General features: G+C 58.1%; 53 protein-coding genes and 3 tRNA genes (1 of these 56 only partly in view). 53 read left to right on the top strand and 3 right to left on the bottom strand.

Annotated features, from left to right (window positions below; all coding sequences use genetic code 11):
- Positions 1 to 181: 181 nt before the first annotated feature.
- The 23 genes from ACTQY5_RS04625 (at position 182) to queE (ending at position 18236) form a co-directional block, all read left to right on the top strand.
- The gene (locus tag ACTQY5_RS04625) at positions 182 to 1090 is read left to right on the top strand and encodes a VirK/YbjX family protein (protein WP_154488658.1); all 909 of its coding nucleotides are present in this window, start codon (positions 182 to 184) and stop codon (positions 1088 to 1090) included.
- A 48-nt stretch (positions 1091 to 1138) separates the two neighbouring features.
- Positions 1139 to 2485: a hypothetical protein gene (locus ACTQY5_RS04620; protein WP_326831143.1), complete on the top strand. Its 1347-nt coding sequence runs from the start codon at positions 1139 to 1141 to the stop codon at positions 2483 to 2485.
- Between the two features lie 156 nt (positions 2486 to 2641).
- The gene (locus ACTQY5_RS04615) at positions 2642 to 4255 is read left to right on the top strand and encodes an organic solvent tolerance protein OstA (RefSeq protein WP_154488656.1); all 1614 of its coding nucleotides are present in this window, start codon (positions 2642 to 2644) and stop codon (positions 4253 to 4255) included.
- Positions 4236 to 4826, top strand: a complete 591-nt coding sequence (gene gmhA, locus ACTQY5_RS04610) for a D-sedoheptulose 7-phosphate isomerase (RefSeq protein ID WP_022487295.1) — start codon at positions 4236 to 4238, stop codon at positions 4824 to 4826. Before ACTQY5_RS04615 ends, gmhA begins: the two co-directional genes overlap by 20 nt.
- Complete coding sequence (rfaE1, locus tag ACTQY5_RS04605) at positions 4819 to 6297, top strand: D-glycero-beta-D-manno-heptose-7-phosphate kinase (protein ID WP_329778129.1); 1479 nt, start codon at positions 4819 to 4821, stop codon at positions 6295 to 6297. The genes gmhA and rfaE1 overlap by 8 nt, the downstream gene beginning before the upstream one ends.
- Positions 6294 to 7262 carry an ADP-glyceromanno-heptose 6-epimerase gene (gene rfaD, locus ACTQY5_RS04600; RefSeq protein WP_022487293.1) on the top strand — a complete coding sequence of 323 codons (969 nt, stop codon included), beginning with the start codon at positions 6294 to 6296 and terminating at the stop codon, positions 7260 to 7262. The genes rfaE1 and rfaD overlap by 4 nt, the downstream gene beginning before the upstream one ends.
- A complete protein-coding gene (locus ACTQY5_RS04595; RefSeq protein WP_441368870.1) occupies positions 7259 to 7786 on the top strand; it encodes a D-glycero-alpha-D-manno-heptose-1,7-bisphosphate 7-phosphatase in 528 nt (175 codons plus the stop codon). The genes rfaD and ACTQY5_RS04595 overlap by 4 nt, the downstream gene beginning before the upstream one ends.
- Positions 7783 to 8835, top strand: coding sequence for a lipopolysaccharide heptosyltransferase I (waaC, locus tag ACTQY5_RS04590; protein ID WP_441368869.1), 1053 nt, complete (start codon positions 7783 to 7785; stop codon positions 8833 to 8835). The genes ACTQY5_RS04595 and waaC overlap by 4 nt, the downstream gene beginning before the upstream one ends.
- Positions 8836 to 8869: 34 nt before the next feature.
- Positions 8870 to 9862, top strand: a complete 993-nt coding sequence (locus ACTQY5_RS04585) for a glycosyltransferase family 9 protein (protein WP_441368916.1) — start codon at positions 8870 to 8872, stop codon at positions 9860 to 9862.
- A gap of 84 nt (positions 9863 to 9946) precedes the next feature.
- Positions 9947 to 10022: transfer RNA gene (locus tag ACTQY5_RS04580), tRNA-Lys, on the top strand.
- Between the two features lie 8 nt (positions 10023 to 10030).
- Positions 10031 to 10105 (top strand) — tRNA-Glu (locus ACTQY5_RS04575).
- Positions 10106 to 10111: 6 nt separating this feature from the next.
- A tRNA-Val gene (locus ACTQY5_RS04570) sits at positions 10112 to 10187 on the top strand.
- Between the two features lie 211 nt (positions 10188 to 10398).
- Positions 10399 to 10869: an NfeD family protein gene (locus ACTQY5_RS04565; protein WP_441368868.1), complete on the top strand. Its 471-nt coding sequence runs from the start codon at positions 10399 to 10401 to the stop codon at positions 10867 to 10869.
- Positions 10866 to 11864, top strand: coding sequence for a flotillin-like protein FloA (gene floA, locus ACTQY5_RS04560; protein ID WP_022487288.1), 999 nt, complete (start codon positions 10866 to 10868; stop codon positions 11862 to 11864). Before ACTQY5_RS04565 ends, floA begins: the two co-directional genes overlap by 4 nt.
- A 12-nt stretch (positions 11865 to 11876) precedes the next feature.
- Positions 11877 to 12278, top strand: a complete 402-nt coding sequence (locus ACTQY5_RS04555) for a hypothetical protein (protein ID WP_441368867.1) — start codon at positions 11877 to 11879, stop codon at positions 12276 to 12278.
- 170 nt (positions 12279 to 12448) lie between these two features.
- Positions 12449 to 13990, top strand: a complete 1542-nt coding sequence (locus ACTQY5_RS04550; RefSeq protein WP_441368866.1) for an AbgT family transporter — start codon at positions 12449 to 12451, stop codon at positions 13988 to 13990.
- 71 nt (positions 13991 to 14061) lie between these two features.
- Positions 14062 to 14460, top strand: coding sequence for a C-GCAxxG-C-C family protein (locus tag ACTQY5_RS04545; protein ID WP_441368865.1), 399 nt, complete (start codon positions 14062 to 14064; stop codon positions 14458 to 14460).
- Between the two features lie 93 nt (positions 14461 to 14553).
- The gene (locus ACTQY5_RS04540) at positions 14554 to 14997 is read left to right on the top strand and encodes an Lrp/AsnC family transcriptional regulator (RefSeq protein WP_022487284.1); all 444 of its coding nucleotides are present in this window, start codon (positions 14554 to 14556) and stop codon (positions 14995 to 14997) included.
- A 106-nt stretch (positions 14998 to 15103) separates the two neighbouring features.
- On the top strand, positions 15104 to 15898 hold the full coding sequence (locus tag ACTQY5_RS04535; RefSeq protein WP_154488653.1) for an MBL fold metallo-hydrolase: 795 nt from the start codon (positions 15104 to 15106) through the stop codon (positions 15896 to 15898).
- Between the two features lie 201 nt (positions 15899 to 16099).
- Positions 16100 to 16570, top strand: coding sequence for a preQ(1) synthase (gene queF, locus ACTQY5_RS04530; protein ID WP_347567399.1), 471 nt, complete (start codon positions 16100 to 16102; stop codon positions 16568 to 16570).
- Positions 16563 to 17261: a 7-cyano-7-deazaguanine synthase QueC gene (gene queC, locus ACTQY5_RS04525; protein ID WP_154488651.1), complete on the top strand. Its 699-nt coding sequence runs from the start codon at positions 16563 to 16565 to the stop codon at positions 17259 to 17261. Before queF ends, queC begins: the two co-directional genes overlap by 8 nt.
- A 2-nt stretch (positions 17262 to 17263) precedes the next feature.
- Positions 17264 to 17590 carry a 6-pyruvoyl trahydropterin synthase family protein gene (locus ACTQY5_RS04520; protein WP_441368864.1) on the top strand — a complete coding sequence of 109 codons (327 nt, stop codon included), beginning with the start codon at positions 17264 to 17266 and terminating at the stop codon, positions 17588 to 17590.
- A complete protein-coding gene (gene queE, locus ACTQY5_RS04515; RefSeq protein ID WP_441368863.1) occupies positions 17580 to 18236 on the top strand; it encodes a putative 7-carboxy-7-deazaguanine synthase QueE in 657 nt (218 codons plus the stop codon). Before ACTQY5_RS04520 ends, queE begins: the two co-directional genes overlap by 11 nt.
- Before the next feature lie 35 nt (positions 18237 to 18271).
- Here the strand turns inward: queE and ACTQY5_RS04510 are convergent, their stop codons facing one another.
- On the bottom strand, positions 18272 to 20545 hold the full coding sequence (locus ACTQY5_RS04510) for an AAA family ATPase (RefSeq protein ID WP_441368862.1): 2274 nt from the start codon (positions 20543 to 20545) through the stop codon (positions 18272 to 18274).
- Positions 20545 to 21687, bottom strand: coding sequence for an exonuclease SbcCD subunit D (locus ACTQY5_RS04505; RefSeq protein WP_302157560.1), 1143 nt, complete (start codon positions 21685 to 21687; stop codon positions 20545 to 20547). Before ACTQY5_RS04505 ends, ACTQY5_RS04510 begins: the two co-directional genes overlap by 1 nt.
- Positions 21688 to 22635: 948 nt before the next feature.
- On the opposite strand from ACTQY5_RS04505, the gene ACTQY5_RS04500 reads away from it, so the two are divergent.
- From ACTQY5_RS04500 to ACTQY5_RS04385, 24 genes are all read left to right on the top strand, one after another.
- The gene (locus ACTQY5_RS04500; RefSeq protein ID WP_022487276.1) at positions 22636 to 22845 is read left to right on the top strand and encodes an Ada metal-binding domain-containing protein; all 210 of its coding nucleotides are present in this window, start codon (positions 22636 to 22638) and stop codon (positions 22843 to 22845) included.
- 508 nt (positions 22846 to 23353) lie between these two features.
- Complete coding sequence (locus tag ACTQY5_RS04495; protein WP_441368861.1) at positions 23354 to 24481, top strand: M48 family metalloprotease; 1128 nt, start codon at positions 23354 to 23356, stop codon at positions 24479 to 24481.
- The gene (locus ACTQY5_RS04490) at positions 24468 to 25544 is read left to right on the top strand and encodes an FkbM family methyltransferase (protein WP_441368860.1); all 1077 of its coding nucleotides are present in this window, start codon (positions 24468 to 24470) and stop codon (positions 25542 to 25544) included. Before ACTQY5_RS04495 ends, ACTQY5_RS04490 begins: the two co-directional genes overlap by 14 nt.
- A 156-nt stretch (positions 25545 to 25700) precedes the next feature.
- Positions 25701 to 26696 carry an ABC transporter substrate-binding protein gene (locus ACTQY5_RS04485; protein ID WP_288174255.1) on the top strand — a complete coding sequence of 332 codons (996 nt, stop codon included), beginning with the start codon at positions 25701 to 25703 and terminating at the stop codon, positions 26694 to 26696.
- A gap of 18 nt (positions 26697 to 26714) precedes the next feature.
- Entirely contained in the window at positions 26715 to 27707 is a 993-nt protein-coding gene (locus ACTQY5_RS04480; protein ID WP_441368859.1) for an ABC transporter substrate binding protein, read from the top strand.
- A 3-nt stretch (positions 27708 to 27710) separates the two neighbouring features.
- Complete coding sequence (locus ACTQY5_RS04475; RefSeq protein WP_441368858.1) at positions 27711 to 28595, top strand: ABC transporter permease; 885 nt, start codon at positions 27711 to 27713, stop codon at positions 28593 to 28595.
- Entirely contained in the window at positions 28595 to 29389 is a 795-nt protein-coding gene (locus ACTQY5_RS04470; protein ID WP_022486743.1) for an ABC transporter ATP-binding protein, read from the top strand. The genes ACTQY5_RS04475 and ACTQY5_RS04470 overlap by 1 nt, the downstream gene beginning before the upstream one ends.
- 34 nt (positions 29390 to 29423) lie before the next feature.
- Entirely contained in the window at positions 29424 to 30686 is a 1263-nt protein-coding gene (locus tag ACTQY5_RS04465; protein WP_441368857.1) for a diaminopimelate decarboxylase family protein, read from the top strand.
- Positions 30686 to 32266 carry a chloride channel protein gene (locus ACTQY5_RS04460; protein WP_441368856.1) on the top strand — a complete coding sequence of 527 codons (1581 nt, stop codon included), beginning with the start codon at positions 30686 to 30688 and terminating at the stop codon, positions 32264 to 32266. Before ACTQY5_RS04465 ends, ACTQY5_RS04460 begins: the two co-directional genes overlap by 1 nt.
- 102 nt (positions 32267 to 32368) lie before the next feature.
- Positions 32369 to 33688 carry a replication-associated recombination protein A gene (locus ACTQY5_RS04455; RefSeq protein WP_308664199.1) on the top strand — a complete coding sequence of 440 codons (1320 nt, stop codon included), beginning with the start codon at positions 32369 to 32371 and terminating at the stop codon, positions 33686 to 33688.
- A gap of 83 nt (positions 33689 to 33771) precedes the next feature.
- A complete protein-coding gene (acpS, locus tag ACTQY5_RS04450) occupies positions 33772 to 34146 on the top strand; it encodes a holo-ACP synthase (RefSeq protein ID WP_022486739.1) in 375 nt (124 codons plus the stop codon).
- Position 34147: 1 nt separating this feature from the next.
- Positions 34148 to 35650, top strand: coding sequence for an NAD(P)H-hydrate dehydratase (locus tag ACTQY5_RS04445; RefSeq protein ID WP_288311429.1), 1503 nt, complete (start codon positions 34148 to 34150; stop codon positions 35648 to 35650).
- A gap of 129 nt (positions 35651 to 35779) precedes the next feature.
- A complete protein-coding gene (locus ACTQY5_RS04440; protein WP_022486737.1) occupies positions 35780 to 36883 on the top strand; it encodes an N-acetylmuramoyl-L-alanine amidase family protein in 1104 nt (367 codons plus the stop codon).
- A 4-nt stretch (positions 36884 to 36887) separates the two neighbouring features.
- Positions 36888 to 37436, top strand: coding sequence for a GerMN domain-containing protein (locus ACTQY5_RS04435; protein ID WP_154488704.1), 549 nt, complete (start codon positions 36888 to 36890; stop codon positions 37434 to 37436).
- Positions 37437 to 37574: 138 nt separating this feature from the next.
- A complete protein-coding gene (gene putP / locus ACTQY5_RS04430; RefSeq protein WP_441368855.1) occupies positions 37575 to 39062 on the top strand; it encodes a sodium/proline symporter PutP in 1488 nt (495 codons plus the stop codon).
- 172 nt (positions 39063 to 39234) lie between these two features.
- Positions 39235 to 39714 carry a DUF1934 domain-containing protein gene (locus tag ACTQY5_RS04425; protein WP_022486734.1) on the top strand — a complete coding sequence of 160 codons (480 nt, stop codon included), beginning with the start codon at positions 39235 to 39237 and terminating at the stop codon, positions 39712 to 39714.
- The gene (argS, locus tag ACTQY5_RS04420; RefSeq protein ID WP_022486733.1) at positions 39656 to 41314 is read left to right on the top strand and encodes an arginine--tRNA ligase; all 1659 of its coding nucleotides are present in this window, start codon (positions 39656 to 39658) and stop codon (positions 41312 to 41314) included. The genes ACTQY5_RS04425 and argS overlap by 59 nt, the downstream gene beginning before the upstream one ends.
- 34 nt (positions 41315 to 41348) lie before the next feature.
- Positions 41349 to 42968: a CTP synthase gene (locus ACTQY5_RS04415; RefSeq protein WP_022486732.1), complete on the top strand. Its 1620-nt coding sequence runs from the start codon at positions 41349 to 41351 to the stop codon at positions 42966 to 42968.
- 70 nt (positions 42969 to 43038) lie between these two features.
- A complete protein-coding gene (gene glpX / locus ACTQY5_RS04410) occupies positions 43039 to 44001 on the top strand; it encodes a class II fructose-bisphosphatase (protein ID WP_022486731.1) in 963 nt (320 codons plus the stop codon).
- A 111-nt stretch (positions 44002 to 44112) separates the two neighbouring features.
- Entirely contained in the window at positions 44113 to 47391 is a 3279-nt protein-coding gene (mfd, locus tag ACTQY5_RS04405; RefSeq protein WP_441368854.1) for a transcription-repair coupling factor, read from the top strand.
- A 62-nt stretch (positions 47392 to 47453) separates the two neighbouring features.
- Entirely contained in the window at positions 47454 to 49010 is a 1557-nt protein-coding gene (locus ACTQY5_RS04400; RefSeq protein WP_154488542.1) for a putative polysaccharide biosynthesis protein, read from the top strand.
- Entirely contained in the window at positions 49007 to 49864 is an 858-nt protein-coding gene (gene mazG / locus ACTQY5_RS04395; RefSeq protein ID WP_022487367.1) for a nucleoside triphosphate pyrophosphohydrolase, read from the top strand. The genes ACTQY5_RS04400 and mazG overlap by 4 nt, the downstream gene beginning before the upstream one ends.
- A gap of 149 nt (positions 49865 to 50013) precedes the next feature.
- Positions 50014 to 50289 (top strand): HU family DNA-binding protein, encoded by a 276-nt coding sequence (locus tag ACTQY5_RS04390; RefSeq protein WP_012938958.1) that lies wholly within the window; start codon positions 50014 to 50016, stop codon positions 50287 to 50289.
- Positions 50290 to 50384: 95 nt separating this feature from the next.
- Entirely contained in the window at positions 50385 to 50690 is a 306-nt protein-coding gene (locus tag ACTQY5_RS04385; protein ID WP_022487366.1) for an FtsB family cell division protein, read from the top strand.
- A 39-nt stretch (positions 50691 to 50729) separates the two neighbouring features.
- Here the strand turns inward: ACTQY5_RS04385 and ACTQY5_RS04380 are convergent, their stop codons facing one another.
- Entirely contained in the window at positions 50730 to 51578 is an 849-nt protein-coding gene (locus tag ACTQY5_RS04380) for an Mrp/NBP35 family ATP-binding protein (RefSeq protein ID WP_154488544.1), read from the bottom strand.
- A gap of 250 nt (positions 51579 to 51828) precedes the next feature.
- Here ACTQY5_RS04380 and ACTQY5_RS04375 point away from each other — a divergent pair, with 250 nt between their 5' ends.
- The 6 genes from ACTQY5_RS04375 to aroC all read left to right on the top strand — a co-directional run.
- Complete coding sequence (locus ACTQY5_RS04375; RefSeq protein ID WP_022487364.1) at positions 51829 to 52431, top strand: hypothetical protein; 603 nt, start codon at positions 51829 to 51831, stop codon at positions 52429 to 52431.
- A 381-nt stretch (positions 52432 to 52812) separates the two neighbouring features.
- Positions 52813 to 53826, top strand: a complete 1014-nt coding sequence (aroF, locus tag ACTQY5_RS04370) for a 3-deoxy-7-phosphoheptulonate synthase (RefSeq protein WP_022487362.1) — start codon at positions 52813 to 52815, stop codon at positions 53824 to 53826.
- A 21-nt stretch (positions 53827 to 53847) separates the two neighbouring features.
- Positions 53848 to 54720, top strand: coding sequence for a prephenate dehydrogenase (locus tag ACTQY5_RS04365; RefSeq protein ID WP_022487361.1), 873 nt, complete (start codon positions 53848 to 53850; stop codon positions 54718 to 54720).
- Entirely contained in the window at positions 54701 to 55765 is a 1065-nt protein-coding gene (gene aroB / locus ACTQY5_RS04360; RefSeq protein ID WP_022487360.1) for a 3-dehydroquinate synthase, read from the top strand. Before ACTQY5_RS04365 ends, aroB begins: the two co-directional genes overlap by 20 nt.
- A 4-nt stretch (positions 55766 to 55769) precedes the next feature.
- Positions 55770 to 57062, top strand: a complete 1293-nt coding sequence (gene aroA / locus ACTQY5_RS04355; protein WP_022487359.1) for a 3-phosphoshikimate 1-carboxyvinyltransferase — start codon at positions 55770 to 55772, stop codon at positions 57060 to 57062.
- Positions 57043 to 57671, top strand: the 5' portion of a protein-coding gene (gene aroC / locus ACTQY5_RS04350) for a chorismate synthase (RefSeq protein WP_441368853.1). The gene runs 460 nt beyond the window's last position; the window shows 629 of its 1089 coding nt (coding positions 1–629); its start codon is at positions 57043 to 57045; its stop codon lies beyond the right edge, outside the window. The genes aroA and aroC overlap by 20 nt, the downstream gene beginning before the upstream one ends.

Raw genomic sequence — 57671 nt, 5'->3', positions numbered from 1 at the left:
GCCAGCGCGGCTGGCTGTGAACAATGGCAAAAAGATTCGGCAAACAACGTCTTTTACAAGTTCAAAATCAATTTACGAAAATTGATTTCCAACGGCCGTTGACCGTTGACCATTGACCGCTGACAAAAAGGGGTGTTGCTGTGCAACACCCCTTCTTATTGCAAAGAAGGGAACTACACCAATGGATTGGGCAGAAATCAAGGCGGCAGGCCTGGCCTGCTACAATATCAGGCATCTGAAGGAACGGAAGCGCTACTGGGTGTATCTTCTCCGCTGTGCCACCCACCGGAGCCAGATGGAAGGACTCCAGAAATTTTTCCATGGGGATCCTCTGCGCCGGGAGGTGCTCCAGGGCATGCCCTGCCTGCTGGAGCAGGAAACCCGGGCATTCTTTTACAAGGGCGCCGGCTGGGCAGAACGGGAAAAGGTGATCACCTATACCATCTATGCCCTTCAGCAGCGGATGACCCCGGAATTCCTCCGGGAAATCTACGTCCGCCACGGCCGGGTGAACCTGTGGACCGACGAATTCCAGGACAAGCCCCTGACCCTGGACCTGCTGTTCCATCCGGGCCAGCGGAAGGAAGGGTGTCTGTCCCTGGTGCTCCACTGGGGGGACCTGGACTTTTACCAGATCATGTTCTGGTTGGGACCGGATCCGGAAAGCGGCAGACCCTGCATCTGGGTGGGAGCCCTCCAGGGCACCAGCCTGGGGAATGATGCGGTGAAGGCCATGACCAAGAAATTCTTCGGATACCGGACCAAGAACCTGATCTTCTACGGGCTCCGGACTCTGGCGGATCTGGTGGGCTGTGAGGCTATCTATGCAGTGACCAATGAGGGCTACTACGCCATGAACCATGTGCGGGTGGACCGGAAACTGAAGACCAATTTCGGGGACTTCTGGGGAGAATGCGGCGGGGAACCCACCCAAGATCCCCGGTTCTACCGGATCCCCCTGGAGGAAAAGCGGAGGGATCTGTCGGAACTGAAACCCTCCAAACGGGCCAATCACCGGCGCCGGTACGAACTGATGGATCGGATGCGGGCAGAGATGGAAGAGAAACTGAAACCTTTCTTCGCTTCCTGATTTATGTTACAATAAAACCGATAGTTTCTGAAAATTACCCTGACGGAGGTGTCTGGATTGAAGAAAAAAATCATCAGCCTGTTTTTGACAGCCCTGCTGTGCCTGACCTGCCTGGTTCCGGCTTTTGCCGAGGAAATGGCGGCCACCAACACGGTAGCGGGCAAACTGGAAATTGCGGAAAACTTCCTGTATGGCGCTGTCCAGACCGGGTCCCTGGTATCCCGGGTGGACAAAATGGAAACGGACATGTACGGCCAGAAAAGTTCCGGTTCTGTGATGAGCCGGGTGGACAAGCTCTACAACAATTTGGAAGGGGCCCCGGTAAACGGGAAGCTGTCCATGGCCACCATGATGAACGTGATTGAATGGCAGTTCTCTGACCGGATGTCCATCGACGCGGCCAAAACCCGTCTGAGCCATCTGGAAACCCAGATCTTCGGCACGGAATATGCCAAGGATTCTTTCACCAGCCGTCTGAACCGGCTGACCAAGGCCGCCTTCCCCAACGGCAGCCTCACTTCCAGCACCGTGGTCCTGCCCAAGGATTCCCTGATCAAGGTGAAATTCATGGAAGACATCAACAGCAAGACCAACCAGCAGGGGGATACCATCGACTTTATTGTGGATGACAATGTGTATGTGGGGGATGCTCTGGTGCTGCCCAAAGGGGCCAAAGGCTATGGCCAGATCAAAAAGATCGTCCAGCCCCGGATCTTCGGCCGGGATGCCCGGATCGATCTGGACTTCTCCCATGTGGTGGCTGTGAACGGGGGCGCTGTCCCTGTTACGGTGGGCGACCTGGCCAAACAGCAGGCCAAGACCGCTGCCGGTGCCGCCGGTGCCTCCATCGGAGGGATGATCCTCTTCGGGCCGGTAGGCGTTGTGGGCGGCGCTTTTGTGAAGGGATCTTCTGTGACCATTCCGGCAGGGACCAACACCTATGTGCAGGTGGCGGAAGACACCAGCGTGGACGGCGTGATCCTGGCGGGCAGTGCAGTAGCTGGTCAGCAGCTGGACGGCAATACCCAGGAAGGCGGCCCCCAGACGGCTCAGCCTGCCTCTGCGGTAACCAAGGAACCGGCCGGTGAAACGGCTGCCGAACCGGCTGCGGAAGCCCAGAAGGAACCGGCCGCCGCTCTTCAGCCCAAGAAAAACACCGGGGTAGCCCTGGATGAAACGGAACCGGAAGCCGCCCAGCCGGCTGATGACTCCCAGACCGTCCAGGAACCGGCTGCCAAGACCGGGGAAGACAAGGCGGATGCAGAAACGGAAGCCGCTCTGGCAGAAGCCCAGAAACGGGACGAAGAAGCCAAGAAGCTGGCCAAAAAGGATAGCAGCAGCCAGCCTATGCTGGATGAAGACGACGGAAGCGCCTACGATACGGCTACTCTCTGAGACGGAAACCAGGGCCTCTCTCTTTCACACAAAGTTGCGGAAGAGAGGGGCCTTTTGTGTTATAATATTGAAGAGTGTAACTGTTTTCCGGGCAGGGAACTGCCGGGACACTGCAAGATTTGATGAGGAAATTTATCCACTGGAGGACAGAATCCTATGAACAAAAAGGCGTTGGCCTTAGGAATTACATTGGCGGTATCGCTGCCGGGCATGGCCAGTGCAGCGGTGACCTATGACGGGGGAAAACTGAGCAGCAAGGACGGTCCGGCTTTCCAGCCGGCTATCCAGAGCCTGGATGAAGTGGAATCTCTGGCCCGGACCAAGGAAGGGGTCCACCGGATCCAGGACCAGCCGGATGCCAAGACGGAAACCATCACCCGGGCTGGACGGGAAACAGCCAAGGAACAGAAGCTCCGTGAGAAAAAGGGGGAAACGGTTCCCAGCGAATCCACCCTGCCCATTACCATCTATGGGGATCAGGTCCAGTACAATTCGGAAACCGGTGATTTTGAAGCCAAGGGGAACGTGCGTCTGTACCAGGGCAACCAGAAGCTGTACACTGCCCAGGCCCAGGGCAATTCCAAAACCGGGGATGTGTACCTTCTGACCGGGGGTCGGATCGTGGAAGAGACCGGCAGCGGCACCAGTGTCACCAACGGCCAGTGGGGCCATTACAACTTCCTGGACAAAACCGGTACGGTGAAGAACATTTCCGGCTACAACGGCAAGGATATGTACCGGGCGGATATCGGGGAAATCTATCCGGACCGGGTGGAACTCACCAGCGGCGGCAGCACCACCCGGTGCCCGGCAGTGCTCCATCCCCCTTGTGTGGAAGTGAAGGCGGACAAAGTGGTGATCTATCCCAAGGACAAGATCATCGCCTACAATGTGAAGGTGTTCGTCAAAGGCAAGCACGTCTATTCCCGGGACCGGTGGATCAACCGGATGGGTGACAGTGACGAAAAACAGAGCCTGCTGCCCCATATCGGGTACGATACGGACCATGGAGTGAAGATCCGTTACAACCTGGATGTGCCCATCAGCAACAAGAACAACCTGGATGCGGAACTGAAGTACTATTCCAAGATCGGCTGGCGGCCTCTCTTTACGGACCGGCAGGAGGAAAAGAACTTCTATGTCCAGATCCAGGACGGGCATATGGAAGACTCGGACAACAACTGGATCCGGAAGGAACGGGATGTGAAGTTCGTCTACAAGGCCCACAAGTTCGACGACCGGGTGCCGATGAACTATTCCGCCTACATCAGCCATGGTCTGTGGAAGGACAACTGGAAGCGGAGCTGGCATACGGAATACGGGTTCTATCTGAACCATGATCCCATCCGTCTCACCCACGAAAAGATGCCCCTGTACCTGAACCTGGGGATGGGCCATAAATGGGTCCGTGAAAGCATTAACGATGAAACCAAAAAGACCATGCTGTATTCCGCCACCCTGAACAAAAACTTCGACGGGGGCTGGAACACCTGGCTGGGCTATTACTATGAAAAGGAACACAGTTCCGTATTCTCCTATGCGGATCCGGACATGGCCAAGGAAATCCAGTGGGGACTGGGCAAACGGCTGGGCCCCAATGACTGGGTGAACTTCGTCATGCGGTATGACCAGGGCAAGAGCAGCGTCTACGAATACATCTACCGGTGGTACCATGATTTCTGCTGCTTCCGTCTGGGACTGGAATATCGGGACAAGAAGTACAACAATGATCATGAATGGAGTGTGACATATGACCTCTATCGGTGGTAAGGCACAGGAACTGATCGGAGCCCGTCTCCTGGAACATGAAAAACTGGTCCACAAGGTCATGGGCAGCAAACGGCTGCTGAAGGCCATTGAGGAGGCGGCGGGGATGATTTCCCTGACCCTGGCTTCCGGGGGCAAAGTGATGTTCTGCGGCAACGGGGGATCGGCGGCGGACGCCCAGCACTGGGCGGCGGAAATTGTGGGCCGGTTCCAGAAGGAACGGCCGGGGATGGCAGCGCTGGCTCTCACCACGGATACCTCCATCCTGACGGCCATCGGCAACGACTACGGCTATGACCGGATCTTCGCCCGGCAGGTGGAAGGCCTGGGCCGGGAAGGAGATGTGCTGGTGGGGATTTCCACCTCCGGCAACAGCGGCAATGTATTGGCGGCCATCGAGACCGCCCGGGCCAAAGGGATCCGGGTCATCGGCTTTACGGCCAAAGGGGGCGGCAAAATGGCGGACCTGTGCGACGTGCTGCTGGACGTGCCCGCGGTGAATACCGCCCGGGCCCAGGAAATCCATGAAATCATGGGACATATCATTTGCGAGCTGGTGGAAGACTATGCGTAATACCAAAAGTACCCAATTCCTTACAGAAGACATCCAGAAGCTGCGGATCGCGGTGATCGGGGATGTGATGCTGGACCGGTACGTGTACGGGGAAGTGAAGCGGATCTCTCCGGAAGCCCCGGTGCCGGTGAACCGGGTGCGCCGGATGGAAAGCGTCCTGGGGGGCGCCGGCAATGTGGCGGCCAATCTGGCGGGACTGGGCGTGAAAGTCTATGCCGCAGGGGTCACCGGGCTGGATGAGCACCGGGAAGCCCTGGAGGAAAAAATGGCAGCGGCGGGAATCGATTTCAGCGGTCTTTTGCCCATGCCCGGCCGCAGTACCATTACCAAAATGCGGATCATCGGAGCCCGGCAGCAGATGCTCCGGCTGGATTTCGAAGAGCCGGGAGACCTGAACCCGGAAGAGGAAAGCCGGCTGCTGAGCTGGCTGGAACAGCGGCTCCAGGACGGCCTGGACGGCATCGCTCTCAGCGACTATGCCAAAGGGGTCTGTTCCGACCATTTCTGTCAGACGGTGATCGACCTGGCCCACAGTGCCCAGGTGCCGGTGCTGGTGGACCCCAAGGGAGCGGACTGGCGGAAGTATGCAGGGTGTGATTTCATCACCCCCAATGTGAAGGAAATGTGCGAAGCCGGGGGCAAAGTGGTGCCCAACGAAACGGAACCTCTGGTGGAACTGGCGGCCAAAGCCCGTGATGCTTTCCACATCAGGAATGTGGTGGTGACCCGGTCGGAAAAAGGGGTTTCCCTGATCAACCGACACGAAGTAATCACGGAAGCGGCCACTGCCCGGGACGTGTTCGATGTGTCCGGGGCCGGGGATACGGTGGCGGCGGTGCTCCTGGCGGCGGTAGCCGGAGGCCTGCCTTTGGGAGAAGCCCTGAATCTGTCCAACAAGGCGGCGGGGATCGTGGTTTCCAAAGTGGGGACCTATCCGGTGCACCGGGAGGAACTGCTGAAGGAAGTGCTGGCCAGCGAAGAACGGGAAGGACGGGACTACCGGCCTCTCAGCTGGGACGAAGTGACCAGCCTGGCCCGGACCTGGCAGGCGGCCGGGGAGAAGATCGTCTTCACCAATGGCTGCTTCGACATCCTCCACACCGGCCACGTAACCTATCTGGAACAGGCGTCCCGGCTGGGACAGCATCTGATTGTGGGGGTCAATACCGATGCATCGGTGAAACGGCTGAAAGGAGAGACCCGTCCCCTGAACCAGGAAAATGACCGGGCCCGGATCCTGGCTGCCCTGGGCTGTGTGGACGCAGTGGTGCTCTTTGGAGAAGACACGCCCACGGAACTGATCCGCCGGATCCGGCCGGATATCCTGGTGAAAGGCGGAGACTACAAACCGGAAGAAGTAGCCGGACGGGAATACGCCGGCCGGGTGGAGATCCTGCCCTTCAAGGAAGGCTATTCCACCACCGGGGTAATCCGGAAAATCGCAGAACTGGTCAAGGAGGGTAAATTATGATCATTGTAACCGGGGGTGCCGGTTTTATAGGCAGCAACATCGTCAAGGGACTGAACGAACAGGGCCGGGATGACATCCTGGTGGTGGACAATCTCACCAATATGGTGAAGTTCAAGAACATCCAGGGGCTGAAGGTCATGGACTACCTGGACAAAATGGACTTCATCCAGCGGGTCCGGGACGGGAAGTTCGACCATGAACCCATCGAAGTGATCTTCCATGAGGGAGCCTGCTCCGATACCATGGAATACAACGGCAAGTACATGATGGAAAACAACTTCGAATACACCAAGACCCTTATGCACTTTGCCCTGGACCGGCGGATCCAGTTCCTGTATGCTTCTTCCGCTTCCACCTACGGCAGCGGGAAGAACGGGTTCCGGGAAGAACCGGCCTGTGAAGAAGCCCTGAACGTCTATGCCTTCTCCAAGCTGTTCTTCGACAACTATGCCCGCCGGTACTTCGACAAGGCGGAAAGCCAGATCGCCGGGTTCCGGTATTTCAACGTGTTCGGGCCCCAGGAAAACCACAAGGGGAAAATGGCCTCCATGGTGCGCCAGATGTTCCTCCAGTGGCAGGGGGAACACAAGGTGAAGCTGTTCGGGGAATACGACGGCTACGGGCCGGGGGAACAGACCCGGGACTTCATCTATGTGAAGGACGTGGTGAAGGTGCTGTTCTATTTCTGGCAGCATCCGGAACTGAAAGGGGTCTACAACCTGGGGACGGGTCATGCCCATACCTTCAATGACATGGCCAGAGCGGTGCTGGAATTCTTCGGCAGCGGAGAACTGGTCTATGTGCCCTTCCCGGAAGTGCTGAAGGGGAAATACCAGAGCTATACCCAGGCCGATGCCACCAAGCTGCTGGCCACCGGCTACGACGGCGGGTTCACGGATTTTGCCCAGGCGGTGAAGGAATACTGCCAGGTGCTCCGGGATTCTGACGGCTATTACAAGGCATGAGCGGGAAATGGAAAGCGGTGTTCCTGGACCGGGACGGGGTCCTGGACATCGACAAGGGATATATCTGCCGTCCTGACCAGGTGGAATGGGTGACCGGCGCCAGAGAGGCGGTGGCCGCCCTGGTCCGCCGGGGCTATCAGGTGTATGTGGTGACCAACCAGAGCGGTATCGCCCGGGGTTACTACACCCAAAAGGACATGGAGCATCTCCATGCCTATATGGCGGAAAAAATCAGGAAAGCCGGCGGCCAGATCGACGGCTTCTATTTCTGTCCCCACCATCCCACCAAAGGGGTGATCCCGGAACTGACTGTGGCCTGCAATTGCCGGAAGCCCAAACCGGGGATGATCCTGCAGGCCCTGGCAGACCATGATCTGGACCGGGAAGGATCCTTCCTGATCGGGGACAAGGAAAGCGACGTGCAGGCGGCCCTGGCGGCGGGAATCCCGGGCTACCGGTTCACCGGGACGGATCTGCTGGCCTTTGTCCGGCAGGTGCTGGCCCGGCAGGAGGGGGCAAAGTGACCTACAAGAACATCCTGATCATCAAAATGAGTTCCCTGGGGGACGTGATCCATGCCCTGCCCTTTGCGGCGGCCCTCCGGGAAACTTTCCCGGACAGCCGGATCAGCTGGCTGGTCCATCCCCAGTTCAGCGCCTTTGTGCCGGAACCGCCCATCATCGACGAAGTGCTGTATTTCGACAAGAAGGCCTTCGGGAAAATGGGCTGGGGGGACAAGTGGAAGACCCTCCGGAAAACCCGGGCGCTGCTCCGGTCCAAAAATTTCGACCTGGTGATCGACCTCCAGGGGCTGTTCAAAAGTGCGGTGATGGCCTGGCTCACCGGCTGTCCCAACCGGATCGGCTACTGTGAGATGCGGGAAGGGAGCCGGCTGGTATCCCGGCCCATTGCGGGGGCCCATGCCCACGATCATGTGATCGAACGGTACCTGGATGTGGCCCGGTATCTGGGGGCAAAGGTGGAGAAGATCACCTATCCCATGCCGGCGCTCCGGGAAGAAGGGGAAACGATCCGGCAGAGACTCCGGGAAGCCGGGGTGCCGGAGAAAGAAAAAATGCCCTATGCGGTGCTGGTGCCCGGGGCCCGGTGGGAAACCAAGCGGTGGCCCCTGGAGCACTATGCCGCCCTGGCCCGGAAGTTTCTCCAGGACGGGACCTGGGTGGTACTGGCAGGGGGTCCGGAAGACAAGCCCCTGGGAGAAAAGATCCGGGACCTGGTGGGGCCGGAACCCCGTCTGCTGGACTGGATTGGGAAGACCAGCCTCCGGGAACTGGGGGCCCTGATCAAAGGGGCCCGGTGCTATGTAAGCGGGGATACCGGGCCTCTCCACATTGCCACGGCGCTCCAGAAGCCCCTGGTGACCATCTACGGCCCTACACGGCCGGACCGGACGGGTCCCTACGGCAATCCACGGGCCACGGTGCTGGTCAGCCCGGCAAAGTGTGCCGGATGCCTGAAAAAGCACTGTGACCACTGGACCTGCATGGGGGAAGTGACCCCGGACCAGGTGTATGACCTGTACCGGAAAAAGGAGGAAAAAGCCTGTGACTGAACTGGCAGGAAAGAAAATCATCGTAACCTTCCTGATGCATCTGGGGGATCTGGTGCTTACCACCCCCTTCCTCCATGCTCTGCGCCAGGCGGCGCCTGGAGCGGACATCACCTATCTGGTGGATGAGAAGCTGAAGGAAATCGTGGAATACAATCCCAACATCGACCATGTGTGGACCATCGACAAAAAGGGGAAGGACAACAACCTCCGGGCCCTGTGGGCCATGAGCCGGCGGATCACCGACGCCCATTTCGATCTTTTGATCAACCTGCACCCCAACGAACGGTGCTCCTTCATCGATGCCATGGCTGTGGTGCCGGAAAAGGTGGGAGCGTCCCATTTCCTGTTCCGGGGGTTCTTCCATCCCTGGCTGAAGCTGAATCGGACCATCCATGCAGCGGACATGTACCTGGACGTGCTGAAGCGGATCGGGGTGGAGGACCTTCGAAACAACGGTCTGGAAGTGTTCCCGGGACCGGAGCACAAACAGGCGGCAGAGGCCTACTGGGCGGCCCAGGACCTGAAGCCGGGAGAAAAAGTGGTGGGGTTCAACATCGGCAGTGCGGTGGTCACCAAACGGTGGGCCCCGGAACGGTTTGCCCAGGTGGCGGATACCCTGGCCAAAGAAGGATACCGGACGGTGTTCTTCGGAGGGTCCATGGACGAGGATATGGTCCGGGAGGCAGTGTCTTTCATGAAAAGCAAACCCATGGTGGCCACTGGGAAATTCTCCCTGGGAGAACTGGCGGCGGCCATGAGCCGGTGCAGCCTGATCATCACCAACGACAGCGGCCCCATGCACGTGGCCATCAGCCAGAAGGTGCCCATTGTGGCCATGTACGGCCCCAGCCACCCGGAACTGTACGGACCCTATACGAAACGGGCCACCATTGTCCGGGCCAATCCACCCTGTGACGGGTGCCAGAAGGGGATGAAACACCACTGTGACGACATGCGGTGCATGCGGGATCTCACGGTGAAACAGGTGCTGAAAGCGGCCCATCACTGGCTGAAAGAAAAAAAATGAAGTTTTTTTCAAAAAGGGCTTGCAAAATTTCGTATTATCTTGTATACTAACAAAGTCAGCGGTTGAGAAAACCAAAGACATGATGGTCCGCTAGCTCAGCTGGTAGAGCACCTGACTCTTAATCAGGGTGTCCAGAGTTCGATCCTCTGGCGGATCACCATTTTTTTTGGCCGGATGGTCAAGCGGTTAAGACACCGCCCTTTCACGGCGGTATCGAGGGTTCGATTCCCTCTCCGGTCACCAACTTATGGGCGCTTAGCTCAGCTGGGAGAGCGTCTGCCTTACAAGCAGAATGTCAGCAGTTCGATCCTGTTAGCGCCCACCACAAAAGAAGACGATACATGCGTAACGCTGTATCGTCTTTTTTATTGCGTTTTTTGAGGGAGCGGGCGCACCGGGCGGGATTGCAGGGCAACCCCTGGTGCGCGCCCTGCGGAGATTGATCAACCACCAAACCTCTCAATAAGCAGGGATTTCCCCTTTTATCTCGAATAATACTTACCAATCCCTTTTTATCCTGAGGAAAGGAGGTCCCTATGGAACTGCAGCTTTTGTTTCTGGGTGTGGTGCTGCTGCTTGTGGAGGGGTTCATTCCCGGCTTTGGCCTGTTCGGCATCACCGGCATCCTGTGCCTGTTGGGGGCATTGTATTTCTTTCTGGGGGCCACGGCCCAGGCGGCGGCCCTAGTGGGCGGTATTCTGCTGGGGCTGGCGGTGCTGGGGTTCTGGGTGGTCCGCCGGGGACCCAAAAGCTGGCTGGGCCGGCAGGTGACCCTCCATCTCCGGTCCACCGCTGCCCAGGGCTATACGGGCAACGAAGACCGGAAGGACCTGGTGGGCAAAACCGGTGTGGCCCAGACGGTGCTCCGTCCTTCCGGACGGGCCCTGATCGATGGGGAACTGGTAGATGTGATCACCGAAGGGGAATTTTATGAACCGGGGACGGCCATCCGTGTGGTGGCAGCCACCGGAGGCCGGACCGTAGTCCGGAAGGAGGAAAACCCATGATTGCAATTTTAGGCAGTACCGTATTCCTGGTGGCCATCCTGGTCATCATTGTCCTGTTCCTGCACTTTGTTCCTCTGGGCCTGTGGATTTCCGCCATGGCCGCCGGGGTCAACGTGCACATCTTCACCCTGGTGGGCATGCGGCTCCGCCGGGTGATCCCTTCCAAGATCATCCTGCCTCTGGTGAAGGCCAACAAGGCCGGCCTGGATGTGAACGTGGACCAGCTGGAAGCCCATTATCTGGCCGGGGGGGATGTGGACCGGGTGGTGGATGCCCTGATCGCCGCGGAACGGGCGGCCATCCCTCTGACTTTTGAACGGGCGGCGGCCATCGACCTGGCCGGCCGTGACGTACTGGAAGCGGTCCAGATGAGCGTCAATCCCAAGGTTATCGAGACCCCGCTGATTTCTGCCGTGGCCAAGAACGGCATCGAGCTGAAGGTCCGGGCTCGGGTCACTGTCCGGGCCAACATCGACCGGCTGGTGGGGGGCGCCGGGGAAAGCACCATCATTGCCCGGGTGGGCGAAGGCATCGTCACCACCGTGGGGTCTTCGGAAGAACACACGGATGTGCTGGAGAACCCGGACCACATTTCCCGGACCGTGCTGAGCAAGGGACTGGATGCCGGCTCAGCTTTTGAAATCCTCTCCATTGATATCGCCGATGTGGACGTGGGACGGAACATTGGGGCCCAGCTGATGACGGACCAGGCGGAAGCGGACAAGAACATCGCCCAGGCCAAGGCCGAAGAACGCCGGGCCATGGCTGTGGCCAAGGAGCAGGAAATGCGGGCCTACACCCAGGAAATGCAGGCGAAAGTGGTGGAAGCCCAGGCTCAGGTGCCGGAAGCCCTGGCCCAGGCACTCCGGGAAGGCCATCTGGGGGTCATGGACTACTATCAGATGAAGAACCTGCTGGCGGACACCAAAATGCGGGAAAGCCTGGTGGCTGGCGGCCAGGAAGAACTGCCGCCCACCCGGAAACCGGAAAAATAACGGGAGGGGCCTATGAAAAGCGATTTGCTGCTGTTCCTGGTGTGGATTTTGTTCCTTCTGGGAAGCCAGCTGCTGAGAAAAAAGAAACGGCCCCTGAAAAAGTCCTCCCAATCGGTCCGGAAACCGGATCCGGGACCTTTCGTCTGTGAGGAGGCTCAGGCTCCTGCCCAAAAAGAGCCGTCCCTCCAGCCTACGGTAAAGCCCGTACGCAGTGACCTGGTGGAAGAAATCCGGGACCTGAAGCCCACAGTGGCTCCCCAGGTGGTGGAAAGCCGGGAGCGCCAGGCCAGACCTTCCGGTCACCCGGTGCTTTCCGGGGACCTGCGCCAGGGGATGCTCTGGTCCCTGGTACTGGGGGAACCCCGAAGCAAAAAGAGCTGGGCCCGGGAACAGAGAGAAAAAAGGGGCTTTTGAAGTGGGGGAGCTTAGGCTATAATTATAAAATATATAAGTAAAACATAAACCGTAGGGGCGCAGGCCGGTTGTCCCGCAGGATGTCAGGACAAATGGTGAATGGGCGGGCTGCCCGGCGTGCAGCCCCTACGGGTACGTTTGACACAGTTACAGGAAAAGGAAGGGATAAGATGAAGGAAGAAACGCAGCAGGCCCGGGGCAGCTGGGTGGACCGGTTTTTGAACGGAGTGGAGAAGGTCTGTGACAAACTGCCCCCTCCGGCCATTTTGTTCTGCATTCTGTTTGTCATTACAGCTTTGGCCGGAGCGGCTCTTTCTGCTTCCGGAATGAGCCTGGTGAACCCGGCCAACGGCAAGGCGGTCATGGCCCAGAATCTGTTTACCAAAGAGGGGATCAACTGGCTTTTGAGCAACATGGTGAAGAACTTCTCCGGGTTCGCCCCTCTGGGCCTTGTGATCACCATGACCCTGGCCATCGGTTTCTGTGAGGAAAGCGGCCTGTTGGTAAGCCTGCTCCGGCGGAGCATGAAGAACGTGCCCCCGGGAGTGGTGCCCTACCTGATTGCCTTTGTGGGCACCATGGGGAACATTGCCTCGGATACGGCTTCCGTGGTGATTCCCCCTCTGGCGGCCCTGGTGTACATCGGGGTGGGGAAGAACCCTCTGGTGGGGATGATCGTAGGATACGCCGGAGCCAACGCCGGCTTTACTGCCAACCTGATGATCGCCGGCACTGATACCCTGATGCAGGGGCTTACCAACCAGGCCCTGGACGGATTCCTGGGCAAAGGGGTCTACGCCGTGGACGTCACCTGCAACTGGTACTTTATGGTGGCTTCCACCTTCCTGGTGGCCCTGGTGCTGGGGTACACCTCCAAGCATCTTATCGAACCCCGGTTCGGGAAGTATGAAGCCAAAGAACTGGAAGCGGTCCAGGACCTGACGGAAACGGAAACAAAGGGGCTCCGCCGGGCCGGCTGGGTGAGCCTGGTGTACATTGCCATCATCGCCGTTGGCTTTTTCACCGGCATCCTGTCCAAGGACGGCCATACCCTGGTGGGTTCCCTGCTGCTGAAGGGGCTGATCCCCATCCTGTTCTTCCTGATGAGTTTTGCCGGGATCGCCTATGGGATGACCACCGGCAAGTTCAAGACTGTAAAAGATATCAACGGGGCCATGGTGAAGCAGATGTCTCACATGGGGTCCTATGTGGTGTTCTGCTTCTTCTGCGGCCAGTTCCAGGGACTGTTCAACTGGAGCAAAATGGGGACACTGCTGGCCATCGGCGGAGCAGATTTCCTCCAGAGCATGGGATTTACAGGCCTGCCTTTGTGCGTGACCTTTGTGCTGGTCTGTGCCTTCGTGAACATCTTCATGTCTTCCGGATCCGCCAAATGGGCCATCTTTGCTCCTATCTTCGTGCCCATGTTCATGCTGCTGGGGTACCATCCGGCTTTTGCCCAGCTGCTGTACCGGCTGGGGGATTCCCCGGGGAACAGTGTGACTCCCATGATGCCTTATCTGTGGATGATGCTCAGCGTGGCCCAGGAAAAATATGATCCGGACTGCACGGTAGGGACTTTCATCTCCAACCTGATTCCTCTGGCGGCGGTGCTCCAGGTGGTGTGGATCCTGTTCATGCTGGTGTGGGTTGCCCTGGATATCCCTCTGGGACCGGGTGTAACTGTCCATCTGCCGGCGGGAATTTTGTAAACCCGGTTGTTTCTTTGGACGGCAGCACGTATAATAAAGACAATAGTTTCATGAGGGGAGCATTCTATACGATGATCGAAACATCCAAGGGGGCGGAAAAGGCCGCAGAACTGAAACACAGCACTGATGTGCATACCAACTGTGCCCAGGCCGTGCTCCTGGCTTACCAGGACAAACTGGGCAAATCCACCGAAGAACTCCGGGCCCTGGGGTCCGCCTTCGGGGGAGGCATGGGAGGCATGGACGCCACCTGCGGTGCCCTCACCGGGGCCGCTGTGGTGCTGGGGCTGCTGGACAAAAGCGGCAAGCCGGCCAAGACGGTGATGAACGAAATCCTCCAGGAGTTCAAAGAAAAAGCCGGCGCCACCATCTGCCGGGACCTGAAAGGCGTGGGCACCGGGAAGATGCTCTGTTCCTGCGACGACTGCGTACGGCTGGCCGTCCTGGGACTGGAAAAACACCTGGGCTGAGGAACCAAAGGGGAAAATGTTGATAAAGCGGGGAGTTATCCACGAAAAAGTGGATAACTCCCCACTTGTCAACACAGGATAAGGAGGGCAAAATTGGATAAAAAGAATAAAGTGGACCAGGTCGATGAACAAATCATCCATATTTTGCGTCATCAGGGAAGGATTACGCTGCAGGAATTGGGTGAAAAAGTCCATCTTTCCGGGCAAGCCGTAAAAAATCGCATTGAAAAGCTGGAGGACAAAGGAATCATCCAACAGTATACGGTCAATGTAAATTGTCCTGTCTATGGTTATCCGCTTCATTCCCTGATCCGCCTGGAAGCAGGGATACCGCAAAAGACTCCTTTGGTAGTATTCTTGGCTCAATGCGGTTGTCAAGTACTCCATTGTTATCAGATTACTGGACGTCAGGTTTATGTTCTGGACATGTTTTTTCAGTCGGTGGAAGAACAGGAAAGAATTCTGGTGCAGCTTCAAAAATATGGCATTTGTACGGTTGATATGGTGCTAAAGAACCTGGAACTGCCGGAAACTTGAATTTTTCAACTCCGGACAAGAAAAGACTTGTTTTTTTCCATGGAGCGGGATTTCCTTTTTTTTTATAATTTTCTCATACAGCCAAAGTATCAAGGAGGAAAATGCAATGGAAATCCAGCAGATTCGCAACGCAACCAATAAAATCAAATTCGGAGGAGTGACCTTTCTTCTAGATCCATGGTTAGCTGACAAAGGGAGCATGGGATCCTTTGACGACATTACCCTAGAAAACTACCAGGTCCCGGACCCGGTAAAAATGGTGCTGCCCATGCCTTTTTACGGCTTGCCCCTGTCCAGAGAAAAAATCAGGGAAGGAGTGGATGCTTATATCGTTACCCATATCCATCCAGATCACATTGATGTGGCGGCAGATGGTACGGTAGGAAAATTTTTGGACAAGACTGTTCCCGTATTCGTCCAAAACGAAACAGATGCGGCCGTATTCCGGAAATCCGGGTTCCAAAGAGTACAGGTGCTCTCTGCAGAAGGGACCGTGTGGAAAAATGTAACGCTGACCAAAGTGCCGGCCAAACATGGAACTATGGTCTCCTGCGGCAATGCCATGGGCGTGGTTTTTCAGGCCCAGGGAGAAAAAACATTGTATGTGAGCGGAGACACTGTATGGTATCCTGGCGTGAAGCAAACGCTGGAAGCTTATTCTCCGGAAGTGGTTACAGTCAACGCCTGTGCAGCAGAGCTTGTGGGATTTGGCCGGCTGATCATGAATGATGAGGATGTGGAGTGTGTGGCCCGGACCGTACCCAGGGCAACAATCTTTATAACCCATATGGACAATGTGGCTCATGCTTCTTTGACCCGCTATGACATGAAAGGCAGGTTGGCCGGAAGAGGAGTCACCAATTATGTTATGCCACAGGATGGAGAAACGGTTTTGTTTTGAGTGGCAGCCCCCGGGCCTGGGGCCCCTCTGTGCGTTTGGTGATTTCTGGAGCGGGCCGCCGGGCCTGCGGCCCCTACGGTTCCTCTCTTCGCTCTGCACTCTTCCCTTTCTGTCCCGTATACGGTATAATTTAATTTTGTGAGTCCGCTCGGAACTGTTTTTTTCGACTGCGGGTTTTCCAAAACTGTACTTTTTGGAGGAATGACCATGAGAACAAAAGAAGAACTGCAGGGGGTCACCGAACTGGGCAGCGGCCATACGGTGTACCAGAATACCTATGCGCCGGAAGTGCTGGAATGTTTCCCCAACAAACATGAAGAGGCTCCCTACATGGTGAAGTTGAATTGCCCGGAATTTACCAGCCTCTGTCCCAAAACCGGCCAGCCGGATTTCGGCCGGATCGTGATCAGCTACATCCCGGACCATAAGCTGGTGGAAAGCAAATCCCTGAAACTGTACCTGTTTTCTTTCCGGAACAACGGGGATTTCCATGAGGACTGTGTGAACATCATCAAAAACGACCTGGTGAACCTGCTCCAGCCCAAATATCTGGAAGTGGCCGGCTATTTCAATCCCCGGGGCGGCATCAGCATCCTGCCCTTTGCCGTGTATTATCAGCCGGAATACAAAGACATGGCCCAGCGGAGAATGGAGGCCTTTGTCCATGAATAAGAAAGCACTGGTGCTGTCCAGCGGCGGGGTGGATTCCACCACCTGCGTCTCTGTGGCAGTGGAAGAATTCGGCAAAGGAAATGTGTCCACTGTATCCATTTTTTACGGCCAGAAACACCGGAAGGAACTGGAATGCGCCCGGAAGGTGGCGGACTACTACGGCCTGCCTCATTACGAGCTGGACCTGTCCAGGATCTTCCAGTATTCCAACTGTTCCCTGTTGGACCATTCCACGGAAAAGATCGTCCACAAAAGCTACGAACAGCAGATCGCGGAAAATGGAGAAGGAAAGGTATCCACCTATGTGCCCTTCCGGAACGGGCTCATGCTTTCTGCAGTGGCCAGCCTGGCCATGAGCATCTACGAAAAGGATGATGTATCCATTTTCATCGGAGCCCATGCAGATGATGCGGCCGGCAACGCCTATGCAGACTGCAGCGAAGCCTTCCTGGACGCCATGGGACGGGCCATTTCTCTGGGTACGTACAGCCAGTGCCATATTGTGGCGCCTTTTGCCAGCTGCAGCAAGGCCGGCGTGGTGAAACGGGGACTGGAGCTCCACACCCCCTATGAACTGACCTGGAGCTGCTATGAAGGCGGGGACAAACCCTGCGGCACCTGCGGTACCTGCATCGACCGGGCACGGGCTTTTGCCGCCAACGGGGTCAAAGACCCGGCACTGGAGGATTGATCATGTATACGGTAACCAAACGGATGGAAGTCAGCGGAGCCCACTGTCTCCAGCTTCCTTATAAAAGCAAATGCACCCATCTCCACGGGCACAACTGGATCATCGACGTGACCTGCCAGCGGGAAACCCTGGACGAAAACGGCATGGTGGTGGATTTCACCCACATCAAGGACGTGGTGATGCAGCTGGACCATGTCTTCATCAATGATATTGTGAAGACCAATCCTACGGCGGAAAATATTGCCAAATGGATCCACGATCAGATCCCCTTCTGCACACGGGTCTCCGTCCAGGAATCGGAAGGGAACGTGGCCATTTATGAAGACTGAAACATTTCCTGTGGTGGAGCTGTTCGACTCCATTGAAGGGGAGGGGAAGCGCACCGGCTATATGGCTGTGTTTGTCCGGTTCGCCGGATGCAACCTCCGGTGCAGCTACTGCGACACCGGCTATGCCCTGGAACGGTCCAATGCCCGGGATCACCTGACGGAAGGGGAACTGCTGGAACGGATCCGCAGCTATCCCTGGAAAAAGGTGACCCTCACCGGGGGAGAACCGCTGCTCCAGCCGCTGGATGGCCTGTGCCGGGCCCTTTCCCGGGAAGGGTATGAAGTGAACATCGAGACCAACGGGGCGGTCCCCCTGCTGGAGGAACGGCCCAAGGGCCTGTTCTACACCATGGACGTGAAATCTCCTTCTTCCGGGATGCGGGGACGGATGCGGATGGAAAACCTCACCCGGCTCACCGGAGACGATGTGGTGAAGTTCGTGGTGGGCAGCCGGGAAGATTTGGAGGACATGGACCGGGTGCTCCGGGAGTACACCCTCCGGAGCCAGGTGTATGTATCTCCGGTGTACGGAGCCATTGAGCCCAAAGAACTGGTGGAATTCGTCCGGGACCACAAGCTGGCCCAGGTCTGCATCCAGGTCCAGCTCCACAAGATCATCTGGGATCCGGAGATGAGAGGGGTGTAAAAAAAGGGGCTGTTGCTTATGCAACAGCCCCTTTTTTACACCCTGAACCGGGTGGTGCTTCCCTGATTGGTGGGGATGATTTCCAGCTGGGCGGAAATCCTTTCCTTTAATTCGGCCACGTGGGAGATGATGCCCACCAGCCGGCCGCCTTTCTGGAGTTCCAGCAGGGCGCTGATGGCACTGTCCAGGGTTTCCGGATCCAGGGACCCGAACCCTTCGTCCACCAGGATGGTGTCCAGGTGCAGGCCTCCGGCGTAGGATTCCAGCACATCGGACAGCCCCAGGGCCAGGGACAGGGAGGTGAAGAAGATCTCCCCTCCGGACAGGGTGGTCACCGCCCGGGCCTGGCCGGTAAAGGCGTCCATGATTTCCAGTCCCAGCCCCTGTTCCTTCCGGGCATCCACAATGTCCTGGCTCCGGTACAGACTGTACCGTCCCTGGCTGATCTTGTTCAGCCGCAGGTTGGCGGTTTCCAGCACATCGTCCAGCACCGCCTGGAGCACAAAGGAGGAGAAGGTCAGCTTCCGGCTGTTGTCCCCTTTGGCAGTGGAGGCCAGAAGGCCGATGGGTCCGTAGGCTTCCTGGAGCCGGGACAGGTCCTTTTCCAGTTTTTCCAGCTGCTTCAGGCTGGCTTCTTCCCGGCGGAGGGTTTCCTGGAGAGCCCCGGTCCGGGTGGCCAGGGTGTGGGCAGAGGTGCCGGTCTGCCGGACCGCTTCCTGGAGAGGTGCCAGGTCCGGAGGGGTCTTGTCCTTCAGCTGGTCCCCCAACAGCTTCAGTTCTCCCTGGAGGCTGTCCGTCTGCTGCCGGTACCGGTCCACCTGTTCCTGCCACAAGGGCTTGCTGGGTAGGGCTTTGTGGGCGGCCACAAAAGAATGCTGGTCCGGGAAGGGAGACTGCTCCAGAGCGGTCTTGTAGGCCTCCCGGTCCGCCTCGAAGGCCTTTTGGGCGGCAGCCAGGTTTTCTTCAGCGGTTTGGCAGGATCCGGCCGCCTGATCCGCTTCCGTCTGGGCCTTTTCCAGGGCTTTCTGTTTCCGGTTCAGCTGGGCGATTTTGGCTTCCATGGCCTGGGTCTTCCGGGCCAGTTCCTCCTGGGCCTGGCGGGTCTGGGTGGCAGGGTGGGGATGGTCCGGGGAACCGCACACCGGGCAGGGCTTCCCGGGAACAAGGGCCTGGGCCATCCGGACGGTTTCCCCTGAAACAGCGGTCATCCGGGCCAGCTGTTCCCGGACCTGGGCCATCTGTTCCTGGAGGGCATGGGTGTTGGTTTCCGTGGCGGAAGCCAGCTGCTGCCGGAGGGTTTCCTGGGCGGCTTTCAGGGTCTCCCGGGCCCGGGCCAGCAGCCCTTCCGCCGCATCCAGCCGGGCCTTGGCCTTCCGGGTCCGGTCGTAGATGGGGTGGAGCTTCAGGGCCTCTTCCAGCCACTGGAGCTTCTGTTGGAGTTCCTGGATGGCCGGTGCCTGCTGGAGCAGGGTTTCCTTCCGTTTCTGGCCCTCCTGCCAGCGCTGGAAGGTGTGGGCCAGCTGCTGGGCCTGCTGGAGGGCTTCCAGGGCGGCGGCTGAGGCTTTCTGGGCTTCGGCGGCCTGGGCTTCCAGGGCTTTGGCCTGCTGCTTTTCTTCCTGGATCCGTTCCTTCAGGGCGGCAGGATTGTTGGTACCGGCACTTTCCAGCAGCAGCTGGTATTTCTGCCGGCATTCCTCATATTCCTTTTTCAGGGTCTTGGCACGGGCGTCCAGGGCTTCTTCCAGGGCGCTGTACTGGCCGGTCTTGAACAGGGTTTCCAAGATGGTTTTCCGTTCCTTGGAATCTGCCACCAGGAACCGGCGGAATTCTCCCTGGGGCAGCACCATCAGCTGCCGGAACTGCCGGGCCTGGAACCCCAGGAGCTGTTCCACCGCCCGGGTCACGGAGCTGTTGGAGGTACCCAGCACCTTCCGGTCCCCTTCCGGGAGAATCTCCACCAGGGAGGCACCGGCAGGCACGGTCCGGGTTCCTTCTCCCCGCTGTTTGTTCAGCACCTGTTCCGGGGTCCGGGTCACTTCATACGCCCGGTCCCGGTTCCGGAAGGTGAACCGGACTTCTGTTTTCCGGTCCGGGGTGGCATAGTCGCTGCGCAGGGACCGGTTGTCCCGGAGATCCCCGCTGGGGGTGCCATAGAGAGCAAAGGTGATGGCATCCAGGATGGTGGTCTTGCCGCTTCCGGTGGGGCCGGTGATCAGGAAGAACCGGTTGTCTCCCAGCCGGGTAAAGTCGATGGTCTCTTCGTTGGCGTAGGGACCGAAGGCGGTCATCACAAGTTTCAGCGGGCGCATCAGGCTTTCCTCCCTTCCTGGTTCACGGCATCGGCAATCTGGTGGAACAGGGCTTTTTCTCCCTCTGTCAGATCCCGGCCCTGGACTTCCTGGAAAAAGGCCTGGAACAGGTCGTCGGTGGAAAGCCCCTTCCGCTGGGCGGTGGCGGCTGCTTCTGTTTCCACAGGCTGGAGCCGTTCATAGCCCAGCTGGAGGATCTGGGGGTACACCTGTTCCAGCCGGTGCTTGGCATCCAGGATGGGCACCCGGTCCGTAAGCTGGATCTGGAGATAGTCCTGGAGATGATCGGTCCGGGGGTTCTCCAACAGGTCCCGGAATTCTCCCTTCAGTACCGCCAGTTCGTGGGGAGCCTTAAGGGGAACGGTTTCCACGGAAATGTCTCCTTTGCCGTCCAGGTCCACAATGTGGACGGCTTTTTTCTGGCTGGCTTCTGCAAAGGAATATTTCAGCAGGGAGCCACAGTACCGGACCCGGGGACTGTTGTTCTGGCAGGCGTGGAGATGTCCCAGGGCCGTATAGTGGAAGTCTTTGAAGCAGTCGATGCTCACGGTGGTGGCCCCGCCGGCGGCCAGGGGCCGTTCGCTGTCCGGGGTGGTCTGGGCCCCGGTGAGGAACACATGGGCCAGGGCCACTTTCCGGGCCCGGGTAGGGATCTGCCGGAGAATCCGTGCCACCTGCCACTGGAGGGCGGCTTCATGGGTGGGCTGCTTTTCCCCGCTCAGTTCTGTGGCGGTGAGAGGTTCGCAGTAGGGGAGGGGAGCAAAGTATACGGGCCCGTCCCCATCTTCCAGCACCACCGGATGGGTATCCGGATCCACCGGTCCGGTGATGTACAGCTGCCGGGCGGCAAAAAGGGCCTGGCCAAAGTTCAGCCGGTCCGGGTTGTCGTGGTTGCCGGCAATGAGCAGGGTGGGAATCTTCAGATCCAGCACCAGATGGCGGAGGGTTTCGTCCAGCAGGTTTACCGCTTCCGTGGGAGGGACGGCCCGGTCGTACACATCCCCGGCCACCAGAAGGGCATCCACCTTGTATTCCCGGGCCAGGTCCAGGATCTGGTCCAGGGCGGCCCGCTGGTCCTCCAGCAGGTGGAGACCATGGAAGATCCGGCCCAGGTGCCAGTCAGAAGTATGTAAAAATCGCACAGCAAAGCCTCGCTTTCGTGAAAGTTGTTTTTATCATCATAACACGAAGGGGAGTGCAGAGTGAAGAGCGAAGAGATGGAACGGCGGCAATCAGACGAATGGCTGCAATGCCGCAGGATGCGCGCCCTGATTGAACTCCCAGTCACTAGTCTCCAGCTGAATGAGAAATTTGCAGGCAAATTTTTGAACGTGTAAATCGGTACCGCAGGGGCTGCACGCCGGGCAGCCCGATTTCTTGTACCATACTTCGGGGCAACGGCGTAGGGGTTCGCCGCAGGCAAACCCATCCCGGCCGCCTGGAGGGCAAAAACTTCTATACTCATCCACCCGTGAGGGCTCTCCGCCGGGAGGGCAGACCCGTTCGTCCCTGGCGGGAGGCTCACAGCCTATCGCCTTGCCCTGTCGGTCAAAGGCTGCGGCTACGGACCAGGAAGCCGGACCCTATCGCCCGCGTGCTCCACCCCAGGAGCGACAACACCCGATGTTGTCCCGCCGACTCCTCCTGGGCCTGCCCTCCCAGCTCCCGAAGAATCGACGTATACTCACACAGAATACCAGCAAGGCCGATTCCTCTACCAACTTGTGTCCCCCTGAAAGGGGGAAAGGACCCGTGCTTGCACGGGTAGGGGGGGGCCTGGGGGCCAGGAGTTTCTAACGGAAGAAAGTACAAAGCTTCTGGCCGAACCCCACCACCATGCTGCGCATGGTCCCCAGCTACGGCATAAGCGACCTCGCTATCCGCTAAAGCGGATGCTCCCTGCTTACGCCCCTTTCAGGGGACGGACAGAAACAAAACTATAAATATAAGTTCAATGCTCCTGCCAATCACTCCTTTGTTGTCGGCAGGTCCTGCAAAATATTGGCTGTCGCCGATGCCACCACCATCCTGAGATTGACTGAAAAGAATCAATCGTTTTAAAATAATGAGAGAATGGGGAGGGAGTTATTATGAAAAAAGCATTGGTGATCCTTGTTGCTTTATTATCCACTCTGTGTCTGGCTGCACCGGCACTGGCCTATCTGGGCAATCCGCGGACGATGAAATTCCATAATGATAATTGCCGGACCATCAGGCATCGAGAAAATTTTGTTGAAATCGACAGCCGGGAAGAAGCCATTGAAGAAGGGTATGTACCTTGCCAGGTTTGTTATCCGTAAACAGATTTTAATGTTAGGCACGAATTAAATTTTATGAATTTGCCAAAAAGGAAGGCTTTTATCCTGCAGGTTCAGGCAGCATGCGCTACTGACAGGAGCGAAGGCCTTTCCTTATTTTTTGAAAGAGGATAGTCTTCCGGAGGAAAGAAAATCTAAAATTTTATCGATCCATGGGCGAGGCAGAAACGTATCATTCCTGCCCATCATTGGACAGCCAGGGACTTTGGTATAAGAGGTAAAAAATTGCCCTTCGGGAGGCCGGGAAGGGTTTGCCTTCGGCGCTCCCCTACGGCGTCTTCGGCGAAATAAGGGTGCTGTATTTTTATCCCGTTCCTGTATTCAGTATGGTGCTGGTTCTGTCCATTGGCCCGAGACTCGAGAACCTTGACCCCTATCCGAGACCCAATAAAACAGGACCTGCGATTTTAGCAGTCCAGGAATAAAAATTTCACCCCTCCCTCACTTCCATCATGTATAATAACAGGATATGGATGCAGGAGGGATTGTTATGCGCAGACTGTTTGGAATCCTGGCTTTTTGCCTTTTGATGGTGCTGCCGGCGCCCCGGAGCCAGGCGGCCATGATCAGCCAGAAACAGGAAATCGAAATGGGACAGCAGGTGGCTCAGCAGCTGGAGAACCACTACGGCCTGGTCCAGGATGACGAGATCCAGGACCGGGTGAACCGGATCGGCCAGAAGCTGCTCCAGAACGGCACCCGTCCCGGCCTTACCTATACCTTCAAGGTGCTGAACACCCCGGATGTGAACGCCCTGGCCTGTCCGGGGGGCTTCATTTACGTGTACAAGGGTCTCCTGGATTATATGACCAGTGACGACGAACTGGCAGCGGTGCTGGGCCACGAAATCGGCCATATCGAAAAACGCCACACGGTCCATCAGATGGAACAGCAGATGGCTCTGTCCCTCTTGACCCTGCTGGCAGGGGTGGTTTCCGGTGATCCGGGGGCAGGGATGGTGCTGGCCTCCACGGCCAGCCAGGCCCTGCTGGCCGGCTACAGCCGGAAGGACGAACGGGAGGCGGATCAGGAAGGCTTCCGGCTGTCCAACCTGGCCGGGTACAATCCCTACGGGTCCTATGTGACCATGGCCAAACTGGAGGATATGAGCAAGGATATGGGGAATCCGGGGTACGGGCTCTTTGCCTCCCATCCGGAACCGGAAGTGCGGATGGCCAAGGCCCTGAAATGGACGGAGCCCCTGAAAATCCCGGAAAAGGTCACAGTGAAGACCGACGGTACGGCTGCCGTCAGTCTGGGGGACTGGTCTTTTCCCATTACGGAAACCGCCGGCTACGACAAGCCGGAATACCGGGCACGGCTTATGGCCGGGGCCCTGTACCTGGCCTGGAAACGGGGAAACCTGGATGAATCCCATTTCATGACCGTGGACGGGGACCGGTGGTCGGATGTTTATTATGAAGACATCCGGGTGCTCCGGGTCTACCCCCAGGACAACCAGGAAAACGGGAACACCGGGGAACTGGCCCTGAAAATCGCGGCCCGGCTCCAGGCCTGGGCCAAAATCGCCAGGCAGCAGCCGGCTCCCCAAACAGCTCCGCCGGTCCCTCCGGCACCGGCGGCGGAAAAGGAAGGAACCAACCATGAAAAATCTTGAAGCACTGGATCAGGAACCCTATCTGTGGGACTATCTCCAGACGGTCCAAAAGCCCATTGTGCTCTACGGTATGGGCAACGGGGCGGATGCCATCCTGGACCGCTGCGGCCGGCTGGGCATCCCGGTGGCCGGGGTCTTTGCCAGTGATGAATTTGTCCGGGGCCAGGAGTTCCGGGGCTACAAAGTGAAGACCTATAAGGAAATGAAGGCAGAACTGGGGTCTTTTGTGATTCTCATCGCCTTTGCCAGTGAACGGCCGGAAATCCTCCGGCGGTTCTTCCATCTGGGGGAGGAACAGGAAACCTATGCCCCCCATCTGCCCCTGTTCGGGGACACCAACCTGGTGACTCCGGCCTGGATCCGGGAAAACCGGGGAGTGCTGGATCGGGTGTACGGCAAGCTGGCGGATGATGCCAGCCGGCAGGTAATGGAGGATATCCTTCGGTACAAAATCACCGGGAAGCTGGAGTACCTGTCCCGGACCACGGACCGGCGCCGGGATCTGGAGACCCTGTTTTCCTTTACGGATAAGGAAAGCTACGGGGACCTGGGAGCCTACAACGGGGACACCATCCGGGAATTCCTGGAGCTCACCGGGGGCCATTATGACCATCTGTATGCAGTGGAACCGGATCCGAAGAACTTCGCCAAGCTCCAGAAATACGTGGAAACGGAACAGCTGGGCCGGTGCAGCCTATCCCCGGAAGGAATCTGGGCCCAGCCGGCGGAGCTGCTCTTTGCCGCCCGGGGCGGCCGGATGTCCGCCCTGGAACAGAACGGAAAAAAGACCCTGCCGGTGACCTGTCTGGATGATCTGGTGGGGGACCGGCCCCTGACCTGTCTCAAAATGGATGTGGAAGGGGTGGAAAAGGAGGCCCTCTCCGGAGGGGCCCGGGTGATCCGCCGCTGCCGGCCCAAAATGCTCCTGGCAGGCTATCACCACGATGATGACCTGTGGGAGATCCCCCTGGAACTGTGGAACCTGGTGCCGGAGTACAGAATCTATCTCCGCCGCCATCCCTATGTACCCTGCTGGGAGATTAATTTTTTCGTGACTTTGTAAAATCTGGGGTGTATGTTACAAAATAAAAAGATGCACAGAAAAAAACGGGGCGAAATGCCCCGTTTCGTTGCTCCCGGGGCCGGGATATGTTAGAATGGAACAATAGACCAAACAGCAATCCCGGAAACAGCAAAGGGAAATCAGAAGGAAAGAAGGATGGAAGAGATGAAGCTGTGGAAGAAAGGGTTCCTCCTCCTGACGGCACTGGCCGTGGGACTGACGGCAGGCTGCGGGGGTACCCAGAAAACAGGGGACAAGAAGAACGTGAAGGTGGGGGTGGTCCAGCTGGTGGAACACCAGGCCCTGGACGCCGCCAACAAGGGATTTGTGGACGGCCTGGCCGCCGGAGGCTTCAAGGAAGGGGAGAACCTGACCCTGGACCGGCAGAATGCCCAGGCGGACCAGTCCAACCTCCAGACCATTGCTCAGCGGTTCGCCAACAACAAGGAGGACCTGATCTGCGCCATTGCTACCCCGGCGGCCCAGACTGTGGCCAATGTGACCCGTGACATCCCCGTTGTAGGCACGGCCATTACCGATTACAAGGAAGCCAAGCTGGTGAAGGATCCGGAAAAACCCGGCACCAATGTGACCGGTACCACGGATATGAACCCCATTGACAAGCAGCTGGATCTGCTGCTGAAGATCGTGCCCAAGACCAAGACCATCGGCATCCTGTACAATTCCAGCGAAATCAACTCCCAGATCCAGGTGAAGAAAATGAAGGAACTGGCGGAAGCAAAGGGGCTCACCGTACGGGAAGCCACGGTTTCCAGCGTCAACGATATCCAGCAGTCCGCCCAGAGTCTGGTGGGCCAGGTGGACGCCATTTACGTGCCTACGGACAACGTGATCGCCTCTGCCATGCCGGTGCTGGCAAAGATCACCAACCCGGCCAAGATCCCGGTGATCTGCGGGGAAGAGGGTGTGGTGAAAAGCGGGGCCCTGGCCACCATCGGCATCGACTACTACAAACTGGGGTATCAGACCGGTCTCATGGCAGCCAAGATCCTGAAAGGGGAAGCCAAACCCCAGACCATGCCCATTGAAAAACAGAAGGACATGAAAGTGACCATCAACGAAACCACGGCGAAAGAACTGGGAATCACCCTTCCGGAAGATGTGCTGAAGGGTGCCTCCCTTGTGAAGTAAAGCAGGAGGGGAAGAATCATGAAAAAAAGTTGGAAGGCAGCGGCCGCTCTGGCCATGATTGCCGTAATGCTGGGAGCAGCCGGCTGCGGCGGAGATACGAAACAGTCCGGGAAGAACAAGACCTATCAGGTGGGGGTCCTCCAGCTGGTGGAACACCCGGCTTTGGATGCAGCCAACAAGGGATTTGTGGACGGCCTGAAATCCAAGGGCTTTGAAGAAGGGAAGAACATCAAGTTCGACAAACAGAACGCCCAGGGGGATCAGTCCAATCTCCAGACCATCGCCCAGCGGTTCGTGAGCAACAAGGTGGACCTGGTGTGCACCATCGCCACCCCGGCGGCCCAGACCATGGCCAACGCCACCAAAGAGATTCCCATTGTGGGCACCGCCATCACCGACTACAAGGTGGCCAAACTGGTGAAGGACAACAACCAGCCCGGCACCAACGTCACCGGCACCACGGACATGAACCCGGTGGAGGCCCAGATCGACCTGCTGGTAAAGATCATGCCCAGAGCCAAGACCGTGGGCTTCATCTACAATTCCAGTGAAGTGAATTCCCAGCTCCAGATCGAACTGGCCAAAAAAGCCGCGGCGGCCCGGGGACTGAAGACTGTGGAAGCCACGGTGTCCAGTGTCAACGACATCCAGCAGGCGGCCCAGAGCCTGGTGGGGAAAGTGGATGCCCTGTACGTGCCTACGGACAATGTGCTGGCTTCCGCCATGCCCAACCTGATCAAGATCACCGACGAAGCCAAGATCCCCGTGTTTTGCGGGGAAGCAGGGATGACCAAGGCCGGCGGGGTGGCCACCCTGGGCATCGACTACTACAAGCTGGGCTTCCAGACCGGGGAAATGGCGGCGGACATCCTGTCCGGCAAGTCCAAACCTCAGAACATGGCCATCCAGTCCCAGAAAACCTTCACCGTGACTCTCAACGAAGCCCAGATCAAAAAACTGGGGCTGACGGTGCCCGATGATATCCTGAAAGAAGCCAAAGGAGCCAAATAACCCATGATCGATCTGTTACTGCCGACTGTTTCCCAGGGCCTTTTGTGGTCTCTCCTGGCCCTGGGTGTTTATATCACCTTCCGGGTGCTGGACATTGCGGACCTGACCGTGGAAGGATCCTTCCCCCTGGGGGCCTCTGTGGCCGTCACCCTTCTGGTGAAGGATGTGAACCCGGTGACCGCCATCCTGGCTGCCGCCCTGGCCGGAGGACTGGCCGGGGTGGTCACCGGACTGCTCCACACCAAACTCCGGATCCCTGCCCTGCTGGCCGGGATCCTCACTATGATCGCCCTGTATTCCGTGAACCTGCGGATCATGGGCAAAGCCAATGTGTCCCTGTTGGGGAAGGATACCGCCTTTACCCTGCTGGAAAGCGCTTTCGGAGTGGCTTATTCCCAGGCGGTGCTCCTGGTTGGCGTCCTGGCCTGTGTGCTGTTTTCCGTGCTCATGTACTGGTTCTTCGGTACGGAAATCGGGGCGGCCATCCGGGCCACCGGGTACAATCCCCAGATGATCCGGGCCCAGGGGGTGGACACCAACATCATGCTGCTCATTGGCCTGTTCTTCAGCAATGCCCTGGTGGCCGTGGCCGGTGCCCTGGTGGCCCAGAGCAACGGATTCGCTGATGTGGGCATGGGAGTGGGGACCATCGTCATCGGCCTGGCCTCTGTGATCATCGGGGAAGTGCTGTTCGGTACCCGCAGCTTCAAAAATTCCCTGATCTCCGTGATCCTGGGCTCCATTGTGTACCGGCTGGTGATCGCCATTGTGCTCCAGATGGGGATGCCGCCCAATGACCTGAAACTGTTTACGGCGGTGCTGGTGGCCATTGCCCTGAGCCTGCCCATGGTCAAAGGGAAGTTCCAAAGCAGAAAGGCGGGGATCTGATGCTGGACATCAAACATTTATCCAAAACGTTCTTCCCGGGGACGGTCAACGAAAAAAAGGCCCTTACCGATGTGAACCTGCACATGGAACCGGGAGATTTCATTACCATTATCGGAGGCAACGGGGCTGGGAAATCCACCCTCTTGAACTCCATTGCCGGGGTATTCCCCATCGATGGAGGACAGATTCTCATCGACGGGGTGGATGTGAGCAAGATGCCGGAACACAAAAGGGCCCGGTACATCGGCCGGGTGTTCCAGGATCCCATGATGGGTACGGCTGCCGGGATGATGATCGAAGAAAACCTGGCCATTGCTTCCCGCCGGGGTAAGACTCCCGGGCTTTCCTGGGCCCTGAAGGACAGCGACCGGGAAAGATTCCGGGAGATGCTGAAGGAACTGGACCTGGGCCTGGAAGACCGTCTCACCAGCCGGGTGGGGCTGTTGTCCGGAGGCCAGCGGCAGGCGCTGACCCTTTTGATGGCGGCCATGAACCAGCCCAGGATCCTGCTTTTGGACGAACATACCGCCGCTCTGGATCCCAAAACAGCAGAAAAGGTGCTGAACATGACCCAAAAGGTCATTGCACGGGACCATTTGACATCTCTTATGATTACGCATAATATGAGAGATGCACTGCGCTTCGGCAACCGGCTGATCATGATGAACGCCGGCCGGATCGTGGTGGATGTGAATGCAGAAGAAAAGGCCAAACTGACCATTCCGGATCTGCTGGCCCTGTTTGAAAAAGCGTCCGGCTCTGCACTGGACAACGACCGTATGATGCTCAGCTGAGACATCAGCCAAATTGAGGGGGTTTAAACCGATTATGAAAAAAATTCCATTTATCACCAAAGCACAGGTGGAAAAACTGGCAGAAAAATATCCGACACCGTTCTATGTCTATGATGAAAAGGGCATCCGGGATACGGTGCGCAGCATCAACAAGGCCTTTGCCTGGAATAAGGGGTTCAGAGAATATTTTGCCGTGAAGGCCACGCCCCTGCCCGGGATCCTGAAAATCATGAAGGAAGAAGGCTGCGGCACGGACTGCTCCTCCTATCCGGAACTGCTGCTGTCCGACGTATGCGGGTTCAAAGGCCATGAGATCATGTTCTCTTCCAACGATACCCCTGTGAAGGATATGCAGGAAGCCTACAAACTGGGAGCCATCATCAACCTGGACGATTTCACCATGATCGATTTCCTGGAACAGGTGGCGGCCATTCCTGAAACCATCTGCTGCCGGTTCAACCCCGGGGGTGTCTTTGCCCTGGGCAACGACATCATGGACAATCCGGGAGATTCCAAATACGGCATGACCCGGGATCAGCTCCGGGAGGCTTTCAAGATCCTGAAGGCCAAGGGGGTGAAGCATTTCGGCATCCATGCCTTCCTGGCCAGCAACACGGTGACCAATGAATACTATCCGGAACTGGCCCGGCAGCTGTTCCAGCTGGCGGTAGATATGAAGAAGGAAACCGGTGTGGCCGTGGACTTCATCAACCTGTCCGGCGGGGTAGGGATCCCTTACCGGCCGGAACAGACCCCCAATGACATTGCGGTCATCGGGGAAGGCGTCCGGAAGGTCTATGAAGAAGTGCTGACTCCGGCGGGCATGGGGAATGTGTCCCTGTTTACGGAAATGGGCCGCTTCGTCACCGGGCCTTATGGGGCGCTGGTCACCAAGGTCCTCCATTTCAAACACATCTACAAGGAATATGTGGGAGTGGATGCCTGTGCCGCCAACCTGATGCGTCCGGCCATGTACGGGGCCTACCATCACATTACGGTGCTGGGGAAGGAAAATGAACCCTGCGACCATACCTACGATGTTACCGGGGGCCTGTGTGAAAACAACGACAAATTCGCCATCGACCGGAAACTGCCGAAAATCGACAAAGGGGATTATCTCTTCATCCACGATGCCGGGGCCCACGGTTCTGCCATGGGATACAACTACAATGCCAAGCTGTGGTGTGCGGAACTGCTGCTGAAGGAAGACGGTTCTGTGGAACTGCTCCGCCGGGCGGAAACGGAAAAGGATTATTTCGCCACATTGGACTTCACCGGTCTTTTTAAGGATCTGTAATGAACGGGCAGGAAAAGGAGAAGACCCTCCAGGGTATGCTCCACATTCCCAACTTGAAACTGAAACTGGCTTTTGAAGGGATCCTGGTGGGAATCGCCACCGGTCTGTGCATAACGGTGCTCCGGCTGTGCCTGGGCTTTGTGGCTAAAAACCGGGCCAGGATGGTCACTTTCCTCCAGAATGTACCTCCTGCCTATACCCTGATCTGGGTGGCCTGCCTTTTGCTGGCGGCGGTGATCATCGCCGCACTGGTGCGCTGGGCCCCCATTGCCGGAGGCAGCGGCATCCCTCAGGTCCGGGGGATCGTACTGGGCCTGGAAAAAAGCACCCACTGGGCCCGGGTGATCCTGGTGAAGCTTCTGGATACCTCCCTGGGCATCGGGGCCGGGCTGTCCATGGGCCGGGAAGGACCTTCGGTGCAGATCGGGGCCATGACCGGCCAGGGCATCGGCAATGCCCTGAACAACACCAACCTGGAAAAACGGGCTCTCATCAGCAGCGGAGCCGGAGCGGGCCTGGCCGCCGCCTTCAACGCCCCCATGGCCGGGGTCATGTTCACCATGGAAGCCATCCACAAGAACCTGTCCGCCATTGTCATGGCACCGACGCTGATGGCCTGCATGACCACCACCGTGCTGGTCCACTGGGTTTTCGGGGTGGAGACGGTGCTGGCCATTCCCCCCATGCCCATCCTGCCGGTGGAACTGCTGCCCCAGGTAATCGGCCTGGGACTGGTGTCCGGGTTCATCGGGGTGGCCTTCAACAAAGGGTCCCTGGGCATCGGGAAGTTCTACAGCCTGCCGGTGTTCCGGAAGCCCTGGATGAAGATCGCCTTTCCCCTGCTGCTGACCATTCCCCTCACTTACCTGCTGCCCCAGGTGCTGGGAGCCGGGGACGGGATTATCGAAGCCATGGTGAGCCTGGAAGGGACCTTGAGCCTGGTGCTGGTGATCCTCATCGGGAAATTCATCTTCACCATCCTCAGCACCGGGTCCGGTGCCCCCGGGGGCAGCCTCCAGCCCATGCTGGTGCTGGGGTCCCTGGTGGGCAGCCTGTACGGGAACCTGCTGGTCCAGCTGGGAATCCTGCCGGAAGCCTACCGGCTGAACATGGTGGTGTTCGGCATGGCCGGCCTGTTCGCCGGGTCCGTCCGGGCACCGGTCACCGCCATCCTGCTGCTGCTGGAAATGACCGGACGGTTCTATCACCTGGTGCCTCTGGGCATCGTGACCCTGTTTGCCTATACGGCCGGGGAACTGGTCCATGACACGCCCATTTTCGATGCCATGCTGGAACGGGCTCTCCGGAGCAATCCCAAGGTGAAGAACATCCTGGAAGCTCCGGCGGAGCAGATGCTGGTGGAAATCGCCGTGGAAGGAGGCTCCCGGGTGGAAGGGAAGACCCTCCAGGAAATCCGCCTGCCGGGACGGGCCCTGGTGGTCTGCGTCCGGCGGGGGGATCAGGACATGATCCCTCAGGCGGATACCATGCTCCTGGGCGGAGATTACGTGTACATCATTCCCAACCACGCCCGGCTCTATCAGCTGAACCGGCTGTTCAAGACGAAGATGGGGGAGTAAGGGGACGAAGGAATCCGCCTGCGACCCAAGGGGACTGTTGCTCTGCAACAGTCCCCTTTTTCATGGTATAATAAAATTTAGAGTACACGGGAGGTGAATGCCATGGAAGAGGACAGTCTTTTTGCGGCTCCGGCGGAGGAGCCGCTGGCGGCCCGGCTGCGGCCCCGGAACCTGGACGAATTCGTGGGGCAGAAGCATCTTTTGGGGCCGGGGAAAATCCTCCGGAACCTGATCGAAGAGGACAAAATCTCCTCCATGATCTTTTGGGGGCCTCCGGGGGTGGGGAAGACCACCCTGGCCCAGATCATCGCCCATACCACAAAAGCCAATTTCATCAACTTTTCCGCAGTGACCAGCGGCATCAAGGACATCCGCACGGTGATGCAGCGGGCCGATGACAACCGGCGGTTCGGGGCCCGGACCATTGTATTCGTGGACGAAATCCACCGGTTCAACCGGGCCCAGCAGGATGCCTTCCTGCCCTTTGTGGAAAAAGGGGCCATCATCCTGATCGGAGCTACTACGGAAAACCCCTCCTTTGAAGTGAACGGGGCGCTCCTGAGCCGCTGCAAGGTGTTTGTGCTGAAGGCCCTGACCCAGGAGGACATCAAAGGGATCCTGCTGCGGGCCCTGAAGGATCCCCGGGGGTTCGGGAATGAAAGGGTCCATCTGGAAGAAAAAGATCTGGAGTTCCTGGCCCAATTGTCCAACGGAGATGCCCGGTCCGCTCTGGCTACCCTGGAAATGGTGGTCCTCAACGGGGAACGGAAACCGGACGGAATCCATATTTCCCGGGAACTGATTGAGCAGTGCACCGGGAAAAAGGCCCTGCTCTATGACAAATCCGGGGAAGAACACTACAATCTGATTTCCGCCCTCCACAAATCCATGCGGAATTCCGACCCGGATGCGGCGGTATACTGGCTGGCCCGGATGCTGGAAGCCGGGGAAGATCCCCTGTACATTGCCCGGCGGGTGGTCCGGTTCGCCAGCGAGGACGTGGGCATTGCGGATTCCCGGGGGTTGGAGATCGCGGTGGCGGCCTATCAGGCCTGCCATTTCATTGGCATGCCGGAATGTTCCGTAAACCTGACCCATGCGGTGATCTATCTGTCCATGGCCCCCAAATCCAACGCCATGGAACTGGCCTACAATGAGGCCAAAGCCGACGCGGTGCAGCATCTCAACGAACCGGTGCCCCTCCAGATCCGGAACGCTCCCACCAAACTTATGGGAGAGCTGGGGTATGGGAAGGGGTACCAGTACGCTCATGACACCAAGGAGAAAATGGCAGCCATGCAGTGTCTTCCGGACGGGCTGAAGGACCGGAGTTACTACCATCCCACGGAACAGGGGCTGGAGGCCCGGTACAAAGAGCGGCTCCGGCAGATCAAGGAATGGAAAAAGCAGCACGGTCTGTAAATGCAATAGAAATAGCACAGATTTGTCATGATTTTGTTACATCATTTCAATAAGATAGAAATTGCGTGAAAGAAGGAATGGTTATGATTCTTGGCATTGGTGTGGATATCCTGGAAGTGGGCCGGATGGAACGGGCCCTGAAGCAGCCTGGGTTCAAGGAAAAGACCTTTACCCAGGATGAAATCGCTTACTGCGAAACGAAAGGGGCCCACAGCGTGGAATCCTATGCGGCCCGGTTTGCGGCCAAGGAAGCCCTGGGCAAGGCCCTGGGCACCGGGATCCTGCCGGGACAGCTTCAGCAGGTGGAAGTGCTCACCGATGAAAAGACGGGAGCCCCCCGGCTCCATCTTATGGGCCAGCTCCGGGTGGCGGCTCTCACCCGTCAGGTGGAACGGGTCCATGTAAGTCTCAGCCATACGGCGGAAAATGCCATTGCCCAGGTACTGTTGGAGGAATAAGATGAAACTGATTGCAAGTGCAGCCATGAAGAAAGTGGATACCAAGGCCATCGGGGAAATGGGGATCCCGGAAGCCGTCCTGATCGAAAACGCCGGCCGTGCAGTGGCCGACGCCGCCCTGGAACTACTGGGGAATCCCCGGGAAAAACGGGTAATCCTGCTGATCGGCAAGGGGAACAACGGGGGAGACGGCCTGGCCGCCGCCCGGTTCCTGCTGAAGCGGGGAGCCCTGGTGACCCTGGTGCTGGCGGAAGCTCCGGAAAGTTTCGGCCCGGGAGCCGCTCTCCAGTACAAGATCTGCCAGAGCTTCCCCTTCACCATCCTCCGGTGGGAAAAGGACCAGAATGAGGTGCTCCAGGCCTGCGCCCAGGGTGATCTGTTCATTGATGCCCTGTTGGGGACCAGTTTCCACGGAAAAGTTCGGGAGCCTATCCGGTCCCTTCTGGAAACTCTCCAGATGGTGCCGGTGCCGGTATTGGCGGTGGACATCCCCAGCGGGGTGGAAGCGGACCACGGATACACGGACCTGGCCCTCCATGCCCGGGCCACCGTGACCATGATCGCCCCCAAACCGGGACTGTACCTGTATCCCGGTGCCGAATATACGGGAAAGATCATCCTGGCGGACCTGAATACGCCCCCTTCCCTGGTGCTGGAAGCGGAAAGCTCTGCGGAACTTCTCACGGAAGACCTGGTCCGCCATGTGCTGCCCAAACGGCCTCCCAATGCCCACAAGGGCATGAACGGCCGGGTGGGGATCCTGGCCGGGAGCCTGGGCTACGCCGGAGCGGCGGAACTGTGCTCCAAGGCGGCAGTCCGGGCAGGCGCCGGCCTGGTGACTCTCTACACCCAGCCGGAAGTGCTCCAGCCTCTCATCATCAAATCCACGGAAGTGATGGTGCGGCCGGTGACGGAAGCCAGCCTGAAGGCCTTCCGGGCCTATGATGTGGTGGCGGCGGGTCCGGGAGCCGGGAAAGCCCCGGAAACGGTCCAGTATCTCCGGGAACTGCTGCCCCAGCTGGACCAGCCCCTGGTGCTGGATGCGGACGGGCTCAATGCCCTGGCCGGGGATGATGTCCTGCTCCGTTCCCTGAAAAAGAAGATTTTCACCCCCCATCCGGGAGAAATGGCCCGGCTGCTGGGGAAAACAGCGGGAGAGATCCTCCAGGATCCTGTCCAGGCGGCCCGGGAAGGGGCGGCCAGATGGGACGCTGTGGTGGTGCTGAAATCCACTCCCACAGTGGTGGCCCTGCCCAACGGCCAGGTGTTCCTCAACACCACTGGCAATGAAGGGATGGCTACAGGAGGCTGCGGGGATGTGCTTACCGGCACCATCGCCGCCCTCCTGGGCCAGGGGCTGGATCTGGGCCAGGCGGCCTGCTGCGGGGTCTATCTCCAGGGGCTGGCCGGGGATCTGGCGGCCGGTCACGGGAAAATCGGCCTGGCGGCCGGAGACCTGGTGCTCCAGCTGCCGGCAGCTCTGGAAAAAGTCAGAAAGGGATGAAAAATGGCCGGCCCGCCCACAGCGGACGGCACGCCGGCCTGATTTGCATGAACCCTGGGAAAGTGTTACAATGGCCGGGTAGTCTGGGAGGCAGGGGAAACCGTCTGCGTCCCAAGAGGAGGTTCCAACGTGTTCAAAAAACTGCTGTTATTATTTTTCTGTCTGGTGGCATGCTTGGGAACGGGAAATGCACAGGCAGCATCCAAAATCCAGGATGTGGTGTACGGGGTCAATCCCAACGGACGGCTGCGGATTGTCCTGGATACCAACCAGGCAACGAAATATAAGACGGAAATGCTGGACAATGAACTGCGGGTCACCGTGTACGGCAACCTGAAATCATCCATTCCCCGTGTCACTACCCCCAAGAAGGCCACGTACGTTTCCAAGGTGTACCTGGAGCGGAAAGTCAATGCCACAGTGGTCCATGTGATGATGAAGAAGCCCCTCCAGAAGGGGATGTTCAACGTGTTCAGCCTGAAGGCGGACAAAGTGGCCAAACGGCCCACCCGGGTAGTGGTGGATGTGATTGCGGCACCGCCTCAAAAGACCTTCACCCCCAAACGGACCAAGCGGCCTTCCAGCTCGCCCTGGCAGCCCACCCGTCCCAAACCCAGTTTCGGGGACACCTACTCTGTGGTAGGGGGCATCAAGGGGAAACGGATCACCCTGGACGCCGGCCATGGGGGCACGGATCCCGGGACCCACGGGCTGGTCACCGGCACCTATGAAAAGGACATTACCCTGCCCATCACCAAAAAGGTGAAGGCCCTGCTGGAAAAGAAAGGGGCTATTGTCTACATGACCCGGACCACCGACGTGGATGTGTACGGGCCGGACGCCACCGATGCGGAAGAACTCCAGGCCCGGGTGGATGTGGCGGAAAACAGCCATTCTGACATGTTCATCAGCATCCACATCAACGCCAGTGAAAACACCAGTGTAGGGGGATTTTCCACCTACTACCATCCCAAGACCAAGTACGATATCCAGGTGGCCCAGTGCATCCAGGATCAGCTGATGAAAACCGCCGACGTGGATGATCTGGGAGTGCGGTACGCCAACTTCTACGTGAACAAACGGAGCACCATGCCCGGGGCTCTGGTGGAATGCCTGTTCCTGACCAACCGGCGGGAGGAAAAGCTCCTGATTTCCGACTGGTTCCAGAACAAGGTGGCCAACGCCATTGCCGACGGTATCGAAGACTTCTACAACCAGCATCAAGGAGGCTGATCCCATGGAAAAAAGACTGACCCGCTGGACGGCGGTGTTCCTGCTGCTGGGGGCCATGGCCTTTTTGGGAGGCTGCAGCAGCTCCAGTACCACCGTCCATCCGGACAACCAGAAGGAAACGGCGGCTGCGGGCCAGCAGGCCGGCAAAACGGCACCCCAGGCGGCATCTCAGACCCTGTACCGGGCGGGCAAAGGGGGCAAACTGAAGGCCCAGACGGTCCAGCTGTCCGGAAGCCGGGACAAGCTGCCCCTGCTGGTACTGAAGGAACTGGTGGAAAAGGCACCCCAGGGAGACACCACCTTCCCCAAAGGGACCAAGGTGAACAAGGTGACGGTGAAGGGCAAAACCGCCACCGTGGACTTCAGCCGGCAGTTCCAGACCCGGCGGGGGGACCATGACACCCTGCTGATGCTTTACGCCGTGGTGGATACCCTTACCGAGTTTCCGGAAATCCAGAGTGTGAAATTCACCGTCAAGGGAAAACCGGTTACGGTGCTGGGAGGCCAGGACCTGACGGATTCATTGAAACGGGACAAAAAGTATATACAGTGAGAAAAAAGAGGGTGTTGCACGTGCTGTGCAACACTCCCTTTTTGTCAGCAGCCCCTTGCTTCCATTCCCCTTTTTCCGGTATAATAAATATATTTGACACAATTCACTGCAGAAAAACTTGTGAAAGGGAGTGGAGCCATGCATATGGAATGGGGAACGCTGGCTGCTCTGGTTCTGTATTTCGGGGTACTGATCGGAATCGGTGTGGGCACCTACAAAAAAGACGAAAACATGGAAGGCTATGTACTGGGAGGACGGGGACTGGGACCCTGGGTCACCAGCATGAGTGCAGAGGCCTCGGATATGAGCGGATGGATGCTCATGGGACTGCCGGGCTATGCCTATCTGGCAGGCATCAGTGCCTTCTGGATCGCCCTGGGACTGATCCTGGGGACATGGGCCAACTGGGCCATTGTGGCCAAACGGCTCCGGGTGTTCACCCAGGTGCTCCACAATTCCATCACCCTGCCGGAGTACTTTGACAACCGGTTCCAGGACCGGCAGAAGAAGCTCCGGGTGGCTTCCTCTATTTTCATTTTCATCTTCTTCCTGATCTACACTTCCTCCAGCTTTGTGGCCGGGGGCAAGCTGTTCAACTCCGCCTTCGGGCTGGACTACCACACCTCCCTGTTCATCACCGGAGGCATCGTGGTGTTCTACACCCTGGTGGGGGGCTTTTCTGCCGTGTGCTGGACGGACCTGTTCCAGGGTTTCCTGATGTTCTTCTCCATCCTGCTGGTGCCGGTGACTGCCATGTACTATATGGGCGGGGTGGAACCCACCATGGCCCGGCTCCACACCATCAGCCCCAACTATTTCAGCCTGATCGCCGGGGCTGACGGCAGCCATCTGGACCTGGTGGCCATTCTGTCCCTTTTGGCCTGGGGCCTGGGGTATTTCGGCCAGCCCCACATCCTGGTGAAGTTCATGGCCATCAAGACCTCCAAGAGCATTCCCCAGGCCACCCGCATCGCCATGGTGTGGGTGGTGATCTCCCTGGCCATGGCAGTGCTGGTGGGGCTCACCGGCCGGGTGTACCCGGGAGACATCCTGAAAGGGACGGAAGCGGAAACCGTCTTCATCCGCATGAGCGACGACTTTTTCGACCCCTTCATCGCCGGGGTGATCACCGCCGGCATCCTGGGGGCCATTATGAGCACTTCCAGCAGCCAGCTGCTGGTCACCGCCTCCTCCGTGACCCGGGACTTCTATGAACCTCTCATCAACCCGGATGCCTCTCCGGCCACCATGGTCCGGCTCAGCCGCATTATGGTGGTGGTGGTGTCCCTTCTGTCCATGTACCTGGCCCTGGATCCCAACAGCATGATCCTGAACATCGTGTCCTACGCCTGGGCCGGGTTCGGCGCCGCCTTCGGGCCTATGATCCTCATGTCTCTGTACTGGCGGCGGATGACCATGAACGGGGCTTTTGCCGGGATTGTGGCCGGGGGCGTCACGGTGTTGGTGTGGAAGAACTTCTTTTCCTGGACCGGGATCTATGAAATCATCCCCGGGTTCCTCCTGTCCCTGGCCGCCATTGTGCTGGTGAGCCTTATGGACAAAATGCCGCCCCAGGAGATCCTGGACGAATATGACGAAGCGGACCGGATGTATCACCTGGAATAAAATCCTTGCCTTTTGGGCCGCTTTAATATAAAATAAACAAGAATAAGGCAAGACAATTTATATTTTTTGCTGACAGAGACTACATAACGAATCCGAATGAGGGCTTGCTCCTTCGCCGCGCTGATGGTGCTGGCTTGCACAGGGGCAACCCTCTACTTTTGTGGAGAAAGCCATGATACCTGTAAAGATTACCATCCACAGTGAAACCGTGGGAGCCGGCGCAGCAGACCCTGCCACCCTGGTGGCCTTCGGGCAGCTGGCGGAAAAAGACGGCACCACCTATGTCCGGTACGAGGAATCCGAAGTCACCGGCATGGAGGGAACCCGCACCACCCTGAAATGGACGGAGGATACCCTGACGGTAATCCGGCATGGCCGTTATGAACATCGGCAGCAGTATGAACGGGGCCGGAACAGTTCGTTTCAGTACAGGACCCCGTATTTTACTGTTCCCATGACGGTCTTCACCAGGGAACTGGCCATTGAAAAGCGGAACCATGGGTGGCAGGTCCGGGTCTTCTACGACCTGGAAATGGACAGCCAGCCCAATGGAAGCATTCGTTTGCAGATCGAGATTGAGGAGGAAGAAAAGCGTGGACATGAAGAAAGTACTGGCGGAGGCCGTGGCCGCCGCCGTCCGGAAGGCCATTGAGGCAGGGAAGCTGTCCCAAGGGGAGATGGCCCCGGTGGTCCTTACGGTACCGCCCCAGAAGGCCTTTGGTGATTTTGCCACCAACTTTGCCCTGCAGGCTGCCCGTAATTTCCACTGTGCACCCCGGGTGATCGCTGCTGCGGTGCAGGAATTCCTGGACTGCCCCAGTGTGGAAAAGGTGGAAGTGGCCGGTCCCGGATTTTTGAACTTCTACCTGAAGGAAGACTGGCTGGGTGAATCCCTCCGGGCCATCCTGGACAAGGGCGAGAACTACGGAAACCTGCCGGCCAAGAACGGGGAAAAGATCCAGATCGAATACGTCAGCGCCAATCCCACCGGTCCTCTCCATGTGGGCCACGGAAGGGGAGCGGCTGTAGGCAGCGCCCTGGCCAATCTGATGAAGGCCGCCGGCTACGATGTGACCCGGGAATACTACATCAATGATGCAGGGAACCAGATGCACAACCTGGCTCTTTCCGTGAACGCCCGGTACCTGGAGCTGTTCGATATCCCCTGCGAATTCCCGGAAAACGGATACCATGGGGAAGACATCAAGGTAACCGCCCGGCGGATCAAGGCCAAATACGGGGACAAATTCATCCATATGCCGGAAGCAGAACGGCTGGAACAGTTCCAGAGCATTGCCAAGGAAGAAAAACTGGCGGCTCTGAAGGAAGACCTGGAAGCCTTCCACTGTGAATTCGACGTGTGGTTCAGCGAACAGAGCCTCCACGATGCAGACAAGATCCATCAGGTGGTGGATGAACTCCAGGAAAAAGGCTATGTGTACGAAAAAGACGGAGCCAAGTGGTTCAAATCCACTGCCTTCGGAGACGATAAAGATCGGGTGGTGATCCGGGACAACGGGGTTTCCACTTATTTTGCCGCGGATATCGCCTATCACCAGAACAAGTTCCAGCGGGGCTTCGACCGGGTGATCAACCTGTGGGGCGCCGACCATCACGGGTACATTCCCCGGGTGAAGGCGGCCATGGAAGCCCTGGGCTATGATCCCAGCCGGCTGGAAGTGCTGATCCTCCAGATGGTGGCCCTGTACCGGAACGGGGAACTGGTGAAGATGAGCAAGCGTACCGGCAAAAGCGTTACCCTCAATGAACTGATCGAGGAAGTGGGCACCGATGCGGCCCGGTTCTTCTTCATCATGCGGAGCATGGACAGTCAGCTGGACTTCGACCTGACCCTGGCCACCGAACATTCCAACGACAACCCGGTGTACTATGTGCAGTACGCCCATGCCCGGATCTGCAGTATCCTGCGGCAGATGGAAGAAGAAAAGATCACCCTCAAAAAAGACTGTGACCTTTCCGTATTGAAGGAACCCATTGAAATCGACCTGATCAAGAAACTCAATGACTATGAGGAACTGATCGATACGGCGGCAGCCGAACGGGCACCCCACAAGATCGCCCACTATGTGTACGATCTGGCCGGGCTGTTCCATTCGTTCTACAACCAGTGCCGTGTCCTGGGCGTGGATCCTGCACTCCAGCAGGCCCGTCTGGCATTGATTACAGCTGTGGGCAATACCCTGCGCCACGGTTTGAAGATCCTGGGTGTCAGTGCACCGGACCATATGTAAAGTTGGGCGAAAGCCAGAAAAAGGGAGGAAGAAAATGACCAAGTATATTTTTGTAACGGGCGGCGTGGTGTCTTCTTTAGGGAAAGGGATTACGGCGGCTTCTCTGGGACGTCTGCTCAAGAGCAGAGGCTACAAAGTCACCATCCAGAAATTCGATCCCTACATCAACATCGACCCGGGTACCATGAGCCCCTACCAGCACGGGGAAGTGTTCGTCACTGACGACGGGGCGGAAACGGACCTGGATCTGGGCCATTATGAACGGTTCATTGACATCAACCTGACCCGGAACTCCAATGTGACCGCAGGCCGGATCTACCAGTCCGTGATCAACAAGGAACGCCGGGGCGATTATCTGGGCCGCACGGTACAGGTCATTCCTCACATCACCAACGAAATCAAGGAACGGGTCTACCGGGTTGGCCGGGAAGAAAATGCGGATTTCGTGATCACTGAAATCGGCGGCACCGTAGGGGATATTGAATCCGAACCCTTTATGGAAGCCATCCGCCAGGTCAAGAAGGATGTACCCAAGAACGATGTGCTCTACATCCATGTGACCCTGGTGCCCTACATCAGCGGCGCCGGCGAACTGAAGACCAAACCCACCCAGCACAGCGTCAAGGAACTCCGGAGCATCGGCATCACCCCGGATATCCTGGTGTGCCGGAGCGAAAAGGAAATCAGCAAGGAAATGCGGGAAAAGATTTCCCTGTTCTGCGATGTGGATGTGGACGCCGTGTTCCAGTCCATCACCGCTCCCAGCATCTACGAAGTTCCCATGCTGCTGGAAGACCAGGGCATGGACAAAGTGGTCCTGCGGAAACTGGACATGGAAGACCGGCCCAAGGACATGGACGCCTGGCACGCCATGGTGAAGAAGATCCTGGCTCCCCATTCCAAGAAATCCACCATTGCCGTGGTGGGCAAATATGTGGAACTGCCCGATGCCTACATCAGCATCGTGGAAGCCCTGAAACATGCCAGCTATTTCCATGACGCGGATGTGGACATCGAATACATCAACGCTGTGGACCTGGAAGATCCCAAAGCGGACTTTGCCCAGATCTTCAAAGGCGTGGACGGGATCCTGGTGCCCGGGGGCTTCGGCGACCGGGGCATCGAAGGGATGATCCTGGCAGCCAAATATGCCCGGGAAAACAAAATCCCCTTCTTCGGGATCTGCCTGGGGATGCAGTGCCTGGTCATCGAATATGCCCGGGACGTGTGCGGCATGGCCAAAGCCAACTCCACGGAATTCGACGAAAACACTCCGTACCCGGTGATCTACCTGATGCCGGAACAGATGAGTGTGGAAATCAAAGGCGGCACCATGCGGCTGGGGGCTTATCCCTGCAAGCTGTATCCCGGCACCCTGGCAGAAAAGGCCTACGGCACCGATATGATCAGCGAACGGCACCGTCACCGCTACGAAGTGAACAACGAACTGCGGGATGAACTGTTCAGCCATGGTCTGGTACTGGGTGGCACCCTGCCCAACGGGAAACTGGTGGAAATGGTGGAACTGCCTACGGATGTACATCCCTGGTACCTGGGGGCCCAGTTCCATCCGGAACTGAAATCCCGTCCCACCAATCCCCATCCTTTGTTCAAGGCCTTCATCGCAGCAGCGTTGAAGTATCATAACCATTGATTTCTGCAGGAATAGCGGTTACAATGATAAGGCAATGAAAATTGCCGAACAAAATTGGGAGGCGTATGGAATGAACAGAGAATTATCCATGGAATTTGTCCGTGTAACGGAAGCCGCAGCGATTGCCAGTGCCCGTGGCGTTGGCCGGGGCGACAAGAATGGCATCGATCAGCTGGCTGTAGATGCCATGCGGAAAATGTTTGATACCGTCCACATCAACGGCACGGTGGTCATTGGCGAAGGGGAAATGGATGAAGCCCCGATGCTGTATATCGGTGAAGAAGTAGGGGCCGGCGGTCCGGAAGTGGATATTGCCGTAGACCCGGTGGAAGGGACCAACCTGGTGGCCAAAGGCCAGAACGGTGCCATTGCCGTGATTGCCATTGCTCCCAAAGGCTGTCTGCTCCATGCGCCTGACATGTATATGGATAAAATTGCCGTAGGTCCCCGGGCCAAAGGCTGCATCAACATCGACGATCCGGTGAGCGTCAACCTGGAACGGGTGGCCAAGGCTCTGAATCGGAACGTGAACGACCTGACCGTAGTGGCCCTGGACCGTCCCCGTCACCGGAAGATCATTGAAGAAGTCCGTGCTGTAGGGGCCCGGATCCGTCTCATCAGCGACGGGGATGTGGATCCCATCATCGATGCCGGGATCGAAGGCACCGGTGTCCACATGTACATCGGCCGGGGCGGTGCTCCGGAAGGGGTACTGGCTGCCTGCGGGCTGAAATGCCTGGGCGGCGACATGCAGGCCCGTCTGGTTCCGGAAAACGAAGACCAGGTGGAACGGTGCCGGAAGATGGGCATCGAAGACACCAAGAAGATCCTGACCATCGACGACCTGGTCAAAGGGGATGACTGCATGTTCACTGCAACGGCCATCACCAACTGCGACATGCTCCGTGGGGTCAACTACTTCGGCAACGGTGCCCGTACCCATACCATCTCCATGCGGTATGCCACCGGGACTGTCCGTTTCATCGACGGTGTACATACCTTCGACCGGAACAACATCAGCATTAAACTGTAATGGAAGGGGGCTGTTGCATAAGCAACAGCCCTTCAAGCATTGACGGGGATTCTGCACATATTTTTTATGGGCAGAATCCCCCTTTCCCTATTTCCATAAAGAGAGAATTCTATGACAAATCAACTGACGAAATTGCTGCAGCAGGAAAAAAATGTCCAGGATGCAGCCGGGCTCTGGAAGAAGAAAGCCGGCCCCATCCAGCTTACCGGCCTCACAGGATCTGTGAAAGCCGGGTTTTTGTGCGCCCTGGAGGAAACCCTCCAGCCGGCCCGGCCTCTGGTGATCCTGACGGTGAACCGGGAAAGCATCCGGGCCCAGCGCCGGGAACTGGCCTATTTCTATCCGGATCTGGCCATGCGGGAACTGTATCCGGCCAGCCTGATCCACGGCCAGGTGGATACCCGGAACGAACAGATCATGGCGGAGCGGGCAGCGGCCCTGGAAATGATCGTCCGGAAAGAACCGGGGATCATCTTTGCCACCGCCGAAGCCGCCATCCAGAAACTGCCGGCCCCGGAATCCCTGGTCCGGGAAAACCTGAAACTGGCAGTGGGCCAGGAAATCGGCCAGGACCTGGTGGTGGAAAAGCTGGTGAAAGCCGGCTATGAACGGACGGAACAGGTGGATACCCTGGGCCAGGTGGCCGTCCGGGGGGACATCCTGGACGTGTTTCCCATCAACGGCAAGGATCCGGTGCGGATCGAATGGTTCGACAACACCATCGATGCCATGAAGCATTTCAACCTGGACACCCAGCGGAGCATCGGCGCCATCAAACAGGTGGGAATCATGCCCCTGGCGGTCCAGAGCCAGGAAGTCGGCGCCTCCCTGTTCCAGTACCTGTCCCCGGACCAGCTGGCGGTGCTGGATGAACCGGCAGCCTTTTTTGAAGAATGCCGGAAAAGCTTCGGGGACAACCGGGAATTTGCCGACCAGCTGCTGGAGGCGGAGACCATGCTCCTCCAGGCCGGGGAATGCCACCTGGTGACGGTCAGTGATCTGGGCCATCCCTATTTTCCGGAAGCCCCCAAACTCCATGTCCAGGTCCGGGCCATGGCCCCCTACAACAAGAACACCGACCTGCTCCAGAAAGACCTGAAGGGCTGGCTGGACCAGGGAGTCCATCCCCTGATCATGATGGGGACCCGGGACAAGGCGGCAGGCCTGGCGGAAAGCCTGAAAGGGGCGGGCCTTCCCATGGCCTTTGCCGGCCAGCTCCAGGAAGTGCCGGACCAGGGAGGAGTGGTCTTCCAGGGAAGCCTTACCAACGGGTTCTATTTCTGGGATGAAAAATGGCTGCTGCTTACCGAAAGCGACATTTTCGGCATGCAGAAAAAACGCCGTCTGGTGAAATCCAAGGGAAAGGGACCGGCTCTCAACTATTTCTCCGACATCAAGGTGGGGGATTACGTGGTCCACGATGTACAGGGCATCGGCCGGTACATGGGGGTGGAAACCATTGAAGTGAACGGGGTCCACCGGGACTATCTCCAGCTCCAGTATGCCAAGGGGGACAAGCTCCACGTGCCGGTGGAACAGGTGGGGCTCCTCCACAAATACGTGGGCAACGAGGGCACCCCTCCCAAACTGTCCAACATGGGCCGGAAAGACTGGCAGAAGACCACCCGGAAGGCCCAGAAGGCCATTACCATCCTGGCCACGGAACTGCTCCGGCTCTATGCCCAGCGGAAAATCACCCCGGGCCATGCCTTTGCTCCGGATACCCACTGGCAGAAGGAATTCGAGGACAGTTTCCCCTTTGAGGAAACCCCCGACCAGCTGAAAGCCATCGCCGAAATCAAGGCGGACATGGAAAAGCCCGTACCCATGGAACGGCTCCTGTGCGGGGACGTGGGCTATGGGAAGACGGAAGTAGCCATCCGGGCCGCCTTCAAGGCGGTCATGGACGGGAAACAGGTGGCGGTGCTGGCCCCCACCACAGTGCTGGCCCAACAGCATCTCCTGACCTTCTCCCAGCGGATGGGGTCCTTCGGAGTCCGGGTGGAAATGCTCAGTCGGTTCCGGACCCCCAAACAGCAGAAAGAGATCATGGAAAAGGTGGCGGAAGGCAAAATCGATGTGCTCATCGGAACCCACCGGATCCTGAACCCGGATGTGGAATTCCACGACCTGGGGCTTTTGATCATCGACGAGGAACAGCGGTTCGGGGTGGCCCAGAAAGAAAAAATCAAACAGCGCAGTGCCGGCATAGACGTACTGACCCTGTCCGCCACCCCCATTCCCCGGACCCTCCACCTGGCCCTGGTAAAGGGACGGGACATGAGTATCATCGAATCTCCTCCCGAAGACCGTCTGCCGGTGGAAACCTATGTGGCGGAATACGATGACGGGATGGTCCGGGAAGCCCTGGAACGGGAAATCCGCCGGGGCGGACGGATCTATTACGTCCACAACCGGATCGAAGGGCTCAGCCGGATCGCCGCCCATCTCCGGGAACTGGTCCCTGGGATCACCATCGGTATGGCCCACGGACGGATGAGCGAGGACGAACTGGAAGACGTGATGCTGGGCTTCTACCACGGGGATTTCGATGTGCTCCTGTGCACCACCATTATCGAAAACGGCCTGGACGTGCCTCTGGCCAATACCATCATCATCGACGGTGCGGAAAACTTCGGCCTCTCCCAGCTGTACCAGATGCGGGGGCGGGTGGGACGGTCCTCCCGGCTGGCCTACGCCTATTTCCTGTACAAAAAGGACCGGGTACTCAGTGAAGTGGCCCAGAAACGGCTCCAGGCCATCCGGGACTTTACGGAACTGGGGGCCGGGTTCAAAATCGCCATGCGGGATCTGGAAATCCGGGGCGCCGGGAACCTGCTGGGGGCGGAACAGCACGGCCAGATTGCCGGAGTGGGTTTCGACCTGTACTGCCGGCTGCTGGAAAAGACCATCAACACCCTCCAGAACGGGGGGAACCCGGACGAACCCATTGCTCCGGATCCGGTGATTGAAATGAAGCTGGATGCCTACATCCCCGACGACTACATCGACAATCCCCGGTACAAACTGGAACTGTACCACCGTCTGGGAGACATGAAGTTCGAAGACCGGAATGATCTCATGGACGAGATCATCGACCGGTTCGGCACTCCCCCCACCCAGGTGGAGAACCTGTGGCGGGTGGCGGCACTCCGGGATCTGTGCCGGAAGCTGCGGATCACCGGGGTGGCGGTGCGGCCGGGAGAAATCCGGATCACCTTCGATCCCCACAGCAAGGCCAATCCCGATGTAATCCAACAGCTGATCCGGGACTATGTGCCCCGGGCCACCATGAAGCTGGGGCCCCAGCCCCAGTTCGTGCTGAAAACCAAAGGCATGGAGGAACAGCCCCTTTCCTGGCTGGAAAAGAATCTTCCCCGTATGCTATAATCCTTTGAGTGAAGAGTGAAGAGTGAAGAGTGAAGAGTGAAGAGTGAAGAAAGGAGGCCGTGATGGCGGACCGGTTTATGAAAGGGACCCTGATCCTGACGGCGGCAGGGCTTATGGTGAAAATCCTGGGTTCGGTGAACCGGATCCTGCTGTCCCGGCTGCTGGGAGGTGAAGGCATCGGCCTGTACCAGATCGCCTATCCCCTGTATCTGCTGCTGGTGGCCCTGTCTTCTGCAGGGATCCCTGCAGCCATGTCCATCCTGATTTCCCGCCGGGCAGCCGCCGGAGACCGGCAGGGGGCCCGGCGGATCCTGGGGATTTCCGCCGGGCTCATGGCCCTGGCCGGAGTGTTTTTTGCCGCTCTGGCCTGGGCCCTGATCCCCTGGCTCATGGACGGGGGCATCGTCAAGGACGGACGGGCCCGGTACGCCATGCTGGCACTGGTGCCCGCCATCGGCATGTCCATTCCTGTGGCCTGCTTCCGGGGCTACTTCCAGGGGTTCCAGGAAATGACTCCTACTGCGGTGTCCCAGATCCTGGAACAGTTCACCCGGGTGGTGACCATGGTGCTCCTGGCCTGGGCCCTGCTTCCCTGGGGTCTTCCCTGGGGAGCTGCCGGAGCGGCTTTTGGGGCCGTGCCGGGAGCGGTGGTGAGCCTGGGGGCTCTGTTGTACTTCGTCCACCGGCAGCAGAAACGGTGGCAGCAGGAACCGGTGACGGCCCTGTCAGAAGAAAGACCCTCCCTGACCCGGACCGCCTGGCAGCTGGTGTCCCTGGCCCTGCCGGTGACCTGTGCCAATCTGATGGTGCCGGTGGTCAGCGGCATCGAAATGATCCTGGTGCCGGACCGGCTGCTGGCGGCGGGCTTTACGGTGGCGGATTCCACCCGGGCCCTGGGCTATCTGTCCGGCATGGCCATGCCCCTGGTAAACATGGGCACCATTCCCACCAACTCCCTGGCGGCTTCGGTGGTGCCTGCGGTGGCGGAAGCCAAGGCACTGGGGGACCGGCCCCTGATGGTGAGCAAGACCCGCCGGGCCTTCCGGTTCTTCCTGCTGCTGAATGTGCCGGCGGCGGTAGGGGTGTACCTGTTGGGGAACCCCATTTCCCAGGTGCTCTACGGCACTATCCATGCCGGGCGGGTCATTACGGCCCTGGCCCCGGCCATCCTGTTCCTGGGGCTCCACCAGGTGTCCACTGCCATCCTCCAGGGCCTGGGCCACACCCGGGTTCCCATGGTGAACATGTTCCTGAGTCTTTTTGTAAAAGTGGGGCTCCTGTGGACCCTCACCGCCAATCCGGTGTGGAACATCCAGGGGGCCGCCTGGGCCACCGATGCCAACCTGGCTGTGGCCGGTCTGGGGAACCTGCTGTGGATGCACCACAGTGACGGGCTCACCCTGCCCGGAAAGAACTGCCTCCGGATCGGCGTTTCCGCCGCCCTGATGGGAGCCGCCCTGTGGGTCATGGGGCCCGTCCTGGCCCGGCTTCCCCTGGGAAATGTGGTCCGGCTGGCCCTGGAGATCCTTGCGGGGGCACTGGTCTATGGCCTGTGCCTTTTGGCCACAGGAGAACTGAAACTCCGGGAACTGAAAAGAAAGAAAGAGGAAAAACGATGAAAACACTCCACGAAAAAGGGATCCACCAGCCGGGGGTCCTGGATCTGCGGCCTCTCATGGAACTGGTCCGGGTACTCCGGGAGCCGGGAGGCTGTCCCTGGGACCGGGTCCAGACCCATACTTCCATGCGCCGGGAACTGGTGGAAGAAGTCTATGAGATGCTGGAAGCCATCGACGACGGCAATGTAGCCGGCATGCGGGAAGAAATGGGGGATGTGCTCCTCCAGGTGGTGTTCCACGCCCGGCTGGCGGAAGAAGAGGGGCTCTTTGCCATGCAGGATGTAATCGATGATGTGGTGAAGAAGCTGGTCCACCGGCATCCCCATGTTTTCGGCGATACCAAGGTCACAGGGGCCGGGGAAGTGATGGCCAACTGGGAGACCCTGAAGGCTCAGGAAAAGACTGAACGGACCCATGCCCTGGATGGCATCGCCAAGGGGCTGCCAGCCCTGATGCGGGCCTACAAACTCAGCGCCAAAGCCGCCAAAACCGGGTTTGACTGGCCCGATGCCCCGGCTGCATGGCAGAAGGTGGAAGAAGAGAAAGACGAGCTCCAGGAGGCTGCAGCGAGCCGGGACAGGGACCGGACGGAAGAGGAACTGGGGGACCTGCTCTTTGCCCTGGCCGTCTATGCCCGGAAACTGGACCTGGAACCGGAAACCACTTTGAACCGGGCCAACAACAAATTCCAGCGCCGTTTTGAGCAGCTGGAAGCCCAGGTGAAGCAGGAAGGAAAAGAATGGAAAGACCTGACTCTGGAAGAACTGGAACACCGGTGGCAGGAGGCAAAGAGAGCAGTAGGGGACGGTCAGCGGTCAGCTGACCAACATGGGGGCACAGGTCGCGAGTCGTGACCCGCGACCGGGGCTGCGGCCCCTGCTCTGGCCCCTTGTTTTCAAGATTTTCCCAAAAAACACGTGCATTTTTCCTATGATTGTGCTAATATGACCATAGTCAGGCGCCAGCCATGCAGGCGCAATACCTATTTAGGAGGATTTATCTCATGAACAAAAGTGAATTGATTGCTGAAGTTGCGTCCAAAACCGCACTGCCCAAAAAAGATGCTGAAAAGGCTGTGAACGCTTTCATCGATACTGTTAAAGAAGCTGTTGCCAACAAAGATAAAGTACAGCTGATCGGCTTTGGTACTTTTGAAGCTCGCGTTCGGAATGCCCGCAGCGGCAAGAATCCTCGCACTGGCGAAACCATTGAAATTGCAGAAGCCAACGTTCCTGCTTTCAAAGCCGGGAAGGCTTTTAAGGATGCCGTAAACAAATAATTGGCAGATCCAGCAACCTGATGCTCCCGGTGTCAGGTTGCTTTTTTTATCCTCTGCAGGAGAGAATTTCCTTCCAGAGGTGGAAAGGCAAGAAAATGGGCCTTAAAAAGAAAAAGCGTTTGGACTGGGCGGTTATCGGACGTACCCTGCTTATCCTGCTGGTCGTCCTGCCTCCGGTGGCGCTGCTGGGTACAGCTCTCCAGCGGGGATACTGGATCTACCAGCTCCGTCAGGAAAGGATACGGACAGAAAACAAAGTCCAGCAGCTGAAAGCGGAAAACGACGCCCTGGCACAGGAAAAAGAGAACCTGGGCGATATCAAATACATAGAAAAAGTGGCGCGGGACGAGCATAATATGGTAGGGAAGAATGAGATCCCGCTGTTTATGGTGAAGAAGTGAAAAAAGGGAGCTGTTGCACATGCAACAGCTCCCTTTTTCTTACTTATCCTGTTCCACCACTTTATCCACAATGGCATCCAGCGCCTTTCGGCTGGCTTCACTGATGTTTTCCAGGGGATTGCCTTCGTCTTCGGCGGCCACCACCTGGGGATCGATGGGGATCCGGCCCAGGAAGGGCAGGCCTTTTTCTTCCGCCAGGGCCTTGCCGCCGCCAGCTTTGAAAATGTCCACTTCCTGTCCGCAGTGGGGACAGACGAATCCGCTCATGTTTTCGATGATGCCCCGGACAGGGATATGGCCCAGCTGGCAGAAGCTAAGGGATTTCCGCACATCGGCCAGGGCCACTTTCTGGGGGGTGGTGACGATGATGGCTTCCGCATCCTTGATGGTCTGGACCACGGTCAGGGGTTCATCCCCGGTGCCCGGAGGGCAGTCGATGATCAGGTAGTCCAAAGGATCCCATTTGGTGTCGCTCATGAACTGCCGGATGGCCCCCACCTTCAGGGGACCCCGCCAGATCAGGGCATCGTCCTGCTGGGCCAGGAAGCCCTGGGCGGACAAAAATTCCAGATGGTCGCTGTACCGGAAGGGAATCAGCTTTTCTCCTTCCACCTGGACGTGCTTGTCCATGAAGCCCAGCATGCCGGCCACGCTGGGGCCGTGGAGATCCACGTCCATCAGGCCCACATGGTAGCCCCGCTGGCTGAGAATCAGGGCCAAATCTACGGAAACCGTGCTTTTGCCCACGCCGCCTTTGCCGCTCATGACGACGATTTTATGTTTTACATGGGCCAGGAAATCGGCAATGGCCGCATCCTGGGGATTCTGCTTCGGATTGGATTCGCAGCCGGAGCAGTGGGAATGATCGCAGTGATCACATTCGCTCATTGAAAAAACCTCCCTCATAATCGATTGTCAACCTGTCCCTATTATAGATAAAAATCCAACTGAATGCAATCGGGTTACATTAGAATCAGTGAAGAGGGAAGAGGGAAGGACCTGGCGGGCCGCCGGTTGTGCGGCCCCTACGGATTTCCCCACCTGCTCCCTGAATTCCCCCTGACTCTTCGGTCAAAAACAGTGTATAATAGGGAAGAGAAAAATCCGGGTGCCTGGCACCCATAAGGAGTGAAAACCTATGATGTGGAAAAAAACCATGGCGGTGGCCCTTTTGGCAGCCCTTTGTGCGGCTCCGGCTTATGCTGCGGAACGGCCCAAACTGGCGGATGGAGAACTTTTTGTATCGGAACGGGTGGTGAAGGACGGCCGGGTGCTGTTCCAGGCGGCGGATGCCCACACGGACTGGGAACATGACAGTGAAAAGACCGTACCGGGCCTGGTGTGCACCGCCTTCATCCCTCCCAAGGGGGGAGCGGACGCTCCGGAACTGGCCAGCGTGAAAAAGCTGACCACCCAGCAGGAAAAGGTCCTCCAGGCCCGGCGCCGGTATTCCGGCCCCTCCTATGCCAACCAGCTGGTGCTCTATGCGGCTATGAACACCAACGGCCAGAACGGGAAGCTGGCCATTACCAAGGCAGAACTGTTCGGCCGGCTGCTGAATGTGACTGTGGCCATCCAGGATCCCACCGGTACCCAGGATGACGGCAGTGAAGCCCTGGCGGAAGAACATGTGGTGACCATCCCGGAAAAGAACCTGCCCCGGTTCGGCAATCTCCGGGTCCGTTTCTCCGACGCCACCGGCCATGCCCTGGAAGATCTGGATGTGGCGTTGGAGAGGTAACAGCTCTTGTAACACCCATTACACATTCCCGTTTCAATCTGGCTCCAATTAATTCTCTATTGACGGATTTTGTAAACGGGAGTATTATAGATTCATTCCAATGGTTAAAGGCGGGTTGACAGATGACTCTTTCTTCTCTGAAATGGGAAACTGCATATGGCTTTACCTTTACCCAGAGCTATTATTTTGGCTTTGGTTATTTTGGCTGCCATGAACTGAACAGTTTGCCCATCGTGAAGAGAGACTGAGGCTCCGGCCTTCCGGCGGTTTCCGTGAAGTGAAACCCTGAAGCAGACTCCTTGCGAGTCTGCTTTTTTTGTGGAGAGGCCCCCGTCAGAAAAAAAGTAGGATAGTAGGAAAGCAGGACAGGAGGAAAACAACATGATTATTGTAATGAAGAAGGGTGCACCCAAAGAAGCGTCTGAAAAACTGAAAAAGAGCCTGGAACAAAGAGGCTTCACCATCCATGACAGCATCGGGGAAAACCAGGAAGTCCTGGGGATCGTAGGGGATACCAGTATCCTGGATCCGGAAGATTTCATGGTGAATCCCTGGGTGGATAAGGCCATGCGGGTACAGGAACCTTTCAAACGGGCCAACCGGATGTTCCACCCGGATGATTCCATCATCGATGTAAGCGGCGTGAAAGTGGGGGGCAAAAAGCTGGCGGTGATCGCCGGTCCCTGCTCTGTGGAAGGCCAGGAACAGATGGATACCATTGCCGCCGCCGTGAAAAAGAGCGGGGCGGCCATGCTCCGGGGCGGGGCCTTCAAACCCCGTACATCTCCCTACTCCTTCCAGGGGCTGGGGGACAAGGGCCTGGATATGATCCGTCAGGCCGGCACCGCCAACCATCTGCCCATTGTAACGGAAATCATGTCCGCAGACAAAATCGATGAATTTGTGGAAAAAGTGGATCTGATCCAGGTAGGGGCCCGGAACATGCAGAACTTCACCCTGCTGAAGGAACTGGGGAAAATCAATAAGCCCATTCTGCTGAAGCGGGGTCTGTCCGCCACCATCGAGGAATGGCTCATGAGTGCAGAATACATTATGTCCGAAGGGAACGAAAATGTGATCCTCTGCGAACGGGGGATCCGGACCTTTGAAACCTATACCCGGAATACCCTGGACCTGTCCGCCGTCCAGGCGGTGAAGCGGCTGAGCCATCTGCCGGTGATCGTGGACCCCAGCCATGCCACCGGGAAGGCCTGGATGGTGCCCACCATGAGCAAGGCTGCCATTGCCGCCGGGGCTGACGGGCTGATCATCGAGACCCACAACGATCCCCAGCACGCCTGGTGTGACGGGGCCCAGAGCCTGTCCCTGCCGGAATTCGACCAGCTGATGAAGGACCTGAAGGTACTGGCTCCTGCGGTGGGCCGGGATCTGTAAGACGGAAGCGGGAAAGACATCATGAAGAAACTGCAGGATACTGTTGTTGCCATTGTAGGGCTGGGGCTCATCGGAGGCTCCTACGCCAAGGCCCTGAAAAGCCAGAAGGTGAAGCGGATCATCGGCATGGACCGGAACCACATCGTTTCTCTGATGGCCCTGGACGAAGGGTATGTAACGGAACTGGCCGATGAGGATCCGGAGCTCCTCCGGGAGGCGGATGTGATCATCTGCTGCATGTACCCCGGCGCCTTTGTACCCTTTGTGAAGGACCATGTCCGGTATTTCAAAAAAAATGTACTCCTGACCGATGTGATGGGGATCAAAGGCAGTATCCCGGACCAGGTGGATGCTCTTTTGGGACCGGAGATGGATTTCGTCCCCACCCATCCCATGGCAGGCCGGGAAGGCAAGGGATACAGCCAAAGCACCTCCCAGATCTTCCAGGGAGCCAATTTCATCCTGATCCACCGGGACAACAACCGGCCGGAACACCGGGAATGGCTCCGGAACATGGCCTATGAACTGGGCTGTGCCCGGGTGGTGGAACTGTCGGTGGAGGAACATGACAGCATCATCGCCTACACCAGCGATCTGCCCCATGTGATGGCGGTTTCCCTGATCAACAGCGATTCCATGCAGGAAAACACCAAGTACTTTGTGGCCGGGTCTTTCCGGGATGCCACCCGGGTGGCGGATATCAACGCCAAGCTGTGGAGCGACCTGTTCCTGTTGAACAAGGAACCGGTGCTCCGGGAGATCAACAAGCTGGAAATGCAGCTGGAACACTGGAAAAGCGCCCTCCAGCAGGATGACCGGGAAGAACTGGAGCAGATGATGGATCAGGCCAAAAAGAAAAGAAGGGACATGTTTTATGGAAAAAATCTTCGTTGATTTGGGGAAAGACTCCTATACCATCGAAATCGCACCTCATTCCTGGACCGGATTCGGGAAAAAGATCCGGGAACTGGCCCGGGGAAACAAGGCGGCGGTGATCACGGACCGGACGGTGGACAGCCTGTATGGAGCGGACCTGGAGCAGCAGCTCCTGGCCCAGGGGTTCCAGGTGCGCCGGGTGGTGATGGAACCGGGAGAAGACCACAAGAACCTGGACACCTACGGGAACATGGTCCGGGCCTGTGCGGATTTCGGCATGACCCGCAGCGATTTGGTAATCACTCTGGGGGGCGGCGTGCCGGGAGACCTGGGGGGCTTTGCCGCCGCCAGCTTCCTCCGGGGGGTGGACTTCATCCAGGTGCCCACCACCCTTCTGGCCCAGATCGACAGCAGCGTGGGAGGCAAGGTGGCGGTGGACCTGCCGGAAGGAAAGAACCTGGTAGGGGCCTTTTACCAGCCCAAAGGGGTGCTGATGGATCCGGAACTGCTCCGGAGCCTGGACCGGCGGTATCTCCACGATGGCCTGGCAGAAGTAATCAAATGTGCCGCCTTCGGGGATCCGGAGCTGTTTGCGGCCCTGGAAAATTTCTCCGGGGATGAGGACATCCTGGCCCATGCGGAAGAAATCAGCGCCGCCTGCTGCCGGATCAAGGTGAAGGTGGTGGAAGAGGACGTGCGGGACGTGGGCGCCCGGATGGTGTTGAACTTCGGCCATACCATCGGCCATGCGGTGGAGCGGTATTATCATTATGAAAAATACACCCATGGGGAAGGGGTGGCCATCGGCATGGTCCGGCTCACCCGGAACACGGAAAAAATGGGGATCACCCAGCCCGGTACCGCAGACCGGATCCGTCATCTCCTGGAAAAATACAACATTCCCACGGAAGATCCCATCAGCGATCAGCATATCCTGGAAGGGATCACCATGGACAAGAAAAAACGGGGGAACCAGATGACTCTGGTGATCGTTCCGGAAATCGGAAAGAGCCTGCTGAAAAAGGTGGACTTTGCCGATCTGAGACCCTATGTGAAAGGATGAGACCATGACCACACTGCGTATCGAACCTGGTTCTCTTTCAGGGACGCTCCGGGTGCCTTCTTCCAAAAGCATGGGGCACCGGGCCCTGATCTGTGCGGCCCTGGCAGGAGGCACCAGCCAGGTGGAAGGGGTCAGCCTCAGCCAGGATATCCTGGCCACCTGTGCCTGTCTCCGGCAGCTGGGGGCAAAAATCACTTCCCAGGAAGAAACAGGAGGACGGGCCCACTTTACCGTGGAAGGCTGCCGGCCCCATCAGACAGGGACGGTGCTGGACTGCGGGGAATCCGGGTCTACCCTCCGGTTCCTGATCCCGCTGGCTGCCCTGTGCCAGGAACCTTTTACCTTTGTGGGGGCCGGGAAGCTGGGCAGCCGTCCCCTGGAACCCTACGAAGCCATTTTCCGCCAGCAGGGGCTGGTGTTCCAAAAGGGAAGCGCTGAGGACAATTTTCCTCTGACGGTCCAGGGGCCGCTCCGTCCCGGCCATTTTTCCCTGCCCGGAGATGTGAGCAGCCAGTTCATCAGCGGCCTGCTTTTTGCTCTGCCGCTCCTGCCGGGGGATTCCACCCTGGAAATCACCGGGAAGCTGGAAAGCCAGAGCTACATTGCCCTGACCCTTTCCGCCCTGAAGCAGTACGGCATCAGCATTGAACACCAGGACTACCGGCAGTACCGGATCCCCGGGAACCAGCAGTACCGGCCCCGGGAAGGGGCAGTGGAAGGGGATTATTCCCAGGCCGCCTTCTGGCTTACGGCCGGGATGCTGGGCCGGACCATGACCCTATTGGGGATGGATCCGGAGTCTCTCCAGGGAGACAAGGCCATCATCCCCATTCTCCAGAAAATGGGCGGCCAGGTGGTCTTTGAAGGAGACAAACTGATCAGCCGGCCGGCGGACCCGGTGGGGACCACCATCGATGCCGCCGACTGCCCGGACATCATCCCGGTGCTGACCGTGGCCGCCGCTCTCAGCGAAGGCCATACGGAGATCATCCATGCGGAACGGCTGCGGCTGAAGGAATGTGACCGGCTGAAGGCAATGGCCACGGAACTGAACAAACTGGGCGCAAAAATTACGGAACGGCCGGACGGCCTTTCCATCGACGGGGTGGTGGAACTTACGGGAGGCACCGTGGACTGCTGGAACGACCACCGGATCGCCATGAGCCTGGCGGTGGCCAGCATCCTGTGCCGGGAACCTCTCACTCTGGTGGGGACGGAATGTGTGGCCAAATCCTATCCGGAATTCTGGCAGGACTTTGCAGCAGCAGGAGGACAGTATGAGCAGTGTAATGGGTGAACAGATCCGGCTGACCATTTTCGGGGAATCCCACGGACCCTCCATCGGCGTGGTGATGGACGGGCTGCCGGCCGGGATCGAACTGGATCTGGAAGCCATTGAAAAGGAAATGAAACGCCGGGCACCGGGAACCAGCAAACTGGCCACCCCCCGGAAGGAAAGTGACAGCTTTATCATTGAAAGCGGGTTCTTCAACGGGAAGACCACCGGCATGGCCCTGTGCGCCCGGATTCCCAACAGCAACACCCATTCCAAAGATTACAGCAAAATGAAGGAAATCATGCGGCCGGGCCATGGGGATTATGCAGGATATGTGAAATTCCACGGTTGCAACGACTACCGGGGCGGGGGCAGCTTTTCCGGACGGCTGACGGCGCCTCTGGTGTTTGCCGGGGCAGTGGCCAAGCAGCTGCTGGCCAAAGAGGGCATATTTATCGGGGCCCATGTGGCGTCTCTGGCCGGGATCCGGGACAGAAGGTTCAATCCTCTGGGAGAAGATCCGGAAACCTTCCGGGCCCTTTCCGGAGAGATCCTGCCGGTGCTGGATCCGGCGGTACGGGAGCCCATGGCCGCCCAGGTCACTGCTGCCCAGAAGGACAGGGATTCCGT

The organism is Acidaminococcus sp. HCP3S3_H5 (assembly GCF_052122235.1).
Taxonomy (GTDB): Bacteria; Bacillota; Negativicutes; order Acidaminococcales; family Acidaminococcaceae; genus Acidaminococcus.
This window is presented reverse-complemented; position numbering and strand designations above follow the sequence as displayed.

Excerpts from the sequence above, each read along its gene's own strand:
- ACTQY5_RS04475 (WP_441368858.1), top strand. The coding sequence starts at position 27,711 with ATGATCGATCTGTTACTGCCGACTGTTTCCCAGGGCCTTTTGTGGTCT.
- ACTQY5_RS04615 (WP_154488656.1), top strand. The coding sequence starts at position 2,642 with ATGAACAAAAAGGCGTTGGCCTTAGGAATTACATTGGCGGTATCGCTG.
- ACTQY5_RS04465 (WP_441368857.1), top strand. The coding sequence starts at position 29,424 with ATGAAAAAAATTCCATTTATCACCAAAGCACAGGTGGAAAAACTGGCA.
- ACTQY5_RS04565 (WP_441368868.1), top strand. The coding sequence starts at position 10,399 with ATGGAACTGCAGCTTTTGTTTCTGGGTGTGGTGCTGCTGCTTGTGGAG.
- ACTQY5_RS04595 (WP_441368870.1), top strand. The coding sequence starts at position 7,259 with ATGAGCGGGAAATGGAAAGCGGTGTTCCTGGACCGGGACGGGGTCCTG.
- mazG (WP_022487367.1), top strand. The coding sequence starts at position 49,007 with ATGAAAACACTCCACGAAAAAGGGATCCACCAGCCGGGGGTCCTGGAT.
- ACTQY5_RS04520 (WP_441368864.1), top strand. The coding sequence starts at position 17,264 with ATGTATACGGTAACCAAACGGATGGAAGTCAGCGGAGCCCACTGTCTC.
- ACTQY5_RS04400 (WP_154488542.1), top strand. The coding sequence starts at position 47,454 with ATGGCGGACCGGTTTATGAAAGGGACCCTGATCCTGACGGCGGCAGGG.
- ACTQY5_RS04375 (WP_022487364.1), top strand. The coding sequence starts at position 51,829 with ATGATGTGGAAAAAAACCATGGCGGTGGCCCTTTTGGCAGCCCTTTGT.
- glpX (WP_022486731.1), top strand. The coding sequence starts at position 43,039 with ATGAACAGAGAATTATCCATGGAATTTGTCCGTGTAACGGAAGCCGCA.
- aroB (WP_022487360.1), top strand. The coding sequence starts at position 54,701 with ATGGAAAAAATCTTCGTTGATTTGGGGAAAGACTCCTATACCATCGAA.
- mfd (WP_441368854.1), top strand. The coding sequence starts at position 44,113 with ATGACAAATCAACTGACGAAATTGCTGCAGCAGGAAAAAAATGTCCAG.
- ACTQY5_RS04415 (WP_022486732.1), top strand. The coding sequence starts at position 41,349 with ATGACCAAGTATATTTTTGTAACGGGCGGCGTGGTGTCTTCTTTAGGG.
- queE (WP_441368863.1), top strand. The coding sequence starts at position 17,580 with ATGAAGACTGAAACATTTCCTGTGGTGGAGCTGTTCGACTCCATTGAA.
- ACTQY5_RS04455 (WP_308664199.1), top strand. The coding sequence starts at position 32,369 with ATGGAAGAGGACAGTCTTTTTGCGGCTCCGGCGGAGGAGCCGCTGGCG.
- ACTQY5_RS04470 (WP_022486743.1), top strand. The coding sequence starts at position 28,595 with ATGCTGGACATCAAACATTTATCCAAAACGTTCTTCCCGGGGACGGTC.
- acpS (WP_022486739.1), top strand. The coding sequence starts at position 33,772 with ATGATTCTTGGCATTGGTGTGGATATCCTGGAAGTGGGCCGGATGGAA.
- queF (WP_347567399.1), top strand. The coding sequence starts at position 16,100 with ATGACCATGAGAACAAAAGAAGAACTGCAGGGGGTCACCGAACTGGGC.
- aroF (WP_022487362.1), top strand. The coding sequence starts at position 52,813 with ATGATTATTGTAATGAAGAAGGGTGCACCCAAAGAAGCGTCTGAAAAA.
- gmhA (WP_022487295.1), top strand. The coding sequence starts at position 4,236 with ATGACCTCTATCGGTGGTAAGGCACAGGAACTGATCGGAGCCCGTCTC.
- ACTQY5_RS04365 (WP_022487361.1), top strand. The coding sequence starts at position 53,848 with ATGAAGAAACTGCAGGATACTGTTGTTGCCATTGTAGGGCTGGGGCTC.
- queC (WP_154488651.1), top strand. The coding sequence starts at position 16,563 with ATGAATAAGAAAGCACTGGTGCTGTCCAGCGGCGGGGTGGATTCCACC.
- ACTQY5_RS04485 (WP_288174255.1), top strand. The coding sequence starts at position 25,701 with ATGGAAGAGATGAAGCTGTGGAAGAAAGGGTTCCTCCTCCTGACGGCA.
- ACTQY5_RS04535 (WP_154488653.1), top strand. The coding sequence starts at position 15,104 with ATGGAAATCCAGCAGATTCGCAACGCAACCAATAAAATCAAATTCGGA.
- putP (WP_441368855.1), top strand. The coding sequence starts at position 37,575 with ATGCATATGGAATGGGGAACGCTGGCTGCTCTGGTTCTGTATTTCGGG.
- rfaD (WP_022487293.1), top strand. The coding sequence starts at position 6,294 with ATGATCATTGTAACCGGGGGTGCCGGTTTTATAGGCAGCAACATCGTC.
- floA (WP_022487288.1), top strand. The coding sequence starts at position 10,866 with ATGATTGCAATTTTAGGCAGTACCGTATTCCTGGTGGCCATCCTGGTC.
- ACTQY5_RS04425 (WP_022486734.1), top strand. The coding sequence starts at position 39,235 with ATGATACCTGTAAAGATTACCATCCACAGTGAAACCGTGGGAGCCGGC.
- rfaE1 (WP_329778129.1), top strand. The coding sequence starts at position 4,819 with ATGCGTAATACCAAAAGTACCCAATTCCTTACAGAAGACATCCAGAAG.
- ACTQY5_RS04445 (WP_288311429.1), top strand. The coding sequence starts at position 34,148 with ATGAAACTGATTGCAAGTGCAGCCATGAAGAAAGTGGATACCAAGGCC.
- aroA (WP_022487359.1), top strand. The coding sequence starts at position 55,770 with ATGACCACACTGCGTATCGAACCTGGTTCTCTTTCAGGGACGCTCCGG.
- ACTQY5_RS04555 (WP_441368867.1), top strand. The coding sequence starts at position 11,877 with ATGAAAAGCGATTTGCTGCTGTTCCTGGTGTGGATTTTGTTCCTTCTG.
- ACTQY5_RS04510 (WP_441368862.1), bottom strand. The coding sequence starts at position 20,545 with ATGCGCCCGCTGAAACTTGTGATGACCGCCTTCGGTCCCTACGCCAAC.
- ACTQY5_RS04545 (WP_441368865.1), top strand. The coding sequence starts at position 14,062 with ATGATCGAAACATCCAAGGGGGCGGAAAAGGCCGCAGAACTGAAACAC.
- ACTQY5_RS04460 (WP_441368856.1), top strand. The coding sequence starts at position 30,686 with ATGAACGGGCAGGAAAAGGAGAAGACCCTCCAGGGTATGCTCCACATT.
- ACTQY5_RS04480 (WP_441368859.1), top strand. The coding sequence starts at position 26,715 with ATGAAAAAAAGTTGGAAGGCAGCGGCCGCTCTGGCCATGATTGCCGTA.
- ACTQY5_RS04550 (WP_441368866.1), top strand. The coding sequence starts at position 12,449 with ATGAAGGAAGAAACGCAGCAGGCCCGGGGCAGCTGGGTGGACCGGTTT.
- ACTQY5_RS04385 (WP_022487366.1), top strand. The coding sequence starts at position 50,385 with ATGGGCCTTAAAAAGAAAAAGCGTTTGGACTGGGCGGTTATCGGACGT.
- ACTQY5_RS04625 (WP_154488658.1), top strand. The coding sequence starts at position 182 with ATGGATTGGGCAGAAATCAAGGCGGCAGGCCTGGCCTGCTACAATATC.
- ACTQY5_RS04490 (WP_441368860.1), top strand. The coding sequence starts at position 24,468 with ATGAAAAATCTTGAAGCACTGGATCAGGAACCCTATCTGTGGGACTAT.
- ACTQY5_RS04585 (WP_441368916.1), top strand. The coding sequence starts at position 8,870 with ATGCATCTGGGGGATCTGGTGCTTACCACCCCCTTCCTCCATGCTCTG.
- ACTQY5_RS04390 (WP_012938958.1), top strand. The coding sequence starts at position 50,014 with ATGAACAAAAGTGAATTGATTGCTGAAGTTGCGTCCAAAACCGCACTG.
- ACTQY5_RS04380 (WP_154488544.1), bottom strand. The coding sequence starts at position 51,578 with ATGAGCGAATGTGATCACTGCGATCATTCCCACTGCTCCGGCTGCGAA.
- ACTQY5_RS04500 (WP_022487276.1), top strand. The coding sequence starts at position 22,636 with ATGAAAAAAGCATTGGTGATCCTTGTTGCTTTATTATCCACTCTGTGT.
- ACTQY5_RS04435 (WP_154488704.1), top strand. The coding sequence starts at position 36,888 with ATGGAAAAAAGACTGACCCGCTGGACGGCGGTGTTCCTGCTGCTGGGG.
- ACTQY5_RS04495 (WP_441368861.1), top strand. The coding sequence starts at position 23,354 with ATGCGCAGACTGTTTGGAATCCTGGCTTTTTGCCTTTTGATGGTGCTG.